This window comes from Scytonema hofmannii PCC 7110 (genome assembly GCF_000346485.2).
Taxonomy (GTDB): Bacteria; Cyanobacteriota; Cyanobacteriia; order Cyanobacteriales; family Nostocaceae; genus Scytonema; species Scytonema hofmannii.
In genome coordinates, this window is record NZ_KQ976354.1 from 1,300,789 (window position 1) to 1,358,459 (window position 57,671).

Below are 57,671 nucleotides of genomic sequence, written 5' to 3' on the forward strand. Positions count from 1 at the left end.
GGTTGGTGGTTGGTGGTTAGTGGTTAGTGGTTGGTGGTTAGTGGTTGGTGGTTAGTGGTTAGTGGTTGGTGGTTAGTGGTTGGTGTGTAGGACAGGCGTCTCGCCTGTTATCGTTAGTAGTGAGTAAATTTAGTGACAACTCTCAAGCGAGAATACCGTCCCTACGATCGCTAGTGCTTGTTCCACCAACCACTAACAACTAACCACTAACTATTAACTAATATTGTGCTAAGCTCCCGTTTCGTATCTTCACGACAAAATCAATGCAAATAGCCATATCTTGTGCCATGATTATGCAAAATCAGCTTGGATTTGTGTTCAAAGTATTTTTACTCTCCGCCGCGCTCTCCGTTCTGATTAAGTACGCTCCTGCAAGTCTCCTGATTTCGGCGACAGCAACTAACGCTTTGATTATAGTTTTTTTGCCATCAGTCATCATGGCGGGTCTTTTACTATGGCGATTCCAAAAACAAAATTAGTTTGTAAACCCCAAAGCTACAGAACTTGCTAAAATCAGCTAGCTTATTTGCAAATTGAAAGCTGTCAGCAAAAAGCTGATAATTGGAAAACTAACTGCTTCAAGGGTACAGCAGCTCGTAACGAGCCAGGAGTCATGCCGTGAATTTAGGTCAGTGGATTGGCTTAATTGTCATTGTTCTTGCTTTGTATATTTTGTGGCAAATTCGGGAAGCGCTATTACTGATATTTGCCGCCGTTGTATTAGCAACTACCTTAAATCGTCTGGCTCGACGATTCCAACAGTCAGGAGTTAAGCGCGGAATTGCTGTAATGCTTTCGGTTAGTGTCTTTATTGCTCTAGTCATCGGCTTTTTCTGGCTGATTGTGCCACCATTTGCAGACCAGTTTCAAGAATTAACCAGACAAGTTCCCAGAGGGTTGGGGCTTTTTAACACCTGGTTGGATGAATTGAGAGGGCGTCTTCCCCAACAACTAACTCAGTATATACCCGACATTAATACCTTAATTAAAGAAGCACAGCCCATAATCAATCGTGTCGTAGGCAGTTCCTTCGCTTTTGTCTCCGGTTCTTTGGAAGTGCTATTGAAGATTTTGCTGGTGTTAGTTCTAACAGGAATGTTTTTATCTGACCCTTTGGCTTACCGCAAAGTTTTTGTAAGGTTGTTTCCTTCTTTTTACCGACGGCGCGTTGATGGAATTTTAGATCAATGTGAAGTCTCTCTGGAGGGATGGGTTACAGGTGCTTTTATTGCTATGGGTGTAGTAGGGCTGATGAGTATCATTGGCTTATCAATATTGCGGGTGCGTTCGGCGCTTGCTTTGAGTGTTTTAGCAGGATTTTTAAATTTAATTCCCAATCTCGGTCCTACCATGAGTGTTATACCCGCTATAGCGATCGCTCTGCTAGATGCTCCGTGGAAAGTCCTTGCTGTGTTTATCCTCTATTTTATCATTCAGCAAGTAGAAAGTAACTTTATCACGCCTGTGGTCATGGCGCATCAAGTGTCGCTGCTACCAGCAATTACTTTAATCTCCCAGTTATTTTTCGTCACATTTTTTGGCTTCCTGGGCTTGTTTTTGGCACTACCCCTAACTGTTGTTGCTAAAATTTGGGTACAGGAAGTCCTGATTAAGGATGTTTTAGATGGATGGGGCAAAGATTCCAGTAAAGAGACTGAGTTTGTGATGGTTTCTGACAAACCACAAGATGAAGAACCTGAAGACCAGTAATTTGTCAAGAAATGATAAAAAAGTATTCATAAAACTTTCATTAGTCATTCATACAGATTGGGAATACTAAGAAATGTAACCCTTACTGTATACGAGTACTGACCTTCAAATCTATGAGTACGCTACAGCCAGTCAAAAAAAGTACGGTACTGACTATGGGTTTGTTGACTTTACGGATATTTATTCTGCTGCGTGTTTGGTGGAACAAGTACACAAAGCGTCCGCCAAAGTTGAGCAAACAATGGTTGAAAACCGTCTCTCTACACACCAGCCTTTATCTTTTCATGTGGGCAGTTCCTGTAACTGGTTTTTTCCTCTCTAACTCGTATAAAAGTAATAACGTCAAATTCTTTGGGCTTGTTTTACCAAACTTTATTCCGCAAAATTCTGCACTTGTAAGTGTAGCACGAAGCTCGCATTTCTGGGTTGCCTACACATTTTTAGCATTTATCCTCTTGCATACTGTAAGTCAGTGGAAACTCTTGAGGGCAAACTACCGCAGGTTTTTAAACTTTTTGAAAACTAAGCGAGTGATTGGGAATTAGGGATTGGGCTTATCCGAAGTATAAATTAAATATAAATTTTTTTTCACAAAAGTTTCACTACAAATTCATATAGCTTAACCATAATTAAACAATCACGAGCAACCTTTGTAAATCAGGGTAAATAAAAATGAGCATTGGTTGTTCTTAAGCGATCCCTAGTCCCCATCCAGACAGATTGCAAACAAGTCCCATAGCAACCTAAGCTTTAAAAATGTTTTTTTCTGACTAATGACCGGAAATTTCCAGGTTATTGATTTTATGGTAACAAAAGTATCATTACCGAAACCTACGCTTTCAACCCTTGATGCGATCGCCTTGATTGTAGGGATGGTAGTGGGTGCAGGTATCTTTCAAACGCCAGCCTTAGTGGCGGGAAATACGGCAAATCCAGGGGTAGCACTGTTAGTATGGTTACTGGGTGGAGGAATGTCCCTCATAGGTGCTCTTTGCTACGCCGAATTGACAACAGCCTATCCCCATGCTGGTGGAACCTATCATTACCTGCTGCGTGCTTTTGGTAAAATCCCCGCGTTTCTCTTTGCTTGGGCAAGAATGACTGTCATCCAAACAGGTTCCATTGTTCTCATGGCGTTTGTGTTTGGAGATTATGCTTCACAATTGCTGCGTTTGGGAGAATACTCTTCAGCAATTTACGCCGCAGGGGTCGTCCTTTGTCTAACAGGTTTAAACGTTCTTGGCGTGCAGCAAGGCAAACAGACACAAAACTGGCTCACAATTGCGAAAGTTTTGGGGTTGCTACTCGTTGTCATTGTCGGTATTGCTTTCGCTAAGCCTGTAGTCGTAAGTAATCCAACAGCCACACCCCCCCAAACCCAATTAGGGTTAGCAATGATCTTTGTACTCCTAACCTATGGTGGGTGGAATGAAGCTGCCTACATATCAGCTGAAGTACGCCAAGGCAAGCGCAACATGGTACGGGTGCTACTGGGCAGTATTGCTATCATCACAGTCATATACTTGTTGATTAACTTTGCATATCTACAAGGCTTAGGATTGACAGGCTTGGCAGGGTCAGAAGCACCTGCGGCTGATTTGATGCGTCGCGCTGTTGGAGAAAATGGCGCAAGGTTTGTCAGTATTCTTGTTGCCGTCTCAGCCTTAGGTGCTGCCAATGCAACTATTTTTACTGGAGCAAGAACTAACTATGCCTTAGGACAGGACTTTTCCATATTTGGCTTTATGGGACGGTGGCAAGAGCGCAGAAGTACCCCAATTAATGCTTTATTAGTTCAAGGGGCAATTTCTCTAGGGCTAGTCATACTTGGTGCTGTAACGCGCAAAGGATTTGCAACAATGGTGGACTACACAGCCCCTGTATTCTGGTTCTTTTTTCTGCTGTCCGGAGTCGCACTGCTTGTCCTGCGTTCTAGAGAACCAGATGTACCTCGTCCTTTCCGCGTACCGGCTTATCCCTTAATACCGTTGCTATTTTGCGCCATTTGTGGTTACCTACTTTACTCAAGCGTAACTTACGCAGGTATAGGAGGCAGCATTGGTGTCGTAGTTCTATTAACGGGTATTCCCTTGCTGTTTTTTAACCGCGAACGTTCTACTTCCACAAACTTGTAAGCGAATGGAGAAAGATATTATGCGATCGCAATCGTTCTTCAAAATATTCTTAACAGCTGTTAGTTTCAGTAGCCTAGTGCTAGCTAGTTGTAGCCCGCAATCCGTTAGTTCTCAGGAAAAAAGCGAGACATCTTCTTCTGCTATCGAAGTTCAGCAGTCCTCTCCTACAACTGAAATAGCACAAAAGCAACCTGATGTGGTCTATGTACCAACACCACCAGAAGTCGTAGATAAAATGCTGGAAGTCGCTAAGGTAACTAAAAATGACGTTCTGTATGACCTTGGTAGTGGGGATGGGCGAATTCCCATCACCGCCGCCAAAAAATTTGGAATCAGAGCCGTTGGTATAGATATTGACCCAGAACGTATCAAGGAGGCTAACGAGAATGCCAAAAAGGCAGGGGTAACTGACAAGGTAACGTTCCGCCAGCAAGACCTTTTTACCACTGACTTTAGTGAAGCAACAGTAGTAACTCTCTACTTGTTACCCGAACTCAATGTTAAGTTAAGACCCCAGTTGTTTAAGCAACTCAAACCCGGTACGCGGATCGTATCTCATGCTTTTGACATGGGTGATTGGAAACCTGAGAAAACCTTGCAAGTAGACGGTAGAACCGTTTACTACTGGACAATTCCAGCTAAAAGCTCAGCGAATCAGTGACCAGTGACCAGTGACCAGTGACCAGTAGCAACTAACCACAACTGTAAGGGCGCGGCGGCCTTGCGCCCCTACTAATAACTAATCAGTGACCAGTAGCAACTAACTACTAACTAATAACAACTAACAATTTATGAAAACTGTTGAACCTGAAGTTACTGCTACAGATAATCAATTAGAAACTCCCGCACAACCCGACCCAAAGTCTTCTCGTCCTAAAAGAATTTGGCTCTGGATATTGCTAGTACTTTCATTAACAGCGTCCGGTGTTGCGCTTTGGCGAGTGTTTTCTCCTACAACTGTTGTATCCAAACCAGCAGCAGCTAAAACACCACCACCCCGTCCAGTGGAAGTTGTACAACTTTCTCCAGGTACTGGAACAAGACGCATTCAGCTCTTGGGTCAGGTAGAGTCTACCCAACAAGCAACTATTCGAGCACAGACAAGCGGTGTGATTCGACAAGTTTTAGTGCAACCCGGCGATCGCGTCACTCCTAGAATGACCGTGGCTATATTAGATGATACCGATCAGCGCCTAGCTATTTCACAGGCACAAGCACAGTTAGCACAACAGCGCAGCAACCTTGCAAGACTGGAGGTAGGAACTCGTCCTGAGATCGTGGCTCAGCGTCAAGCAGCGTTAAGTTCTGCTGTAGCACGAGAGCAAGAAGCACAAGATAACCTTCAACGTTCCACCGATCTTGTGCAACAAGGAGCTCTTGCCAAAAGGTTGTTAGTGGAAGCTCAAGCAGCATTGGATAATGCAAAGGGCGAACGGCTAGCAGCACAAGCAACTTTAGCTGAAGCAAAAGCAGGTCCCACCCGTGAAGAAATTGACGCGCAACGAGCTAACGTAGCAGCCGCAACTGCAGCAGTCAATCAGGCTCGACTCGCCTTGCAAAGAACCCGCATTCAATCACTGTTAGGTGGTGTCGTGCAACAAAGATTGGTGAGTTCTGGCGACTTAGTACAAAATGGCGGTCAAATTGTCAACTTAGTCGCAGGCGATCGACTTGATATCTTCTTAGAATTGCCAGAAGAACTCAGTGGTAGAGTTACGCCAGGAAACACGGTAGAATTAACGACTCGGGCTTTACCTCAATGGCGGGGTCGCGCTCAGATAACAGGTGTTGTTCCCTCTGCTGATACAGCATCAAGACGCCAACGGGTGAGAGTACGGTTGAACAATCCGCCTTCTGGCTTGTTACCAGGGATGGCAGTGACAGGAAATTTGGAGTTACCAGCAAATACACTGAGTTTTATTGTATCTCGTGATGCCATTACTCGGCGACAAAATCAGTGGCTTGTGTTTACAGTTGCTAATGGTAAAGCCAAGCAGTATGAAGTGGAACTAGTGACTGACATGGGAGAAAAAGTTGCCATTTCTCACCCACAACTGAAAGCCGGACAACCCATTGTTTTAAAAGGTGGGGATGGTCTAACTAATGGTGCAGCTGTTAAGGTTATGGAACGATAAGATATGAACCTCATAGAAACTGCTGTTCGCTGGCGTCACGGTACTTTCGTACTCTTTTGTCTGCTAGCCCTCTTTGGCGTGCTTTCACTCTTAAATCTACCGTTAGAATTACAACCAGGAGGCGATCGCCCGGAAATTACCATCACCACCTCATACCCTGGTGCAGCTCCGTCAGAAGTGGAAGACCTCATTACCCGACCCATTGAGGAACGGATGGAGGAAGTTCTAGGGGTACAGGAAATCACGAGTAGTTCTCGTGCGGGAAATAGCAGCATCACTTTGGAGTTTACATGGAATAGTGATGTTAACGAGCGTCTTGTGGATGTCATCAACAAATTGCAGCAAGTACAAGACCTTCCAGAAGAAGCCAATGAATCAGATGTGGAACTCGTAGGCGGTAACAATTCACCAATGATGTGGGTTGCTCTGGCTCCGAAACCCGGATTCAAGAGCGATCCCGACCACTATCGCGACCTTGTTGAAGAGACTATTGTGCCTCGGTTGCGGCGAGTAGAAGGAGTCGGACAGTTCAATATTCCTGGAGGAAGAGAGAGGGAAGTCGAGGTCAGAGTTGACCCCAAAGCCCTTGCCGATCGCAATCTCACAATTGGTGATGTTGTGCGAGTTTTGCGAGAGAATAACAGAGACATCCGAGGTGGACCCTTAGTTCTAGGTAGGCGGGAATATCGAGTTCGTACCGTGAGTCGTTCCCAGCGAATTGAGCAAATTGAGGGATTCATCCTGCGACGAGACAATTCAGGTACAGTGTACTTGCGAGATGTTGCACAAGTACAGATGGGTCGCAAGCCTTTAGATAGCGCCCTTATATTCAACAGCAATTCTACAGTTGCGATGGGCATTATCCGGCGAGTAGGGGCAAATGTACCACAACTTTCTCAGGGAATCCGGACAACATTAGCAGAATTGGAACAGCAATTTGACCGTGCTGGTGAAGGGATTCGTTTTGTCTATAACTACGATGAGAACGAATATATCAATCAGTCTGTTGCTTTGGTACAGGGTAACTTGGTGAGTGGTGCTTTGCTAGCAACAATAGTTTTGCTGCTGTTTCTCGGTTCTATGCGAACAGTTGCAGTGATTGCCCTAACCATTCCTACCACGCTGGTGACAGTATTTATTGTGATGGCAATGTTGGGGCGATCGCTCAACATTATTAGTTTAGCTGGGTTAGCTTTTGCTGTGGGTATGGTAGTCGATAATGCCATTGTTGTGATTGAGAACGTCTTTACTCATATGCAACGAGGCAAAAATCCCATGAAAGCTTCTATTGAAGGAACTCAGGAAGTTTGGAGTGCAATGCTAGGTTCTACCCTCACAAACGTAGTGGTGTTCTTTCCCCTAGTGTTAGTTCAGGGCGAAGCTGGACAATTGTTTGCTGATATGGCGATCGCACTTTCCTGTTCTTCTCTGTTCTCCCTGTTTGCAGCCCTAACCCTTGTACCTATGCTCTCTGGATTGTTCCTCAAACAGTCAGAGGCTATGCAAATGCTTCAGGACGACAATTCGCTATTAACTGCTAAGCGATCGCAATCAACGCTCAACGGTCAAAGAGCAAAAACCAACTTTTTTGCCAAAATTGAATATGCTGTATTCTACACATCAGCAATCTTTCGCCGCCTACAAGGCAAACTAGAATCTTTCCTTGCATCAACTGTTCGTTGGTCATTAGGGCGGAAAAGATTGGGAAGAAGATTGTTTATTTTATCTATTCCAATTGCTTTATTGGTAACCAGTATTTTCTTACTACCACCTGCTGACTATTTGCCTGAAGGAAACCGTAACTTAGTGTTTTGGATAGCAGAACCGCTACCTGGGACAAGTGTTGAAGAAGCTATCCGCATCTCAGAACCAGCAAGAAATTTTCTCAGAGCACAACCAGAAGTTCAGAACGTCTTATTTATCGAGCGTCCCGGAAGACGAGGAATTGCTGCAACTTTAAAGCCAGAATTTGCGACAAGCAGTGGACTGGCTGAAATGGTGGAGCGCATGAGGTCTCAAAGTAATAACTTTGTAGGTTATCGCTTCCTGATTCCTACTCGGTTCTCCATCTTTCAAGATCCGGGAAAGGAGTTTGAGGTTCAAATTGTCGGTACTGATTTGGAACAATTGAGCGAGTTGGAGAAACAAGTTACGACAAAACTGCGGGATTATACAGGGGTTCGGAATGTCCGTACCAACTTTGTTGCTGGCTCCGCAGAGCTTCAGGTCATGCCCAATCGAGAAAGATTATCTGAGGTGGGTTTATCTGAAGCTGAAGTTGGAACAATGGTAGAAGCTGCACTGGGCGGTCGTATTGCTTCAGATTTTATTGACGGGAAAGAAGAGTTAGATGTATCGGTAGAGTTAAAGAATACTTTTGTGCAGACACCAGAGCAACTGCGCCAATTGCCCATTTACACAACTCGCGGTCAACAGGTACAGCTAAGTGATGTTGCACAAGTCGATGAGACCACAGGGTTTGACGTGATTAACCATGTGGACTTGGAGCGTTCCATTACCTTGACGGTATCCCTTGCACCAGATGCACCTCTTGGCGCTTTAGTACAGAGAACAAATAATGAAATATTAGAACCGTTACGAGCTAGTTTACCTGCAGGGTATCGTATAGAACTCGCTGGTTCTGCAGATAGATTGGCAGAAACAGTCTCTCAGTTAGCGTCAGCTTTTGTACTTTCATTGTTGATTACGTACCTGTTGTTGGTAGCACTCTATCGTTCTTTTCTTTACCCAGTTGTCATTATGGCAACTATACCCATGGGGATGAGTGGTGCATTGTTGAGTTTGGTGATTGCCAATCGCATTCCCGGTTTGATTGTACCTTTGGATATGATTACGGCACTGGGCTTTATTATTCTTACGGGTGTCGTAGTGAACAACGCGATTTTGTTGGTAGACCGGGCATTGCAGTTGCAGCAAGACGAGGGACAAGAGTATGATGCATCTTTGTACAATGCGACACGCGATCGCTTGCGAGCCATCTTCATGTCAGCAGGAACCAGCGTGCTTGGTATGTTACCCCTAGCAGTCGTACCAGGTCAAGGTGCGGAACTGTATCAAGGGTTGGGCGTTGTTCTCACAGGTGGTTTAGCGTTCTCCACTATTTTGACACCAACAGTAGTTCCCGCCCTTATGGGATTGTTGCGTGACATTTCTGGGCGCAAGCCACCGTCACCAAGTTCAAGTCAGCAGTTGAGTGAATCCGTAGTTGTGAGTAACAACAGTAAAGTTGGTGTTTAGCTAATTTTGCGTGACTCCCTTCGCGCCATTACACGTAGGGTGGGTACAGAAGCGCCCTGTGAAGGTGGCAATTCCTCATCGTCTTTACTGGAGTGTACTCTTCGGTTTAAAAGTCATTTATTTAACCGCAGAGGCGCAGAGTACGCAGAGGTAAGAGGTGAGAGGGTTATTGATTTCCTGAGGTTTTTATCCACCTTGACAGGGCTTGTATCAAATCAACATTCCTTACCAAGTACAAGCTTCCCATTTGGGAGTTTGTATACTCCAGATGGTTCGATAATTGGATCGCCAATTTGCCAAGGTCGTTGTTGTGTCGGTAATTTTGTTAACTCTATTGCGCTAGGTACTGGTTGCACATCTCCAGTGGAATAGGAAGAAAGTGAAACATCACCAGGACGTGTTGGTAAACCACCAGAACCTGTGATGAAGAAGGAACCGTTTTGTTGATTTCTGCGGGCTATGCAACTATTGGCGATAAGGGCATTGGTGTCGATGGCGTTTTGAGGAAGTTTGCTGAGGTTGTTTTGAATCGAACTATTATCGGGAGAGTTAAGATTAACAATGCCAGCAACACCGAATCTCGAACTAGCAGTAATATCGCTTTCATCTGTTTCTTGGGAACGAAATTTCGTACCAAATATTCCTTGAGTGTTAATTTGAACTCTGCCACCATTGCCTTCAAAGGCATTGGCTGTGATATCACTGTTTTCTTTGGGAATGGCAATGATAAATTTTGAGTTGATATTTACGTTACCACCATTGCCTTGTTCTCCAGCGGTTGCAGATACAAGGCTTTCACGACGTAGTAGCAGTAGGTTTGCATTATCAATGAAGATGTTACCACCATCTTGGGATGTTGTTTCGGCGATGATTTTGGCGTTGTCTCTCAGTTCGACTCTATTGGCATCAATATTAATATCGCCAGCAACACTACTGCCTTGACTGTTGACAGAGATTTGGGCGCGATCGCTCACATCTAATTGCCTAGCATTTATTTGAATATTGCCACCGCGAGCAGAAGCTGTTGAGGTTGTGTTGGCAAATAGTCCGCTAGTGCTTCTCTGATTTCTGCCAGAGAGGTTGATTTTATCAGCGTTAAGGGTAATATTACCAGCCCGTCCTTGGCTCGTAGCTGTTGTAAAAATTCGTCCACCTTGGGTAGCTTCAAATTTATTTGCGTTAATCGTCACATCCCCGCCACGCAAAGCCGAAGTAGTTTGAGCATTTACTAACCCGCCGTTACTAATATGGAAATAATTTGTGTTAACAGTTATTGTTCCCCCTCGTCCGCTTGCATCTTCTTGTGTCGCAGTAGACAATTCACTCAAAAATCCGACTCTATTAACTCCATCTACAACAACAGCATCACGAGCATCAATAGCTATATTTCCAGCGCTACCTTGACCCGATGTGGAAACACTAAATCGCGCTCCATCCTCAATAAATAGCGAACCAGTATTAACACGAATATTGCCACCGTTACCTCTACTATCAGAGGCAACAACGCTGAAAACAGCAGTAGGAAGTGTCAAATTCTCAAATTGTCTAAACCCAGAAGCACGAATATTATCACGAGCATTGATAATAATATCGCCAGCATCACCTGTTCCAAAAGTACTACCGGCGATGTTTACAGCATCAGAAGCACGAATTTGAACATTACCTGCATTACCTTCTCCTCTGGTAACAGCAAGCAATTGCGCTCCATTTGTTAGAGAAAATATACTTGTGGCAATGCGAATATCTCCCCCTTCTCCGATGCCATTTTTCTCCACACTCGTAAAGATGGCACCTTCACCTGAAACGCCGAAATGACATATCTCACGTTGAAGATTGTCAGTTCGGCTGTATTCAGCGTAGATATCAGTGGGGAGCCTTACAGGTTGGCATATAGCTGTGCCAAAGAACTCAAACTTTCACAGTTGCAAAACGTTCTGATGCCTGTCGTGCGGCTTTGCGGAATTCTTCAAAAACTACCTCGTGCTTTTGAACTACCTTTTGGGTAAGTTCATGCCCTGCTAACTCTGGACTACCCGTACCGTATGGTGGGTGAGGTGCATACTCAATCGTCAATTCCACTTCTTTGCCAGCATCTTCACCCCGTAGCTTTCCTAAAACAATTAACGCCGCATCAAACGAACCAGAAACTGGGCTTGCTGTGATTCGATTTCTATCTACGACAACTTCACCTCCCGTCACTGGAATCGCCCCAAAATTACGGAGTTCTTCAACGAGTGAGAAGGTCGCTGTAGCGCGATATCCTTTTAGCAAACCTACAGCAGCCAACATGAGGCTACCACCGCAGATCCCAATCAAGTACTTTGCTTTATTGCCTCGGTCTGCTAGAAATTTTAAAGCTTCATCTGACAATATGCCTGTAGAAGCTCCAATACAAAGGACATCAAGATCTGGTGGGCATTCCGCAAATGTCGTTGTGGCGTGCATTGGGAAATTTGGATACCCCACGATGAGATCGGTATTCTCCCAGATGAAGTGGATCTCACAGTCAGGAACAACGCTAAACACGGTATAAACTCCAATAATGTCTGGAATATAGCAGTTGGGACTGACAAAGATACCAATTTGTAGTTTGTTTGCATTTTGAGTATTCATTTCTGTAACCTCAAATAAGGTTTGAATTACAGCTAGTTTCAGGTAAATAGACCACAGTCGTAGGGGCGCGGCGGTCTTGCGTCCTTACAAATGGTGTGATTCATGTAGGCGAAAACTGCTGTAAGTTCTGAAACAACTTCTGTGTTTTGACAAAGTTAAGATAGTACATTATCCTAAGCAACGAATAGACCTCGAACGAGTACATTTTGCCGTAGTAGCAATAGCAAGAACGAGCAGTAGGAATTATGGCAACTTCTTTACAGTCTTTATTTCATGCGATCGCTCAGGCTCGGGACGAGCAAGAACTTCGACAACCCATCATGGCCAAAGTGGGAGAATACTTCGCTGCTACGCGCTGGAGGTTGACTTTTTTAGATGAGCTTCCTGCTGTCGATGTTAACACTCCAAGCATCATCCAACGAGCGTTATCGTTAGATTATAATCCTGTCTTGCGCTATTTGGTTAAGCGCCATGCTGCTGTGCATGATGAAGTGATTTTGCCTCCTGGTGTTTGGCAAACGATTTGTCCTCGTGCAGATCATGGGCATGTGATGGTGGGTCCGGTTGTGAGCAACGGTCAGCTTGTAGGCGGGATTGCCTTTACACGACACCGAAGCGATCCAGCTTTTCATGCAGATGACTTAGCAGATTTAAGTGCTGTATGTATACATCTTTCTACGCGGCTGGCAGTATTGCGCTCAAACCCAGTTGCCTTTGGATTAAATTACGATCGCCTGACTCCGCGAGAAGCTCAAATTGCCGAACTGGTCGCCCAGGGACTTACTAGTGCGGAGATTGGCGCATCTTTATGGATTACAGAAAACTCTGTAAAGCAGGCTCTCAAGCGGATGTTTCGCAAACTAGCAGTCTCGTCACGTGCTGAAATGATAGCTCAACTTTCTGCGAGTACCATTTTTCATAAATAGCTAATTGCTGCTCGGATAAGGAAATTGTAGGAAACCCAACAAATGTCTGTCAATGTTGGGTTTCGTTCCTCAACCCAACCTACCCTCCTACCCTCCTACATGAATGGCTGGACGCTTTTCGCTATTCTTCTCAGCCTTGCGAAGTACTTCACGGGTGACAACAGGAATATCGCCCTCACCAAATAAAATAAAACGCAGTAGGTATTTGATTGGGTTACCTTCTGACCATCCAAAATAAGCGTGCGGTATCGTACCCGTGCGATCGCGAAGATAAATGAGTATAGCAGCAATAGCGTTAGGTACAGCAGCACTTTCAGCACGCAGAATCCGGTAGCCACCAACTTCTATTCCTTTGACTCTAATAATGTTGGCAAATTCCGAAGCATCGGATACCAAAACTTCTAAAAAGAGAACGGGATCGGTTGGTGGAATATGGTTGTCTTCGCGCACCTCTGTCTCTTTTAAAAAATACTCTTGCACATCGCCTGCATTCAAGCGATTTGCAATGAGTCGTATTGTACCCAAGCTCTCTTCCGTAATAAAGCGATCGGCAATTTCGTCTATTTCAACGCGCTCCACACGTAACTCAGTTGAACGCCACACGCGTGATATCAAGGAGGTGAAGATGATAGTAACGATAAAGAACGTAGCTATTCTGATTCCCTCAGGTCTCTCAATAATATTCACAACAGTAGTGTATATAAACACCAGTGTAATAGTTGCAAAAGCAAAGACTTTTCGCTTTGCTCTCTGGTGGTGTGCTGATAAGGTCACGGCAAATGCTGCTGTACTTATCAATACAAGCACACCTGTAGCATAAGCTCCGCTTTGAGCTTCTACATTTGCTTTAAAGATAATTGTGACAACAAAGGCAATAACTGTATAGACTAATACCAAGGGTCGTGATGCTAATGCCCAACTTGGTGCCATACCATATCTCGGTAGGTAACGGGGTACGATATTGAGGAGACCCGCCATTGCAGATGCACCTGCAAACCATAGAATAGTGATAGTACTGATATCATAAATTGTACCAAAGCCATTGCCGAGATATGTATGTGCTAAATAGGCAAGAGCACGTCCACTTGCTTTGCCCCCTGCTTTAAATTCTTCTGGTTGAATCAGTAGAGTGGTTACTAAACTGCTAGCAAGTAAAAAGAAGCTCATGATTAATGCTGCAGCAGTGAGCAACTTAAACGTATTGCGAATGCGACCCTTGGGCTGTTCTGGAGCATCCTTGCTACTGCCTCGCACAAGGGGCATAACGGCAACCCCAGTCTCAAAGCCAGATAATCCCAATGCTAACTCTGGAAACAGCAGAATGGCTACCCCTAGCATAAGTATGGGGTTCTGATGGGTTGCAAAAAGTGTAGTTTGCCAGTCAGTAATAACCGAAGGGCGATTCAGGACTTGATACAGACCAACGCCAATGACAACAAAGTTTAACAATAGATAAACTACAACTAGAAAAACTGCAATGCCGATCGCTTCTCCGAAACCCCTAAGAAACACTGCACCTAGCATTGCTATAAGTAATAAAGTAATAGCGATCGCCTGATGGTGAAGCCAACTTGGCATGAGGGGATTTTCGACGATATGAGCCGTGGCATCAGCAGCTGAGAGGGTAATAGTGATAATGAAGTCTGTTGCCACAAAGCCAAGCAAGCAAAGCACGAGGAATTTACCTTGCCACCAAGGAAGCAAATGTGCGAGCATTGCGATCGACCCTTCACCATTAGGGCTTTGAGCAGCAACGCGTCGGTAGATCGGCAACGCTCCAAAGAGTGTCAGCAGAACTAGAATAAGGGTAGCAATAGGAGAGAGCGCACCTGCGGCCAATGCTGCAATACCAGGTTGATAGCCAAGTGTTGAGAAATAATCTACCCCTGTCAAGCACATCACTTGCCACCAAGGATGGTTGCGGTGTGCTTTTTCTTTACGGTAAGGACCGTCTTTTTCTTGCCGATCTTCTTGGAGCAGCCAGTGGATGATCTGTCTGCCGAGCCGTTTTGTTAGAACGATTGGTTTAACCATCAAACGCTTGCTGCTTCTATTGAGAGTTGGAGATGCAATACACTTTCGAATTTATTCTACTATAGGAATCCTACTAAATTATTTCTGAAAAAGTTTAATTTAAGTAGGGCTAAAGCTCACCATATTTGATTCCGCCTGTAGTTATGCCTTCTTTGAGATGTGCAGTGCTATACAGGACTTACGCACTCCCAGGCAAGAAACCGGGTTTCTGGGCAGAGACTCATGGCTGAAACGACACTTTTTGGTAAAGAAACCCGGTTTCTGCGTAAGTCCTATGCCGAGGTAATTACTCACAGAAATTGATTTTTTTACCGATGAGAATTTTCTCATTAATTATTCATCTTCTTTTCATACACATATTGAATCTTTATAGAAGAAAAGCTTTATTCTTTCTGGGTTTTTTGAGTTCTTCTGGGTTTTTCACCCCGTTTCTCAACTATACGGTTCGTGAAAAAAACAAAGTAAAACAGTGCTCAGTGTATTCTGGGTACTGTTGATTTTTTTACAATAGGCTTTGGAACACCCATTACCTTACCAGGAAATATTTTACCCTAGATGAAGCCCTCTCTTCACCGCATAACTCATTCGAGCAACCAGCCAAACAAGCCTTCTACAGTAAGATTGAAGTCTTTAGCAAATTCTGGCACTGGCAAACGTGTTCCTGGTTCATCGTAAAAAGTGATGCTTTGATTTGGCGTGTAAACAAATACGGATTATTCCTCTGGATTGATCGGCCATCCGATCTGAGTTCCATGCTTGAGGCAATGCAGAATATTTTTGGTCACTTCAGTTTGACTTTGATCGGGAGATAGGATTTCGATAGTCCAATCTGGGGCAATTGAAAAGTCAGATTGGCAATCCCACCATTTTCCTTGCGTGGGATTCTTTCCCATAAAAACACAGAAATGTTAGGGACAATTGAGCGTCCACCAAATGTACAGCGAAGTTCAGAAAAAGCCCGCGCAATCTGTTTGGGTTTGACGACTAAGCTGATTGCAGGTGCTAACTCAGTTTGAACTAGGTATCCATTAGCTAAAAGAGTAGGTAAACGCTCTATTGCCACATTCAGCGCACCAATATGAAGACTAGATATATCACTTCTTGCCGCTTTTGATAAAACATTGAGTGCTTTATCTAGACAGTGTTTTACCTCCAATTCTGTTTGTGGATTCCAATCTTGAGGGGGAATTCTAAGAGCAACTACAGTTGAACCTAATACACGCGAACCCTCCGTATCAAAAGCTCTACTTAAGCATTTTAGTGCAAGCTCTATTTGCACTTCATTTTCTGTAAACAATCTTCGCTCTAATAAATCCATCCTTTCAGCAAAAGTCACAGCTGTACCAGATAGGAAAATCTGGAACAAGTGTTGCCAAATTTGTGTAGCGTTGTTAGCGAGATTGAATTCTGTTTCAGAAAGCGCTAGTTTCCATAAAATAGATTCGCTATATTGGAAAAACTCAGGAAATGACGACATTCGCTCTGCCAACCATACTAAGGAACGTCTTGTTCCCCGATATTCTCCAGAGATTTTCAGCAGTTCATCCAGGGAAGCTCTGTCAATTAAGCTTGCAAGATGTGGCAAATAATCATCAGGGTTAATCTCGACGAGAACTACGAATCTATCTACTATAGAAGTATCACTTAAATGGTTCTTGCGTACTTAGCGTGCTAATTTACGATCGCAGTCGATAACTTTCCTTTAAAATCAAGGCTTACAAGCACTTATAGTCGCGCATTTTAACGCAAATACGTTTATTGCAGTCAATAATGGCTGTAATAAAAGCCCCGTAAAGATTCCATCTGATTTTTCAAATAATTTAGCACGCTAATTACGCAAGAACCGGATAGGCAAGCCTCTAATTCATAAAATCAATAGGTAGAATAAGGATTAAAACTGGTCTGATGGTCTTGGAGACAAACCTCAAATGGTACAAGCAGCATCCAATATACTGACATTGAAGGAGTTTCTACACCTACCAGAAACGAAACCTGCCAGTGAGTACATTGATGGTAAAATTCATCAAAAACCCATGCCTCAAGGGAAACATAGTTTAATTCAAGGAGAGCTTGTACCTGCCATTAATCTTGTAGTTAAGCCTAAACGTTTGGCTCGTGCATTTCCTGAGTTACGTTGCACTTTTGGCGATCGCTCAATCGTACCAGATATTGCAGTTTTTGTATGGAGCAGGATTCCGCACGATCGGAAAGGGGAAGTTGCCAATGCATTTTCCATCGCGCCAGATTGGACAATTGAAATCTTGTCTCCCGACCAAAGCCAGACAAGAGTAACGAAAAATATTCTTCATTGTTTGAAGTATGGGACTCAAATGGGTTGGTCGATCGATCCGGAAGAGCAAACGGTGTTTGTTTATCGTCCCAAGCAAGAAACAGAGGTTTTTGATGAACCAGATGCTCTGCTTCCCGTGCCATCCTTTGCGAGTGAACTAAAACTGACAGTTAAGGAATTGTTTGCTTGGTTATTAGAATGAGCAGCTACCCTAATATTACTATAATTCGTCGCTTTATCGCTTCAGGACTAGCAACCTCTACTCTGCGCGGGTTGGAACCTGGTTGAGCAAGTGGCTAGGATGAATGAAGAATCACCGACCATGCGCGGGCGGTGAGTGTCAAATGCATAAATTCTTCAGGTCAAGCAGGATGATGCCGTATGTTTTGCTAAAGAATACTTGAAATTTTTCTAGGTAAAATACCCCCTTAGTCCCCCCTTAGAAAGGGAAAGGGGGGAAATTGAATTTTCGGCTCCCTCCCCAATCCATCGGTCTGGGTTAGGGTGGGAACGAGAGTGACACTGCGGTCACTGGTCACTGGTCACTGGTCACTGTTTAATAAGCGTCCTGTAATTCGTAGAAGTCGGGAGAGATATAATCCTTACGCAAGGGCCAACCAACCCAATCTTCTGGCATCAAAAGCCGCTTGAGGTTGGGGTGACCTTCGTAAACAATGCCGTACATATCAAAAGATTCCCGTTCTTGCCAGTCTGCTGTTTTCCAAATCCAGTAAACTGAGGGAACTCTGGGATTTTCTCTTGGCAAAAACACCTTGAGTCTTACTTCCTCTGGGCGATCGGCATTATCACTGACTTTAATCAAATGATACATACTGACTAACTGTTGCCCTGCTCCCAAGTCAATGCCACACTGACATTGAAGATAGTTAAATCCGTAAGCATACAGAGCAGTACTAAGTGGCAGTAAAAAATCTGGCTCTACCTTAATGACCTCTACACCATTGTGGTCTAGTTCTAGAGACTCATGAGCGAACTCATTTTCTGCCAACCACTGAGACACTTTCCCTGCTTTTACTAGCGACTTTTCACCTGCAGGTACTGGTTTTGATTCTTCTTCAGCCACGGTTTGTTTCCTCCTTCTTCGCTTTTTCTGTCAGGAGAGCAGGTGGTACTGGGAGACCGATCGCTTCTGTTAATTCCTTCGGTGGGTTAACACGGGTATCAGAAAGCACGTACTGACCCGTGAGAATTTGCTTGGTTGGGTTGAGTTTGTGAGTTGTGCTGTAATAGCGGTGTTTTTGCTTGGTGCGATTCCGCTCTTGCATGGAATCATCCGCTATTTTCTTCCGCAATTTGATAATCGCGTCAATAATTGCCTCTGGGCGTGGGGGACAACCGGGTAAGTAAACATCTACCGGAATTAGCTTATCAACTCCACGTACTGCAGAGGGAGAGTCCACACTGAACATACCACCAGTAATCGTGCAAGCACCCATTGCTATTACGTACTTGGGTTCTGGCATTTGTTCGTAAAGACGCACCAACTGAGGTGCCATCTTCATGGTGATTGTGCCTGCTGTGATAATAAGGTCAGCTTGGCGGGGACTCGAACGGGGAATCAAACCAAAGCGGTCAAAGTCGAATCGGGAACCAATGAGAGCTGCAAATTCAATGAAGCAGCAAGCAGTGCCAAACAGCAAAGGCCACAAACTCGAAAGCCGTACCCAATCGTAAAGGTCGTCAACAGTAGTCAGAATAACATTTTCTGACAAATCTTGGGTAACTGTAGGACGCTCAATCGGGTTGAGGATGCGTTCTTTCTGCTGCTGCTCTATGTTTGTATCTAAGACCATTCCAAAGCTCCTTTACGCCATGCGTAAACTAGGGCAACTACAAGAATTGCTATAAAAATGAGGGCTTCAATAAATGCCAACAGCCCAAGGCGACTGAAAGCTACTGCCCAAGGATATAAAAATACAGTTTCTACGTCAAAAACGACGAAGACAAGAGCAAACATGTAGTAGCGGATGTTGAACTGAATCCAGGCTCCACCGATGGGTTCCATACCAGATTCATAGGTGGTGCGCCGTTCTGGGTTGCGACCGCTCGGTCGCAGGAGCTTGGACGCTGATAGAGCCAAGGCAGGCACTAGGCTACAGATAATTAGGAAGCCTAGGAGGTACTCGTAACCGCTGAGGACAAACACAATAATTTTCTACCGCTTTAGGTGCAATTAACTCTGTTAACCTTATTTCACATTATATCTATATATATTTCCGACCCACCAACAAACTATCGGTAGCGGTAGTAGTCCCATAAACAGAACTCGCGCCGGATTTGATTAAGGATAAAGCATGAAAGTTTGATTTCTGGTATAATCCGCCAGACTTTATCCGTAAAGCTTTCACTTCATACTTGATCCTTTACCCTTTATCCTTCAGCTGCAATTGTGTCATAATTTTTAACATATGTTTAATATTTCCTTTTCACTAATGCCAGAGCCATGAGCGAACAAGCTGTTGCCAACACTGCTTTAGACAGATATGAATGCCGCGCCTGCGGCTACGTTTACGAACCTGAGAAAGGTGACGACAAGCACGATATTACCCCCGGAACTTCCTTTGCTGAACTGCCTAAGAACTGGAATTGTCCGGTTTGTAGTGCCAAGAAAGTTGCTTTTGCCAACATCGGTCCTGCTGGTACAGCATCGGGCTTCCAAGAGAATCTTAAATATGGCTTGGGTGTCAATACTTTGACTCCAGGACAGAAAAACTTGCTGATTTTCGGTGCTTTGGCTATTGCTTTCTTGTTTTTTATGAGTCTTTATGGCTTAAAGTAAAAATGCTCTTCTTCGCAGGGGTCTGCATTTTTACAGAATTAGGTAAACAAATTTAGATTAGAATACTGACGAATACAAATGTTTTCAATTGCAAAATCTTGGCAGCGTTTATTAGCTTTATTTGCAGTTCTCCTCGTGTGCGTGGGGTGTAATAAGGTTCCTTCAACTGCTTACAACCCTTGGGAAGTGATTTCTGTGCCAACAGAGGCAAAACTCCTCGATATTGCCTTTAGCGATCCCCAACACGGTTTTTTGGTGGGTAGCAATGCAACTCTGCTGGAAACTCAAGACGGTGGTTCCACTTGGCAACCCCTAGAATTACAATTGGAAGACCAACGGTATCGTTTTAACACTGTTAGTTTTTTAGACAAGGAGGGGTGGATAGCAGGAGAACCTTCTTTGTTACTCCATACTACTGATGCAGGTCATTCTTGGTCGCGTATTCCTCTCAATGAAAAGCTACCGGGTAGCCCCATTAAAATTGTTGCCCTGGGACAGTACTCTGCTGAAATGGCAACAGATGTAGGCGCTATATACAAAACTACCGATGGGGGGCTGAATTGGAAAGCTCAGGTAGAACAAGCCGTTGGGGTGGTTCGTAACATGAAACGCTCTCCAGACGGGAAATACGTTGCTGTTTCTGCTAAGGGGAATTTCTACTCCACTTGGGAACCAGGGCAAACTGCTTGGGTTCCTCACAACCGGAACAGTTCTCGGCGAGTCGAAAACATGGGATTCACGAGCGATGGGCAAATGTGGATGCTAGCACGGGGGGGTCAAATTCAGTTTAGCGACCCAGCAGACCCAGAAAAGTGGCTGGATGCTCAATTCCCAGAACTTTCCACAAGTTGGGGTTTACTCGATTTAGCTTATCGCGACAGCAATGAAATTTGGATGGGTGGCGGTAGCGGGAATTTGATGCGTAGCCCTGACGGCGGCAAAACTTGGGAAAAAGACCGTGATGTTGAAGCTGTCCCTGCGAATCTCTACAAAATTGTTTTTTTCAACCCGAAACAAGGTTTTGCGATTGGCGATCGCGGTGTATTACTAAAATATAATTCCAGTGTTGCAAGTACTGCCAAGTCTGAAGCAGCCTAAGTATTTATCCTGTTTTCTGAGAAAGAGGTTACGGCGTGTAACTCTTTCTTAACTTTGTAGGATAATGATCTCAATAGCAATATGAGTGAAGGTAGGGATATAAATGTCAGGCACTACTGGAGAACGTCCATTTTCGGACATCATCACTAGCATTCGTTACTGGGTCATCCACAGCATCACCATTCCCGCACTTTTTGTTGCCGGTTGGTTATTTGTCAGCACCGGCTTGGCATACGACGTGTTTGGGACACCTCGCCCTAACGAATATTACACACAAGTACGGCAAGAGTTGCCAATTGTGAATAACCGTTTTGATGCAAAAAAACAAGTACAGCAATTTAGTAACACAAAGTAGTTTCAAATCATGACAAGCGGAAATAACATCAATCAACCAGTTACCTATCCCATTTTTACAGTTAGATGGCTTGCCGTTCACACCCTAGCAGTACCAACCGTCTTCTTTTTGGGTGCCATTGCTGCCATGCAGTTTATTCAACGCTAGGAGAAAATCATGGACAGAAATACCAATCCCAACAATCAGCCTGTTGAGTTAAACAAGACTTCATTGTATCTAGGACTACTACTCGTCTTTGTTTTAGGGATTCTGTTTTCCAGTTACTTCTTTAACTAACTGGAACGACGGTTATCCGTTTTTGTTTGATGTCTAAAATTGCGTTATGTATTCGTTAAGGGAGGAAAAAGCAGTGTCTGGAAGTGGCAGAATTCCCCTCTGGGTTGTAGCTACAATCGCAGGGTTAGGCGTAATTACCGTTGTAGGTATTTTCTTCTACGGCGCTTACGCTGGTCTCGGTTCTTCTATATAACTCATAGTTAGTGGTTAGTGGTTAGTCGTTAGTGGTTTATTTTTACAAATAACTCTACTAACGACTAACCACTAACCATTTGCTAATTAAGCGGCGATATCGTCACGTTCAATGTATAGCAACATAAACACCGATACCACAGCGGGAATCACGAAACCTATTAGAGGTACAAAAATCGAAGACAAGTATGAAGCTGAGTACATACAGATTCCTCTGAAATTGAGTAATAATTCATTTAGGAGCTTACTCCAAATTCTGCCCTGATTTTTTTTAATCTAAAGATTTTTAACAAATTTGGTTGGTGGTTAGTCGTTAGTTGTGAGTTGTAAAGATTTGTAACAAAAATGGTGAGTGTTTGGTAGGGGCGCAATCCAAGAGCGCCCGTACAGTAATTAGTTGTTCAAATTCCTAAAAGCTCGTCTGGACGGACATTTGGTAAGTCTGGAGGAACAACAGTTCGTTGTATAGAAACTTTGTCACTCTCCTGTTTGGTAGCCATGTCTACGGCGATCGCTTCTAACCGAATTTCTAGACACCCATAAGGAACGTTGATATGAATGAGTTCTTCCATACCGGACGATATCAGAGGTAAGAAATTTATCAACCAACGCGGACCGTCTATTAACTGTCGAGTTTGGCAATCTTCTACCCAAAGTTTCACAGCTAATTCAGGGCGTCGTTCGGCTAGCCGCACCCGTAACATGACAGATTTGCCAGAAATCAGTTCGCCTTTTGATAAGTATATTTGGGGAACTGGTAGCGGTTCTGCGATCGCCGATACTCTAGGCAATAGAATAGGTAAATCTGATGCTGTTTGTTCCTCTTGCGTTAAAAGATGGGGTGTTGAAGTATCAGCTAATGGCTCATCAAAATTATCATCTACTACTATTTCTTGTGCTAATGAGGTTAATCGTGCTTTCCTGTATTGAGGAGTGGTAACGAGTCGGTTATCCGTTAATTTTACAGCTATTTCACCGACGACATCTGCTACAATATCTGTCGCAACTTCTTGGTTCTCCGCGTCCCGATCTCCCTCTGTCTGCACTTTCTCTGGTGGTTTCTGGGCGTCCTCTTGTCCCCTCGTCTCCTTTTCTACAGAGATAGGGACAGTATCAATATCATAGTAGTCTTGGTCTCTTAAATTAATTGGCTCAGGTATAGTATACCCTTGAGTTTGCATCCACTGTTTAATCAGGGGAGACGTGCGAGGGTCACCTGTGACTATTAATTCAGAACTAGATGCAGGAAAAATGTCAATCAGCGATCGCTTTTGAGGTTCTGTATCTTCTTCTACCGATGGCGATGAATCTTGCTCTGGAGATTCAAATTGGGCTTGTGTTTCTTCAGCAATGGGTTGAGAGATATCTTGTTCGAGAAGTTCGTTTTGGATTTGCGTGTCTCCTACCTCCAATTGAGCAGCATCTTCATTGGGAGTTTCAACTATCACCTGTTGATTGTTAATAGGCGGTTGAAAATTGAATAACTCTAGAGGTTTACTCTCAACTTTTTGCCCGTCATCGATAAAAGCTTTTATTCGTCTTAAATATGGAAAAGTAGTGCTGCGAGTTCTTACATAACCAATATCATCTGCACTAGACAACGCAGGAAGGACCGCACCAGGGGCAATCATCTTATTTTGTCCTGAAGAAATTCTTGGCAATTGAGGTGCCGATTGACGACTGGAATCCTCGTTAATTTTAGGTGGTAGAGTTTTGTTAGGAATGGGATTTACAGCAACAGACTCAGATATTTTCCCGGTTTTAACTAGATTAAAAAATTCCAAACCTATAGGTATATTCGACTTTTTAACTTCAGACGTAGCAAGCAATTCAAGCTCTTGATTATCTTCTACTATGTCTGTTTCCTTATGGGAGGCAGCGCTAATTGCTAATAAATCAGCCACATCTGCTGTAATTGTAAAGGATTCTCTGGCTAGCAGGAGAGTATTGCTATCAAGTGAGATTGTGCCATACAAACTCATTTCTGCTAAAATGAGTTTAGATGCACATTCAGCCGGAATCTCAACCGAGCATCTAATATTAAAGGGTAATAACTTTTCTGGCAAAGACTGACGCACTCTTCTGATTAATTCAGAACCTTGTGGTGAATATAATTCTATTCTAATTTCACCACTATAAATTCTTTCATAATGAGTTGGTTCTTTTAACTTCACATCCCCATTAACTGTAAGAGTTTGCCCCCAAGATACAGTGTATATTTCTTTATCTAGTGTTAGTGAAAGGGGACATTCGAGTACGGATGCTAAAGAATCTTCAGGAGTTTCTTCGTCCTCTAGCACTGCTTCCGAATCTGGTAAAGCTAATTCAATCAAATTGTTTAAAATTTGCTCTGTCGTCTCTCCTTTCAGCCATACTGGATTAACAGGTATAATATCTTCATCCTGTTCGTTCTCACTATCAGCAGCAAGTATCTCCTTACTTTCTTGTCCCGCTTGCCCACTTGTCACTTTAGGGAGGACTTGCAACCGAACATCCTGTTGCCAAGATGTGCCGAGAACATCTGACATGAGATCGCTCGAACAACGCAACTCCCAAATTCCAGGCTTGAGGTAGGTAAAAGGAATCACTGCCATTAAGCCATCAGAATTTATGCGACGCAATCGCCTTTGGATGCGCCGTTTGGGTGGCATCTCTAAAGTCGAGGTATGAGCGATCCGTACCTCCACATCCATGTTGGCACGGTTCGAGCGAGCAACAACTCTGTACCGTCCCTCAGTAATTTCCTCGTTGGGTGATTCCAATGGACGCCAAGAGCGATCGCCTTGTTGCTGAATGAGAAATTGCCAGTTTTCCATTGTCAATGATGCTGGAACTATAAAGCCGCCTTAGTATGACTTGCAACCTTGTTGCTGACAGTTTAGCTTAATGCACTGCCGAAAGTGTTGTTTTTTTATTCAAGTATTAGGTCAATTTTTTAGTTTTTGTTGAAGAAGCGAGGGAGTTTGCACCTGCAACTCATCATCAACGGGCGGGGACGCCCGTTCCACAAGAAGGGGATGCCTGTTCCACAAGAAAATGCTCTAGTTCATTCACTTGAAGCCTGCTGTATTTGATGCCTTCGCACTACACTTTGAGCAAATCGAGTTTAGAAAATTGATTTTTCTCTAACAAAAGTGACAAAAAATGGTAGACATACCAAAAAACAATTACATTTTTACAGCACTTTCAAACTGGATCCATATATTATGACGATACAATTTTGGGGCAGTAACTAGCAACTTACGTTACTTTGGGTTTCCTTCATTCAACTAATGATTTGTTTGAAGAATAATCAAGTGGTGACGAGCGCGAGAAGCACCAACGTAAAGTAAATTTCTATCATACTTGTACGCAGTAACAATCAGTGCAAATTGTTACAATTTGTCGGAGTCCTCAGGTTCCACATCAAGAACTACTAATTTGCACGCACAGCAGCAAATGTTGATGATTTGAGCTTATAATATGTCATAGAGATGTCATCGCTTTGGTGCTCAAATTATAACCTATGTCTGAACAGCAGCTTCTAGATACACAGGAAATTGCTATCCCCGACATTAGCCAACTGGAAATCGAGGATGACAAACCAGTGGACAACTTTCAAAGTGAAAAGCAACAACGGTTGCTGGTAGAACCACTCTACACTAACCCTGTGGTGACAACTCCTTTCATTGCTGCGGCAAATGTGGGACTATTCTACTCACCAAAGCAAGACCCACTAGTACCAGATGCTTTTCTCAGTTTGAAGGTGCAAATGCCCGCAGATTGGAGTCTAAGGCAGAATCGCAGTTACTTTGTGTGGGAGTTGGGTAAAGCACCAGAAGTGGCAATAGAAATCGTCTCCAACCGCAGAGGTAAAGAATTAGGTGCCAAGAAAGAAGATTATGCCCGTGTTGGGATTGCGTATTATGTAGTGTTTGACCCCTTGCAACAGATTCAAGAAGCAGAACAAATGAACGGCGCATTATTGCGGGTATATGCGCTGACAGCAGGAAGATACGTAGAAATAACCTCACCTTTCTGGCTAGAAACAGTCGGGCTAGGTCTAACATTATGGACGGGTACGTTTGAAGAACAACCAGGGCTATGGCTGCGGTGGTGCGATCTCAAAGGAGATGTCATTCCAACAGGAAAAGAGTTAAGCGAGCGGGAACGACTTCGAGCCGAGAACGAACGACTTCGAGCAACTCGATTGGCAGAACGGTTAAGAGAGATGGGCATCGATCCGGACACAATTTAATTGCAACAGCCAAATGTGTAGAGCAATAAATCATCGTCAGATTGAGCAAGTGTTGATGGAGGTTATTAAGAACATTACCAAATTTGCTGGAGAAGAATCCGCTTAACGTTTTCAACATCTGATCGAACAAATTGGTAATAACGAACCGCAACAAAGCCATCGAGAAGTGTTTTTTATTGGGTTGAAACCATCCGCACGGGGAAAGAGCATCGGTCAAAATTTACTCAAACCCGTCCTCGATTACGCAGATAAAAACCAGCATCCCTGTTATCTTGTTTCCTCCTCTTCTCGCAATATTTCCTTCTACGAACGCCATGGTTTTGAAAAATATTGCCCCATTAAGATTAGCGACACCTACTCTATGACGGGTATGTGGCGAGATTTTATTAGTAACTAACAAACTCATACTAATCAACTAAGTCGAAAGGTGTGAATTTTCTGACAATATTTGCAGGCAACTATAGGACTCCTATTTGATTTTTGAAATATACGTAGGTAGGGCTATGCCACACACATAAAGCTTTTGTGCGGCATAGCCCTACCTACAGTACTTAGATTTTTTCACGAATCAGATAGGATTGCTATAGTAGTGTAGGTGTCTTGAGTTAACTGCAGTTTATCGGTTGCATAAGTCCGGATAAAGTATGAAGGTGCATTACACAGTGTTAACGCACCCTCCATAGCATTTAATTAAAACGTTATTCTCTTAAACATTTGCTTGGAGAACAATCAAGTGGTGACGAGCACGAGAAGCACCTACATACATTAATTTCTGATGATCTGAATTATTAGGTTCGGTTTCTACTAAAATAACTACTTGACTCTCAAGTCCTTTGAAGTAATGAATGGTGTTACAAAAAATTTCATTTCGATTGGTGTCAGGATCTGCTTTGATACGAAATTGTCCTACCATTTGATTTTGAAGCGAGCCTTTGCGTCTAGTTGTTAGTATCACAATGTCTTTGGTAGCGAAACCTTTATCAATAACTAGATGGTGAAGAAAACGACCAAGTAAATTTTTTAATTGAGTATCGCCTGTATAACGATAGATTTCTACATCTTGTCCTAATGGACATAATGATGACATTGAGTTCGGATTTGGATGAAATTTTAGAACATATTCGTGTACTTTTTGAGTATTACGACAGTTTTTGTTTAAGGGAAAGGGAGCTTCTTCTAAAGGAGGTCTCCAACCAGCATCATAAATGTTTTGATTGCTATCATAAAAGAAATAGAAAATGCCATCATCTGGCTCATTAAGTAATAGTTTAAGTGCGTACCACCAATTTTCATGAAAATCTTGTCCTTCATCGACTATCACTGCATCGACATGCCATCTGATTTTATCAGCAGCTTGTATAAGACGCTCTGGATAAATTTCTCTAAAAAGTTGCTCTTGAGAAAATTGTTCTCTATTTGGAGTAAGAGCAGCTTGACGAGATAATTTTTCACATAATGCATGAAAGTTGTAAACGTGTAGATTTGGTTTCCAACCAAGAGTCTTATCCATGAATTGAGCCAAACTTTTGTTGTAACAGGTTAGTAAGACGCTAAATCCCTGTTCTTGAAGGCGGCGAGCTTTTTCCAATGCTAATAAAGTTTTACCTGAACCAGCGCAACCACTGATAGCTACACGTCGATAACTTGCTATGAAATCCAGCATACCAATTTGTTGTTCGGTTAGCTCTATAAAAGCACTATCATCGTGATGTGATGGAAGTTTGCGAGGATTAGGTGCAATTACTTTGATAAGGTCTTTGATACTTTTTACATCGAAACTATTTCTAGACCGATTAGTTGGTGGATTTTCACCGCGCCAATAGTTCAAAGCTTCCTGAACCCAACCTGATAAATTGTTCGAGTCGGTGCGATCGAGTATAATATTGCGAGGAGCATCTAAAGGTAAACTACCATTTACTTCAACATCAGGAAACGCGACTGCGTGTCCTATAGGAATCCAAAGACTCTTCCAATAAGACAGTTCTTTAAGACGATTAATTAAGTTGTGTTTGCTAGTACACGCTTGTTGAAAAGGATCTTTTATACGCATTTGGTTGCTATACCAGTTGCCTTCTCTACCGTTGTAGTAAATTTCGCCTCCTTTGACTTCTAGTACTAGAATACCTAAATCGGGAGAAGTTATTACAAAGTCAATCTCACCATCTTTCGCTCCGTTACGAATATTACGGGCTTGCCAGCGAACTTGATGAAAAACAGTGAAATTGTCTGATAATTGTTTCTGAAATGCTTGATATAAAAGCTTTTCTGCCTTGCTGTTAACATCAGAACGCAGGTTTTCAGGGAACATCTTTGCCACAAAGTACCTCAAGCTCTATTTTGCGAGACAACATAGCCCTTACTCATCAAATCTAAATGGGCTATTTATAGAGTTCCCGAATACTTGTACGGAGTAACAATTAGTTTAAAATATGACAATTTATCAAAAAATCACTGAGTTGAATTTTTCGGAGATGTTGATTCGGGGAAGATGCTGAAAATATTGTTGTCGTCCTGTGTGGAGGTGACAAAAGCACCCAAGATCGGGATATCGACGACGCAAAAGCCTACTGGAAGGAGTACCAGAGCCGTGAGAGAATTTAGAACACTTGATGAATTTGAAGAAGAGTACTTCCGCAAGCACCCGGAAGAACTTGACAATTATTTGACCGAGATTTTCCAGGAATACGCAAAAGACAACGATTCTGGTGCGTTGCTGGCATCCTTGCGCGTCGTTGCCCGTGTGCGGGGAATCAGCGATCTCGCTGATAAAACAGGCATGACGACAAGCTGGGGGTTGCATAAAGCCCTATCCATTAATGGCAATCCACGCCTTGATAGCATCAATTCCATTATGAAAGACATGGGGTACTATCTCACGCCCCAAAGAATCATGCCCCCAACGACAGAGTGATTACTAGACTTTGAAACCGTTTGCCTAGTATAAGGCATTTGCTTTATGCTAACCTATGTACTTTTCAGTATAGATGTGCGATCGCTTAACACAGGATTAAAAGGCTTTTGTAACGCTAATGCTTTTTCGGGAGTACCAAAATCACCAACATCTTAGGTAGAATCAACTGGTCACCCTTAAAAAGCTGACGGACAATTTTCATAACTTCATCAGTAATTTGTTGGTTGAATTTAAAAGTGTCTCCAAACTGATGATCGGGAGTTATAATTTGCACTTGGTGATTTGCAATCTGGTTGAACCATCGTAAAAATGTGAACTGATGCTGTTCATCACCAATTGACATAAAAACCTTTAAGGAGTTTGTGTCAGCATTGGGTTGAATGTTTAAGACTTGAGTTTTCATACTTTTTTAAAGTATATGCCTTGAAGGTCTCTACATTTAATAAGTAAACTATACTTATATAATACTCATACAACTAAGCAACTTCTATGAATCAAGCTGGAGAAACCAAAAATGAAACTAAAAGTTATTATTCATGAAGCGGAAGAAGGCGGATATTGGGCTGAAGTTCCAGCTATTCCTGGTTGTGCAACTCAAGGAGACACATTTGAAGAATTGCTAGAAAATTTATACGAAGCTATAGAAGGTTGTTTATCAGTTGATCTTGATGCAGTACAGATAACCGATAAATCGAAAGTGATGGAAATTGCCATATGAATTCAATGTCTGGCAAGGAGTTGGCAAAACTCTTAAAACGCAACAACGGTTGGATATTATTACGGGTTCAAGGCAGTCATTATGTATAGGGGAAGCTAGGTAATGCTTCTCGAATTTCTGTACCAATTCATGGTAATAAAGATTTAAAGGTAGGCTTACTTAGACATTTACTAAAAACTGCTGGTTTATTAGAAAATCTATCACAAGAAAAATCTGCAGATGAAACACTTGATGAACAAATAGATCGTAAGGAGTCAGAGTAATAATCTCCGGTTTATTAATTTCCCCCCTCCCCGTATCTACAGTGTACAGACAAGCAGTTTTTACCCCCCTTAATCCCCCCTTAGAAAGGGGGGAAACAGGAAATTTAGTTCCCTCCCCTTGACAAGGGGAGGGTTAGGGTGGGGTAATCGACTTGTGTGTACACTGTAGCTTCCCCATATGCGGAAAAGGGGAAAATTTACTAAGCGCTAAAGTACTTAGCTACAGGGTGATAGGTAATAATCGCCGTTGTAGACTGTTCCGGATAAAGCTGTTCGCTTTCATCCATGTGTAGGTTAATGCGATCGCATCCCAACAACTCCAGTTGCTTGTACTGATCCTGAATATTCGGACAAGCCGGATACCCAAAACTATACCGCGAACCTTGGTAGCGTTGTGCCAAAATATCCCGAATGTTATCCGGTTCCTCAGCACCAAAACCCAACTCGCGACGAATGCGAGCATGAGACCATTCAGCAAGCGCCTCCGCCACCTGCACGGCTAAACCGTGAAAATACAGATAATCCGTGTATTGATTATTTGCAAACAACTTTTGAGCAAACTCAGTAGCAATATGCCCAACAGTCACCGCCTGCATTGGGAACACGTCCATGACTCCCAACTCCTTCGGTGCAAAGAAATCTGCAATACACAACCTCCTCGCAGACTTCTGCCTTGGAAACTCAAACTTAGCTACTGTCTTAGTGGGATGGGTATCTTGCCCGTCATTCGATTTATAATCTTGCCCGTCATTTGGTTCATAAACATACAAAATATTCCCCTCAGACTGACAAGGAAAATACCCGTAAACCACCTGCGGATGCAATAAATTCTCCCGAACAACTCGCTGCTTCCACTCCTCCAAAATTGGATAAACCTTCCCATCCAAGAAAGCTTGGTACTCCTCCTTAGATTGTTCCTTCGGCTTGCGGAACTGCCATTGTCCAGCAATCAAAGCTTGTAAATCCAAATGCCAGAACACTTCCTCCCAAGGAATATCCTCTAGTTGAAGAATCTTCGTTCCCCAGAAAGGCGGAGTCGGACGATTGATATCCACCGCCACAGCTTCAGAGCGTCTGGTATCAACTTCTTTTGGTTCGTGCCAGTTTTTTTCTTTAACTGCTTTCTCTCCTGAATGTTTGTGACCATTTCCTGACAATTCAGCAGCTTCAGCAAATTCACCCAAAAACCCTTGAATATCATCCCAATGCCCAACAGATTTTGCTGGCATTAATTTATCCATGAAATTCAAGTCAGAAAATGCGTCTTTGCCATAAACCACTCGACCTTTGTAAGTATTCTGGCAATCTTCATAGACAAACTTAGGAGTCAGCGCCGCACCGCCCAAAATGACAGGGACGGTAATTCCTTTTTCATTGAAAATCTCCAAGTTTTCTTTCATAAACGCAGTGGACTTCACCAACAAACCACTCATAGCGATACAATCAGCTTTGTGCTTTTCGTATGCTTGAATGATGTTCTCCACCGGCTGCTTAATTCCTAGGTTAATCACCTTGTAACCGTTATTGGACAAGATGATATCCACCAAATTTTTACCAATGTCGTGAACATCCCCCTTCACTGTCGCAATGATAAACGTACCCTTAGCATTATTACCAGATTCTGACTTTTCCATGAGAGGTTCAAGATAAGCCACTGCGGCTTTCATGGTTTCAGCAGACTGCAACACAAAGGGTAACTGCATTTGTCCGGAAGCAAACAATTCGCCTACCACTTTCATGCCATCTAGCAAGATGGTGTTGATAATATCCAAAGGAGGGTATTTTTCTAAAGCCTTTGTCAGGTTTTTCTCTAAACCAATACGTTCTCCATCAATAATATGGCGCTTGAGACGTTCTTCAACGGGTAAACTTTCATCAACACCTTTGTCGCGTTTTGTTGTTACCCCTGCAAAAAGCGTTGTGAGTTCCGCTAAGGGGTCATAAGTGCAAATATCTCCCTCAAAAGAACGCTCATCATAAATCAACTTGTGGCAAATTTCTTGATGGCGTTCCTCAATTTTTGCCAATGGTAAAATTTTACTAGCACTGACGATCGCAGCATCCATTCCAGCTGCCATCGCCTCGTGTAGAAACATTGAGTTCAACACAATTCGCGCTGCTGGATTCAAACCAAAGGAGATGTTGGAAACACCCAAAATCACATGACTTCCGGGCAATTCTTGACGGATGCGGCGAATGGCTTCGATAGTTGCCTTGCCGTTTTCACGGTCTTCTTCGATACCAGTAGAAATCGGGAGAGCAAGAGTATCAAAAAAGATTTCATGTGCTCCGATCCCATATTCTACAGCTTGACGGTAGGCACGTTGGGCGATCGCAAACTTTCTATCAGATGTTCGCGCCATTCCCTCCTCGTCAATTGTACCAATAATCACACCTGCACCGTATTTCTTCGCCAGTTCCAACACCTTCAGAAAACGGGATTCTCCATCTTCATAGTTAGTAGAGTTCAACAGGCATTTACCACCTGCCACTTTTAGCCCTGCTTCCATCTTTTCCCATTCAGTGGAGTCAAGCATCAATGGCAGTGTTACATTATTAACCAATCGTGACACCAACTCGTGCATATCACGCACGCCATCGCGTCCCACGTAATCAACGTTGACATCAAGAATGTGTGCGCCTTCTTTGACTTGCGCCTTAGCCATTGAAACCAACCCGTCCCAATCTTCCGCATTCAGTAATTCGCGACACTTTTTGGAACCACTGGCGTTGAGTCGCTCGCCAACAATCAAGAAGGAATTATCTTGAGTGTAGTTTTGAGTGCTGTAAATTGACGCTGCTGCTGGTTCTAACTCAGGATGTCTGACCTTTGGCTTTAAGTCTTTGGCAATTTCTGCTAATTGTTGAATGTGTTCCGGACGTGTCCCACAGCAACCCCCTATCACTTGGACACCCAAATCTTCAACAAAATTCATCAATGCCATGCGTAATTCTACAGGTGTTAGACGGTAGTGTGCTTGACCGCCGACGTTCTCTGGCAAACCCGCATTCGGAATACAGGAAACAATAAACGGTGAATGCTCGGAAAGGTACTTGATATGTGGTTTCATCAAGTCTGGACCTGTTGCACAGTTCAGACCGAGAATGTCAATTGGGTAGGGTTCTAAAATTGTCAGTACGGCGTTGATTTCCGTCCCTACCAGCATGGTACCCATCGATTCCATTGTTACGGATACCATCAATGGACGGCGATCGCCTTTCTTAGCAAAGACTTCTTCAATACCATTCAGCGCCGCTTTAATTTGCAGTACGTCTTGGCAAGTCTCAACAATAAACAGATCCACCCCACCATCAAACAGCCCTTCCGCTTGTTCGGCAAAAGTAGCTTTCATCGTGTCAAAATCGATATGCCCCAAAGTTGGCAGTTTGGTGGTTGGTCCGATGGAGCCTGCGACAAAGCGGGGTTTTTCAGGGGTAGAAAATTCTGCCGCCACACTCTTTGCCAGTTCCGCAGCTGCTTTGCTCAGTTCATACGCCTTGTCTGCCAAGTCGTATTCTGCCAAAACAATAGAAGTACCGCCAAAGGTATCCGTCTCAATCACATCCGCACCAGCTGCAAGAAAGTCGCGGTGAACTTTTGCTACTGCTTCTGGTTTTGTGAAAACGAGGTACTCGTTACAACCTTCATATTCAACACCACCGAAGTCCTCTGCAGTGAGGTTTTGGGTTTGCAAGTTAGTTCCCATTGCACCGTCAAAGACGATAACTGGGCGATTGGGGCTATGCAAACGTTCCAAGAAGGGATAAGTCATATTTTTTCCGAGAAATTTAGAAGTCAAAACAATGTTTGACTTAAATCTATCAAAAATAATATGGAAGGGTAAGAATCCCCGTGATTTATCCGGGGGATGAAACCCGACTCATAGGGCTTTAGCCCGATGTTTCTCTTGCCCACTGTTCAATTAATTCGCTAACACTAACACCCATTACTTCAGCTTTTGTTTTTAATATTTGCCAAGCTGTAGGGGTTAACAAAACGGTACGCTTTGTTTTGATTTCATCATGTAAATATGGGATATTTTTTTGACCTTTTTGACCTTTTCTTGTTGACATATTTAGCTATGCGGTGTAAGCTAAATTCAGCCTAGCAAAACAACAGGAGGTGAGTCAACTGTACCGAACAATCCCAATTAGGGTAAAGTTTACAGACATTGAACAAGCGTTTTGGGTAAACCAGTGCCAGCACGCCAACAGCTTGATTAACTGTGCGATTTACCACATTCGTCAAAGTCATTATGTAAGGTTAGAAGAATCTGGGAACGCCTTCACAACTTACTGGCGTGGCGATGAATTGCGCCACGGCTGGAAAACCTACAGGTGTAATACGACTTATCCAGAACTAGATAAAATTCTTAAAGACAATCCACATTACAAAGCTCTGGCAGCACAGTCGGCACAGCAAACACTAAAGTCTGTAGGAGAGTCAATTACTAGTTACAACGGACTTGTTAAAGCGTATTACAACGGCGAGGTTGATAAGCCATCTTTACCCAAGTATCGCAAAAAAGGAGGCTTAGCAGCAGTTACGTTTCCACGTCAAGCACTCAATTACAGAAATGGTAGTTTTTATCCATCAATCAGTAAAGAAACTAAACCACATTTATTAACTGAAATCAAATTACAACTACCAGATTTCATTGATTTGGACTGGGTAAAAGAAGTTACGGTGCGCCCTTACTACGGAGAGTTATGGATTGATTGGGTTATTGACGATGGGAAACAACTAGTTGAAATTAATCCCAATCTTGATTACACCCAAGCATGGTCGTTTGACCACGGTGGAACGAATTGGCTAACGGGTGTTTCTACCCTTGGTAGAAGTCTAATTATTGATGGTCGCAAGCTGAAATCAATGAATCAAGGCTACTGTCGTCTAGTCGCCAAATACAAACAGGGTAAGTTTGATTTTTATTGGGACTCCAATCTTGACAGAGTGCAGCGCAAACGTAATAACCAGATGCGTGATGCCATCAACAAAGCAGCAAGATTCATTGTGAATCGCTGTCTGAATGACCGTGTTGGCAACCTTGTTATTGGTTGGAATCAAGGACAGAAAAATGGTTCCGACATGGGTAAACGTGGGAACCAGAACTTTGTGGCAATTCCCACCGGACGATTGATTGAACGACTCAAACAGCTTTGCCCAGAGTACGGGATTGTATTTACTGTTACGGAAGAGGCGTACACTTCCCGCGCATCGTTTTTGGATGGCGATTTATTACCGAAATTTGGTGAAAAACCCGAAGGATATAAAACGTCTGGAACTCGCGTTACACGAGGAACTTACAAGACCAAAAACGGGATACTCGTCAACGCGGATTGCAATGGAGCTTGCAACATCCTTGCTAAAGTAGCCAGACAGCTAGGCGTTAGCCTAGCCAAGCTGGGTAGAGGGTCTTTGACAGCCCCACATCGGTATGATTTATTCTGCAATCTCAAGAAAACATTTCGCAATTCGTTGCGTAGTGTGTCTTTAGACCACGGAGCAAGATCCATGTAGAATCCCCCGTGTTTCAACCGGGGGAGATGTCAATATTTTCTATTTTCCTAAATTTTAGGATTTCGGAAATGCGGTCTAAAAAGTTTTCAGTATAATAACAATATTCATTAATTCACTTTCGAGTTCAGCATAGAAAAGACTCTTCGTCCGCCACATTAATTTGGATGAGTAAGTTTGCTCAGATCCCCGACTTCTCAAATTAAGTTGAGTATCTTGTAGCCCTTCACTGCTGTATTGGAAAAAATTTACAAATATTTAAAAATCTATACAATACAAAATTTTATCTGAGAAAGATACAAGTAAAATAATAATGAGGCATTGGCGACATTGCGCCAGCCATGCTGCATTAGTTAATCGGTGCTTTCTGCTGAAGGAGTTGAGTTCTGAAAATTTCAGAGTTTTGCAGAAGCTGGATTTCAAGGATAAAGCTTTGTTGTTTAAAAATACAGAATTCTGATTTCTTCGTTCGTTTTAGGTCAGATTGAAGGGTGCATAAATTGTGTAGGTAATACCTACTACTATATATAGCAATCCTATTTGATTTTTGAACTACACGTAGGTACTTAAAGTTTTTCATAAATCATTTAGGATTCCTATAGTATGCGATCGCTTGTAAAAGAATCACAGAGTTTCCAGTAACACTTAATTTTTAAGGAGAAAAACGTAATATGTCGAATACTATCAATAATTCTCGTGACTTGCTGCCTTCTAATATAGAAGAGATTAGGTTAGGTGACACGGAAAAAAAATTACAACATAGTCCTTTTTTAATAGCATGGTCAAAAATAAATGCTTTTTTTAAAAGAGAGCGAGTGGAGAGTGAAGTAGAATCACAACAAGAGTCTCAAGCCACAATCGACTATGCAGATTCTACCAAAGAACAATATTCTTACACTCGGTTCACAGATCGAGTTGACCCGTCTGTTTACTATACAATTTTCTTTTCTCAAAAACGCTTGGACAGTGACCAGTAACCAGTAACCAGTGACCAGTGACCAGTGACCAGTTAATTCCTATACTTAAAAGTAGGGAATTTGAATAATGAATCAATTTATTTGGTCAATAAATAATGATGCAAGTATCGTATACGTAGACCCCTCACCTCCTTCCCTGGCTCCGCCTGGGAATGGCTGACTTGGGAGGCGGAGCCTTTCATATTCAGGTTAAATGATATGAATCTGAAATTTTTCAACCATATTTTAAGAAATTCCTCTAAGGTGAGACACACTATATATCTGTAATTGCGTCCACAACCACTTTTGCAGATGTCATTAAATAGTGTGTAAAAGCAGCATATCCATTCGGACAGCGAGTTTTGATAATAGCTAAATCAATCTCAGAAGCTAAGTTCCATCTAATTTGAAGCGGACGTTGATTGCTACTTTTTTCAGAGAGATAAGTTGATTCTGCGACCGCTGTCTCTAAACAATCTTTTGTATCGTCTAAACTTTCTAAATTTTCAAGTTGTTCAAGCTCTACACCTAAAATCTTTGAAACAGTTTGAGTGTCAGCTAGCAACCACGTCTCGAAATTTATAATCGCTAAACCTCCTGCACTGCGATCGCTAATTGGTTGCTCGTTGACATCTAAGTGATTTTCAGGAATTTTATTCAAAGCACGCTCTAAACGGCTCTGTCTTTCAGACAGATTGTTATCCGCATCAGCCACAATGACAATCATATTTTTAATAATTCCACCATTTTATGTAGCAACCAAGGATGAACTCCATTCTCAATTTCTTCAAAACAAATGATACTTGGAGTATTTTCTTGATATAACGCAGTTAAAAAAGCTAGAATTCTAAGTGTTCCATCTGATATATCAAAAGTAGGAATATGATGTTCTGAGGGTTGAGAAGTAAGCACGCTTAAATATTTTATCTTTTTTTGGCAACTTGTAGAAAGGTATCTTGTTATTTTAAATTTTTATACTTACTTAAGTATACCAAACATATAAATAAGGTGATTAGAAACCGACCTCTAGTCCTCAGTTCTTTGTTCCTGTTCAATTAGCAACTTATAAAATCTTTGTCATAATTTAATTTTCTTGTAAAATAAGTTAACATCGGATATTACTTCGCCGATAATGATAACTTATCTCGAAACAGGGAAAGCAGTAGTCCTCGAAAATTCGCGAATTGTGCGAGGACCGTATTTACAACTGGGAAGTGAGTCTAGCATTGCAATCCGCTGGGCTACTGATACTCCAGTTCAAGGCAGGGTATGGTACGGTGAGTCCCCTGAAAGGCTGTGTTTTGTGCAGGACGAAACAACGATCGCCTGTAACCATATAGTCAAGTTAAGGGATCTCGAACCAGATACAAAGTACTACTATGCAGTCGGTTCGTCAGGGGGAATACTAGCTGGAAAAACAGAAGACTTCTTTTTTGTCACTGCGCCATCATCAAACCTAGCACCTGAAGATGTTCGACCTCTACGTATCTGTGTTTTAGGAGATGCAGGACGAGGAAATGACATAGCAGCCAGTGTACGAGATGGATACCTGAAATTTACAGGAAGTCGCCATACTGACTTCTGGCTGATGCTTGGTGACAACGCTTATGAGACTGGAACCTATGAAGAGTACCAACGGGGAATATTTGATATGTATCCCCAACTTCTTCAAAGTAGTGTTCTTTGGACAGCTATTGGCAATCATGATGCAGGATCTGCTGATTCACCGTCGCAGTCAGGTCCCTACTATGAGCTTTTCACTATGCCAACTTGTGGGGAAGTAGGTGGTTTGCCATCTGGAACAGCTGCCTATTATTCTTTTGATTATGGCAACATCCACTTTATCTGCCTCGATTCCTATGGATGCGATCGCACCCCTGAAGGCGAAATGTTAAGTTGGCTGGTACGGGATCTTGCAGCAACAGATAAGGATTGGAAAATTGCATTTTGGCATCATCCTCCTTATACAAAGGGGTCACACGATTCAGATACCGAAATTGAACTCATTGAAATGAGAGAGCGTACACTTCCCATCATAGAAGAGGCAGGAGTAGACATTGTGCTGGGCGGTCACAGCCACTCCTACGAACGTTCTTACCTAATTGACGGACACTATGGCACCTCAGATACCTTTACCGAACAGATGAAAAAAGATGGAGGAAGTGGACGAGAAAGTGGATCGGGTGCATATCAAAAACCCCTTCAAGCTTCTCATGCTGGAACAGTGTATATTGTTGCAGGTACATCCGGCTTTGCCGATGGAGTATCACCCCATCCAGCAATGTATACTTCACTCAGTATTCCCGGATCGCTGGTGATAGATGCACGCGGGAAAAGACTTCATATCCAATTTGTTGATCACGAGGGCAACGTTAAGGATGAGTTTACAATGGTGAAAACCTGCTCTTTAAATCCAACTTAGTTGTGATTTTCTTTATCAAATTCGCGGATGGGTAGCTGTTAGAAAAGAACTTACCCAAGAAATGGCTGGATTCCCGTTAGCGTAAGGTTTGGAGGCGAGCGTATAACCTGACCCATCCGCGCTCCTCACCCAGACTGGATTTCAGCCATTTTTACTCTACTCAATTTCAATTTTCCGTGCTATGATTAATCCATCCGCGATTCTGAACCATGAAAACCACATAGAGATAAGTTTTCCAGCTTCTGCTGTTGCAACTTATACTAATCCCTATCAGGGATTGAAACAACAGTAGCAGCAACTGCTGATAATTCTCCTTATGTTGCAACTTATACTAATCCCTATCAGGGATTGAAACGTGATGGCCGCCACCGCCGTACAGCTTAGCGATCGCAGTTGCAACTTATACTAATCCCTATCAGGGATTGAAACGAGCAATTTAACCTAGCAGAAGTCAAAATGCCGCGAGTTGCAACTTATACTAATCCCTATCAGGGATTGAAACTTCTGGCGATGGAGCTGTGCAAATTGGGGGGAACAAGTTGCAACTTATACTAATCCCTATCAGGGATTGAAACAAAACGGAGAAACGTAATCGGCAGATGCGGGATGCGTTGCAACTTATACTAATCCCTATCAGGGATTGAAACTAAATGGCGATCGCCTTTGGAATATATCTATAAGCTAGGTTGCAACTTATACTAATCCCTATCAGGGATTGAAACTAAATGGCGATCGCCTTTGGAATATATCTATAAGCTAGGAGTTGCAACTTATACTAATCCCTATCAGGGATTGAAACGAGTGAGATTGGGATAGCGCGGGACAGCCGTGTTTAAGTTGCAACTTATACTAATCCCTATCAGGGATTGAAACGAGTATTAATTGAAACCACGATTGTAGCAATTCCTCCAGGTTGCAACTTATACTAATCCCTATCAGGGATTGAAACAGAATATGCCGAGTTTGCTGCTAAATGCGTAGCAGCGGTTGCAACTTATACTAATCCCTATCAGGGATTGAAACCAATCAACGATTTAGAAACTAGCCGCAAATTGATTGAAGTTGCAACTTATACTAATCCCTATCAGGGATTGAAACGAAGCTAGAATTGCTTCTTCAAGTTTCTCTTTTTTGGTTGCAACTTATACTAATCCCTATCAGGGATTGAAACCCCAACCTTTCCAAAGCGACAAGTGAAATTCTCTCCTGTTGCAACTTATACTAATCCCTATCAGGGATTGAAACAACACTCAAGGCAATGCTTTAAGAGAGGCCGCAGGTTGCAACTTATACTAATCCCTATCAGGGATTGAAACTCAAAACTCTTAGTTTTTCATCTGCTTCGTTAATAAGTTGCAACTTATACTAATCCCTATCAGGGATTGAAACAGATTTTTGAGGCGGTGAACTTTCACTCCAGCTTCAATGTTGCAACTTATACTAATCCCTATCAGGGATTGAAACCAAATGGTTGATTATTGAATCCAGTTATACAATTAGGTTGCAACTTATACTAATCCCTATCAGGGATTGAAACTTGCTATTTCTGGATGACGCTGGAAGAAAAATGCAAGTTGCAACTTATACTAATCCCTATCAGGGATTGAAACTCAATAGGGATTAAAGTTGAGATATCTAGTTGTGGGCGATCGCCTCAAAGAATTGAACGAAGAACATTGAAACTCAATAGGGATTAAAGTTGAGATATCTAGGGGATACTGACACCCTATCCCTGAAGTTAGTAAAATTGAAACTCAATAGGGATTAAAGTTGAGATATCTAGACCACTAGATTCCAAAGCATACTTCTGTGTTGAGGGTGCGTTTATCGGCGGTTTTTGAACTCTTGGATGTAGGCTTAACAAGCCCCCTCTCCCCATGGGAGAGGGGGTTGGGGGTGAGGGCTTTTTCCATCTGCCCTCTGCCTTTTCTTAGTGCCATTCCGTTCCTCAACCCAACTTACGATGAGCGAGATGAATGACATATGTTGGATTGCCATACTAAAAGTCAATGCTTAGGGACTTCCAAATAAAAAAATCTCCCAAAATTTCTTGTGGTGCGGGCGTCCCCGCCCGCCACTAATACAAAACGGGCGGGGACGCCCGTTCCACAAGAGGGATAATTTATTTTTTGGAAATCCCTTAAACGCCCTTTCTGTAAATTCAGGCACAAAAGAAGATCTGATCGGCGAAAAAAGCGTATAATAGGGGACTTGTTTGTAAAACCTCTTTAATAGGAGATATATCCTTGTGAAAGAAAGTATCATCAAAATTTCACAACCAGTTCCAAAAGTTCCACCCTTGTCTAGTGATTCTGAACTGCTATCAAGTGTGACTCAAACTGAAGAAATTAGTATACCAGAAGAACCACAAGAACTAGATCTAGAATCTATAGATATGCTTGCAGAACCAACTTACGCTAGGTTTGATACCACGAACTCTAGTGGTTGGAAAGCCTCAGACATTCTGCGCGAAATTAGATTGGATAATTTTGATATGGACTGTGCTGATTAACTAGCAATGAGTTGCTGAATATCTTTTTAGAAATAAGTTAAAAAGCATCAGCTAAGTTTACTCAAATTACCCAATTCAAAATCATTGTTGTAGATTCTTCAGATCGAGAGAGCGCCACTTATCCAGCAAAAGGGTTGTCTACTTGGTTATGCCTGCATTACCTCCAATACTTAAAAAACAGAGTTTATACTCTCAACTTTAAGAAAAATCAGACTTTTTCTGACTTTTTCAGCCTGTAAAGTCCTGAAAAATGGCTTATATTGAATTTTGTGAAAAGATTATAAGCCTTCCAATTTCGTGTTTACTGCACTCAGAAAAACTTTGAGTGCATTTTATTTGATATCCCCTGTACGGGCATTGTTTGAAAGCGTCAAATGGCTGTTAAATGTACAAAAGCCATTATGTGAATATAAATTCATATGTTTGGATAGTAGATTAAACGCCAAAAATGCCCATTTCTCATCAACACCACGGTCACAGTCACGAACCACCTAGTTATAATCGTGCCTTTGCGATCGCGACTGTACTAAATCTAGGGTTTGTCTGCCTTGAAGCCCTGTTTGGCTTCCTCAATAATTCCCTGGCTTTGATTGCAGATGCGGGTCACAATCTCAGCGATGTCTTGGGGCTACTCTTAGCTTGGGGAGCCTCCTGGCTATCTCGGCGTCGCTTTATACACCGTTATACTTACGGTCTGCGCCGTTCTTCTATACTAGCAGCACTCGCAAATGCTTGCTTTTTACTGCTAGCAATGGGTGCTATTGCTCTCGAAGCGTTCAAGCGGCTCTACAGCCCAGTACCCATCGCTGGTTATGTAGTTATCGGAGTAGCGTTGGTAGGAATTGCTATCAACACGGGTACAGCATTGATGTTCATATCTGGTAGAAAAAGTGATTTGAATATCAAAGCAGCATTTTTGCATATGGCTTCGGATGCTTTAGTCTCTCTTGGTGTAGTGCTTGGCGGTATTGCCATTATGACAACTGGTTGGTTGTGGTTTGACCCAGTTATCACTCTCATTATTGCGATCGTTATTACTATTAGCACTTGGAACTTGCTACGAGATTCTGTAGATTTAGCCCTTGATGCCGTACCAAAAGGAATTGACTTGCTGGCAGTTCGGACTTATTTAATAGAACTCCCTGGTGTTGTGGAAGTTCACGACCTACATATTTGGGCAATCAGTACCACTGAAGTCGCATTAACTGCTCATCTTGTCATGCCAACAGGAAGTCTTGGTGATGCTTTTCTGACTCGAATCAGAATGGAACTTCATGACAACTTTGGCATCGAACACACGACTATTCAAATAGAAAAAGGTGGTTTTCTACTTTCCTGCAGTCAAGAGTCCTGTTGTGGTTGATATCCTCCTACTTGATTGATAGCTTCATCCCTAATTTGTGTGTTCTACCTATTAATTACTTTTTGTTAAGTTTATTAAAATAAAAGAGCTATTTTTTGGCAGTTGTGTGAGAATCTGTAAAGTTTAATATAAAACGTAAATAATTATAAACAATAACTTGAAAATCTTTGATAAATGGCTCTATGTTGATGTGAGGCTTTGTTTAACTCTTGTTTAAGATTTCTTTACAGGAATGTTAAGTGAAATTTCGGGTTTTACGTAACATTACTGGTATAACATAAAAGTGAATAAAAACTCGGACTATCATAAATATCAAGAGCATCAGAGTTACCGTTTGGAGATCGAGACCAAAGGCTAGAAATTAGGAAAAACTGGGTGTAACTGCCATACGAAGGCAACGAATATCTTAAGGAAATCACGTAATGCAACCAGGACTTCCAAGCTTTGCCAATCTTGCCAAAGGATTGGCTGTTCTAAGCCAGCAACGAGCCACAGGGGAACTTATTTTCTCTTCAGCCAATGAGAAATGGCATTTATACTTATTTCTAGGGCGGTTGCTATACGCCACCAGAGAAACTCATCGCGCTCGTCGTTGGTATAGAGTCGTGACGCAAGATTGCCCTAGTTGGAACTTTGAAGACCATAATATAACTTTACAAAAGGACGAACTTTGGGAATATCACCTGCTTAAGTTGGGTCTGAAACAAGATCGGTTGACCTTAACCCAAGCGAAAAGCATTGTTGGCAAAACTATTGATGAGGTTTTATTTGACCTGGTCACTCATTCCAAATTAAACACTCATTGGGTACCTAAAAAATTACATCCAATTGCTTTAATAGATATCAAGCCATGCTTGTATACAGCTGTTGAACAACGGAATAGATGGCGTAACATGGATTTAGAGGAATTGAAACCCGATACGGCACCAATTGTTAAACAGCCAAACTTTGAAAATTTTAGAGTTTGTAAAGATTTCTTTGGAATCATTGAGCTTGTGAATGGAGAAAACACTATTTGGGATCTGGCCTTACAACTTCAAAAACCTGTCATAACAGTAGCGAATGATGTCCAGCAATTGGTAAATAAAGGCATTCTTGAACTCTCATCTATTGGCGATCGCTCCGTTCCTATAAAACTCATAAATTCCCTACAGGAAAAGAAAAAATATGCCCAATTCTTCAATTCTATAGATGATATAAAGCCAACACCATTACCGTCATCACAAGCGATCGCTCAAACAAATACTTCAAGTCACTTCAATCAACGAGAAAGGGAATTATCGGCGGACAGTAACTATAACTCCAATAATTCTTTAGTCAAAGCAACTGTTTCATTACCGATTGTCTCAGTACCTGTGAGTGCTATTCCCCACCAGGATTTACAAAGGAATATAGCGATCGCAACAGAAATAATCTCACTTTCAGTCCCTCACCCGACAAGTCACTCCCGTGAAAGTTCCTACGCTCCTCAACCAGAGTTGATTCCTCCAACCACAGGTACAGTTCAACCCGAACTCAAAAGTCCTTTAATAGCATATATTGATGATAGCCGCAGCGACAGCTTAAAAATGGCTTATATCCTGACCAAATCAGGGTATCGGTGTATTAATATTCAGGAATCAGTGAGTGCATTAACAACCTTATTAGAGAATAAGCCCAGCCTGATTTTTCTAGATTTGGTTATGCCAATTGCAAACGGTTATGAAATTTGCGCTCAAATTCGCCGTGTCTCAGCTTTAAACAATACACCCGTCATCATTCTTACAAGCAATGATGGAATTGTAGACCGTGTCAGAGCGAAAATGGTTGGTTCATCAGGCTTTTTAGCAAAACCTATCACAACAGAGAAGGTGCTAAAAATTATACAAAAGTATCTACCAAAATCAGTGAACAGTGACCGGTGACCAGTGACCAGTGACCAGTGACCTAGGAAAATACTTTTATGACCACAGTCCTTTTAGTTGAAGATAGCTTGACTGAAACACAAGTAATAACCTCTTATCTCAAACAAGCAGGGATAGCGGTCATCTGTGCTAGAAGTAGTGAAGAAGCACAAATTAAATTGCAATCACAAACCCCAGATTTAGTCATTTTAGATGTCATTCTACCAGGTCAAAGTGGGTTTGAACTTTGCCGAGAACTCAAAACAAATTCCAATACTCAGCACATTCCTGTGGTTATGTGTTCAACTAAAGGAACAGAAGCAGATAAACTCTGGGGTTCGATGCTAGGGGCTAATGCTTATATATCCAAACCAGTAGACCAACAGCAACTTATTCAAATTATCCAAAAATTAACCAACAAATTTATAATTCGTAATTATTAATTGCTTAATTAATAATTACGAATTCTTGAAGTATGAAATATGCAAATCAACTCATCACTAACAGCAATCAATTTAGATCCCTTAGGATTAGAGCCATTACCTCCAGAAAGAAATCTTTCTAAATTACTGCGCTTTCCTCTTGGCTCTCAAAACAGTGCCTTACTGCCTTTAGAACAAGTTGCAGAAGTTATAAAAGTCAACATGGTAGATATTTTACCAATTCCTGAAATGCCAAACTGTATTTTAGGTATTTGTAATTGGCGAGGAGAAATGCTTTGGCTTATAGATCTCAACGATCTTATTAGCTATGCTGCACCAATAATAGCGACTCCTATGGCAATAGTGGTTCAAGTGAATCAACAGGCTGTCGGTTTAGTAGTGCAGCGAGTTGATGATGTTGAGTTACATGACTTGGAACAACTGCAAAAGGCGGTAACTGGGTTGTTTCCTCGTTCGCTGTTGCCTTTTGTTTTGGGTGTTTTACCAGGTGACAATCTTGTTTTAGATGTCATTGCTATTATTCAGAGCCACTTATGGCAAATACATCATTAGGTGTAGGGCTAAAGCCCACCAGTATCAATCGTGGTGGGCTTTAGCCCTACCTACAGGACTTTTCAAGTTTGAACATTTTACAGGTATTTTCATGCAGGATTTTAAACAAATCGAACAAAGTTTGAGTTCACAATCTTCTTTTGAAGAAACACCAACTTATAGTAATGGTAATGGGGAAAAGAGTCAGGTAAAAGGAGATTTTGATTTACAAAAAGCGTTGGGTTTAGTAACTGCTATAAAGATAGATTTACAACAAGAGGGGCATTCCGTTAAACCAGAAGCTCGTGACAAAATTCTGCAATTGGAAAAATGTGTTCAGGAATTACAGACACAGTTTGAAATTGATTTAGCGATCGCAACCGAGCAACACAGCAAGCAGGAGCGACAACAGTTGTGGGGAATTCTGAATCAGATGCACCAGACAACAAGTGTCGATATCTTGTCAAGAACCACAGCCACTGAGATTCGCAAACTCTTACAAGTAGATCGTGGATTAATTTATCGTTTTCAGTCTGACAAGCAAGGCATGGTATTGGCTGAATCGATGACATCCGGTTACACACCAACTCTAGGGGAATATTTACCAGCACTTGTGTTTGGGATAGAATCTCGAGCAAATTGCGAACAACCAGTTATCGCGCTTAACAATATTTATGAAAACGCTTTTAGTGCCTACCAGATCCAGCTTCTCAAACAATTCCAGATCGAGGCTAGTTTGAGTCTACCGATTGTACTAGAAGGGCAAGTTTGGGGACTACTTGTGGTTCAGCAATGTTCTCATGCCCGAAAGTGGAAAGAAACAGAGTTAAACTTGCTATATCATATTGTTGCTGAATTCAAGCTGAAATTACAAACACTAGAGCTTCAAACCCAAAGGCATGAAGAAGCCAAGCAAGAAAAAGTTTTGGCTCAAATCCTGCAAAAAATCCCTCCGTCTTCTGATGCGAGCACGACTCTTGGTAACATTACCCAGCAACTGCGGCAGTTTTTCAAAGCTGATAGAGTAGCCGTTTACCGATTTTACCCCGATTGGAGTGGTGAATTTATTGCTGAGTCAGTTGGTGCAGGCTGGATATCTTTGATTCAAGAGCAAGAGAAAGACAGTACTTTTCATTCAGAGAATAAAGTAGATTCCGATCTCTGTACTGTAAAGTTGTTAGGCAATCCGGTAGCCCGTTCCACCGATTCTTATATGAAAGATACACAAGGTGGAAGCTTTGTTATAGGAAAGGGGGTGAAGCGGGTTGATGACATCTCAACCGCAGGCTTTTCCGATTGCTACTTAAAAACACAGGAAAAATACCAGGCTAAGGCTTATATCATAGCTCCTATTTTTGAAGGGGAACAACTTTGGGGGTTAATGGCCGTTTTTCAAAACTCTAGTCCCCGACACTGGCAAGATTCTGAAGTGACACTGCTGTCGCTCGCGAGCAGTCGTCTGAGTACTATCCTCAAGCAAGCTGAATCAGCCGCACAACTCCAGCAAAAATCAGAGCAGATTGTAGCAGAAAGAGAGCGATCGCTAACGCGTGTGATAGAGAGAATACGTCAACCTATAGACATCAATGTCATTTTAAAAATGACAACTCAAGAAATCCGAGCTCTATTAAAAGCGGAACGAGCCGTAGTTTACCGTTTTGAGGAAGACTGGAGTGGAGAGTTTGTTGCTGAGTCAGTTGCGAATGGTTGGATTTCTATGTTGCAGGAACAGTCAGAAAATCCACTCCTGCGAGAAAATGTCAGTGAGTGCAGTGCAAAAATCCTTGGAGGCGGTAATTCTAAAGTTACAGACACCTACTTACAACAAACCCAAGCAGGGCAATTTACAACACCAGCAAACTTTAGAGTTGTTAACGATATTCGCCAAGCTGGATTTTCACCTTGTTACCTTGATGTTTTAGAACAACAGTATCAAGCTAGAGCTTATATTATTGCTCCCATTATCAAAGGCAATCATCTCTGGGGTTTGTTAGCAGCCTACCAAAACTCCAGTCCCCGCCAATGGGAAGAATCAGAAATTAAAGTTCTCACTCAAGTTAGCAATCAACTGGGAGTAGCCATACAGCAAGCAGAATACCTGAAACAACTCAAAGAACAGTCTGCTCAGATCGCCAAAACAGCAGAGATAGAAAGATCTGTTGCCAAAGTCATTGACAAAATTCGTCAATCATCAGATATAGAGACGATTTTTAAGACAGCTGCTCAAGAAATTCGCAAACTTCTAAATCTAGAACGAGTTACCATTTATAAATTCCGTCCAAATTATTTTGGTGATTTCGTTGTGGAGTCTGAATCTGGAGGATGGCCAAAATTAGTAGGTAGTGGTTGGGAAGACGCCTATTTAAACGAACATCAAGGCGGGAGGTTCCGCAACAATGAACCCTTTATTGTAGATGATATTTACAATCGCGGTTTTGTCGATTGCCATATTGAAGCTTTAGAGAAATTTGGAGTTAAATCTTGCTTAGTTGTTTCTATATTCCAAGGGCAGAAACTTTGGGGATTGCTCTCTGCTTTTCAACACAGCGGACCCCGACACTGGGAAGACATAGAAGTCAAAATATTGACACAAATTGGCTTGCAACTGGGAGTCGCGCTGCAACAGGCGGAGTATATTGAGGAACTACGCGTACAATCACAAAGGTTAGCCAAATCTGTAGAACAAGGAAGTGCTTATAGCAAACTTGTTTACAGACTGGGACTGGCTCTGATTCAAGAGAATTTTTTACTAGACAACCTTTTGCAAATGGCTGTTCAGGAATTGCGGAGACAATTAAAGACGAGTAGAGTTGCTATCTACCGCTTTAATTCTGATTGGGGTGGTGAATTTGTGGTAGAGGATGTGCATAGTGATTGGATAAAAGTTGTCGGAACTGAGTTGGCCCGGACAGAAGATACATATCTTCACGAAACAAAAGGCGGTCGCTATCGCCGCAAAGAAACCCTCAGTGTCAACAATATCTATACTGTAGGGCATGAAGAATGCCACGTTCAACTCCTGGAACAGTGGGGAACAAAGGCTTACATGATTGCACCCATTTTTAAAGGCGATCAACTTTGGGGGCTATTAGGGGCTTATCAGAATGACGAACCGCGCCAATGGGAACAAATAGATGTTAACTTGCTAGCTCAGGTAGGAGTCCAAATCGGTCTTGCGTTACAACAAGCAGATTACTTAGAGAAATTGCGCTCTTCAGCACAGCAACTTTCAGAAGCAGGCGCACGAGAAAAAGCAGCAAAAGAACAATTGCAGATGGAAGTGATTCAGTTATTATCTGCGGTACAACCAGCAATGAGAGGGGATCTAACCGTTCGAGCAACGGTTACAGAAGGTGAAGTTGGTACAATTGCCGATGTTTACAACAACATCTTACAAAGTCTGCGAAAGATTATCATGCAAGTGCAGACCTCTTCGAGAAAAGTTGCCCAAACATCCCAAGCAAGCGTTGCTTCTATCGTTGGTTTAGCCAACCAAGCACATCAACAATTTCAGTCGCTTAACAATGCTTTAGAGCAAATGCAGACAATGGCAAATTCCACCAAAGCTGTAGCAACAAACGCGCAACAGGTAGAAGCCGCCGCTCAACAAACCAATCAAATTGTGCAGCACGGGGATGCAGCTATGAACCGTACTGTAGATGGGATTCTTGAGATTCGGGAAACAGTTGCAGAAACTAGCAAACGCCTCAAGCGCTTCTCGGAAGCTTCTCAAAAAGTTTCTAAAGTTGTCAATTTGATCGGTCACTTTACCACTCAAACTCAACTGCTTGCTCTCAATGCAGCCATTGAAGCCACCAAAGCAGGGCAATACGGACGCGGTTTTGCCGTTGTTGCAGATGAAGTAAGAACTTTAGCACGTCAATCAGCTGATGCAGCAACGGAGATTGAGCAACTGGTTGAAGACATCCAAAAAGGTACGGCAGAAGTTTCCATGGCGATGGAACACGCCATTCAGCAAGTTGCTTCCGGAACAATGCAAGTTCATGAAGCCCGCCAAAATCTCAATGCAATTGTTGCTGCAACTAACCAAATTAGTCAGCTTGTGGAGGGTATTACTCAAGCAACACAAGTACAAACACAACAGTTTGAGTCAGTGACACAAACCATGACACAAGTGGCCGCTATTGCTAATACAACCCAGGAGAATTCTATCGAGATTTCTACCTCTTTTAAAGAACTTCTCAGCATGGCACAAAATCTTCAGACAAGTGCTGACCAGTTTAAGGTTGATTAATAAAGGGTTAGTGGTTGGTGGTTAGTCGTTAGTGGTTAGTGGTTAGTGGTTAGTGGTTAGTAGCTCAAACTTTCTGATTCCTAATCTCCAATCCCCAATCCCTAATCTCTAACCCCCAATCCAAAATCTAAAATCCAAAATCTAAAATCCAAAATTGTCCAATGACATTTCACGAGCAAAGTTATCAATATTTTCTCCAAGAAGCTCAAGAACTGCTGCAAGAAATAGAACAAGAATTGTTCGGTCTTCGAGAGAGCTATGATATTAACAAAGTCTATAATTTGATGCGAGCAACTCATACTTTAAAAGGTGCAGCAGCTAGCATCAGTTTAGAAACGATCGCAACTGTAGCTCACTCTTTAGAAGATATTTTTAGAGCTATCTGTAAACCTAATTTATTGATTGAGCCAGAAGTTGAAGCTTTACTTTTTGAGAGTTATGAATGTCTTTATCTCTCCTTAAATGCTGAATTCACGGGCAGATCTCTTAATGAGGCTGAGATTCTTGACCAAATAGCTGCGATTTTTGCACAATTGCAAGAACAGATGGGAGACTCTTTTAGATTAGAAGCCGATCTTCCTAACTCAGAAGAACTAGGTTTCGATTTAACAAAATCTATATTTGAAATAGGTGTAACCCAACGGTTAGATGAACTAGCAGCAGTTATAGCTAGTGTTAACTCCGAAGAAATTTCTTCTCTATTAAGAACTCAGGCTGAAGTTTTCTTCGGTTTGGGTGAATCATTAAATTTACCAGGATTTCAAGCTATTTCCAAAGCAGTACTCACTGCTTTAGAAAACTATCCAAGTCAAGCGGTGACCATTGCTCGTATTGCTCTAGTCAACTTTCAAGAAGCTAGAACATCAGTATTAAATGGCGATCGCACCCAAGGCGGTCAACCCTCGCGGGCTTTACAGCAACTTGGCGCACTACGCACTTATGCAACAGAAACAATCCTCGACTCATGCAATAAACCAGCCCCAAATTTCCTAAAATCAGAACAAGCCACTCCAGTTTCCCATTCTCCCCCTCCCTTTTCTAGCACTGTCAGAGTCAATGTTGAGCATTTAGAACAACTTAATTATTTCATTGGAGAACTACTTACCAACCAAAATCGTCAGTCTTTACAAAACGAACAACTATGGAACGCGATTCGAGTTCTTTTTTCTCGGTTAGAAAAACATCAACAGCAACTTAATGAATTACAAGATTGCTTAATTGGGGACTGGGGACTGGAGAGATGGAAAGATGGGGAGATGGGGAGATGGGGAGATGGGGAGATGGGGAGGACTCTACCACCTCACCCCCTTACCCCCCAATCCAAAATCCAAAATCCAAAATCCAAAATTCAATCACTTCTTGAAGACACCGTACAATTGATAGAAGCCTCCGAAGAAGTAGAAATGTATGCTCGCCAGTCTCAAGAGACCCTTGAAAAACAGCGTCGATTGCTAACCGATACTCGCGATTCTCTCATGGAAGCCCGGATGCTACCTTTAGGAAATCTTTTTGAGCGGTTTCCTCGTATCCTGCAAAAATTAGAAATTGTACATAAAAAACAGATTACACTAGAGTTTCAAGGGAGCGATACTCTGGTAGATAAAGCAGTTGTTGAGCGGCTATACGATCCCCTATTGCACTTAGTTCGCAATGCCTTTGACCACGGAATTGAAACTCCTTCTACCCGACAAAAATGGGGTAAGCCAGAAAAAGGTGTCATTGAAATTCGCGCTTACCATCAGGGTAGATATTTGATAGTTGAAGTTCAGGATGATGGCCAAGGATTGGATTTTGAAAAGATTCGCACTAAGGCAGTAAAAGAGCGATTAGTTTCACCTCAATATGCCAGTCAATTAACTCATGAGCAACTTATTGATTTATTATTTGAACCAGGGTTTTCTACAGCTTCTACTGTGAATGACCTCTCCGGACGGGGTATGGGTCTTGATGTGGTTCGCACTCATTTACGAGCAATTCAAGGTACAGTTTCAGTCTATTCTGAACCACATCAAGGGACAATGTTTAGACTTCAAATTCCTCTGAGCTTGACCATTGATAAATTATTAGTGTGTCAAGCAGGTGAGAAAATTTATGGTTTATTTGCTAATGCGATCGAGGAAATTGTCATTCCTACAGTTGAGCAAGTTAGATGCTGGGATAGTGGCAAAGCCCTTCGATGGTGTAAAGGGAATACGGAAACTCTCATCCCTATTTACCAACTCGCCACAGCCTTAAATTATTCCTCATCGGTTACTCAATTCCCAGTCTCTAGGCTGAAACGTTCTTTTATTGAAAAGGGGCATAAAATCATGCCTCTCATTCTCCTTCGCTGTCAGGATCGACTTTTAGGTTTAGAAGTCGATCAACTTTTTGGAGACCTTGAATTGGCGATCCGTCCTTTAGGAAGTGCGATCGCACCACCTCCTTATGTTTATGGAGGTAGCATTCTCGCTGATGGTCAGCTTACGCTTGTCCTAGATGGAACTGCATTAATCAATCATTTGTCCGAACAGCAAACTCATGAGAGTGCCAACAACTTTACAAGTTCAGTCCCTCTCATTCCAAACTTGAAGCATCAGCAATTACCAATTCAAACGCGTGCTGCTTTAGCAGCAGCACCAAATTTTGAGGAAAAACCATGTAAAACAATTCTACTTGTAGATGATTCCATCACTGTACGCCAAACTCTAGCGTTAACTTTACAAAAAGCCGGTTATCAAGTCATTCAAGCAAAAGATGGTTATGAAGCTATTGAACAAATTCGTTACCATGCCGATATCCAGTTAATTTTCTGCGATATCGAAATGCCTCGAATGAATGGATTTGAGTTTCTAAAAAACCGTCAACAAGACCCTAGTTTATCAGATATTCCAGTTGTTATGTTGACTTCTCGAAGTAGTGATAAACATCGGATGCTTGCTTTTAAATTAGGAGCAAATGCTTATATTACTAAGCCTTATTTAGAACATATGCTGTTAACAACAGTCACAGATGTATTAGAGAAGAAAAATTAACCTTAGGCAAGAATTGTGAATAACGAAACAAATACAGAAAAATTTATTGTTTTTAAAGTAGCAGATTGTTTTTTAGCACTGTCTGTTAATGATGTGCTAAAGGTAATCAATTGTTCGGATATCAACAGTAAAAGACTGACAAAAATGGGGTTAGTTCAAATAGGCGAGCGCACGATTAGACTTTTGGATTTACAGCAACAGTTGAGTTTAGATAACTTACCTCAGTTGTCGGATAACGAATCATTTCTAGTGATTACACGCGATGCAGAAGGAGAATTGTGTGGGGTACTAGTTCATGAACCACCCGATTTAGTCGAGTTACCACCCGAAACAATACGTCCGCTTCCAAAATCCGACATTTACAGCAAAGCAACCCCTGACTTAGTCAGTCATGTAGCTGTTTTATCTTACCAAGAAACGATCAAAACTATTTTTCTGCTAAATTTAAAGCGTACCATAACAATTCCCAATACTGAATTTTAACTGTTTGACAGTAAACTGTGTTACGCTCTAATGGTTGAGAAATATTTTCGGTCATGTGACTGACATGGGATAGACGCCTCTCCGAATCTAAATCTCTACACCCCTAATTTTGGAGGTCTTCTGTGTCAGTTTATATAGGTAATTTATCTAACGAGGTTGAAGACGAGCAACTTAAGCAGGTTCTTTCAAGGTATGGATCTGTTAAGAGAATTTTAGTGTCTACAAAGCACAGAACTGGCGAAAAAAGGGGATTTGCTGTTGTAGAAATGGCAACGGATGCTCAGGAATCGGCAGCGATTGAGGCGTTGAGAGGAACTGAATGGATGGGGCATAGCCTCAAAGTTAGTAAACCTAAAACTGTCTAAGATATATTTTTATGAGGTTTTAATGAATTGTATTCAAATTCGTACAGTTTTCATATAAATATCCTAGCTTTTGTTGCCTTTTAGTTTTTCCCCATTCAAAGAGAGTTTTTTATGCTTAACAGCCCTTTACGTGAAGAACCTCGTAACAAGCGAGCTCCTGTCATTCGTACAACTAATGAGTTTGTGATTCTCGAATGGCTAAAATCTAGTGGTCGCCTTATAGAGCGCACCCCTCAAGAATCTGAGTATTTGAATGAAGTAGAAGAAATTTCAGAGATAATAGACCTTGATGATATTCCCTACGATCCTGAGGATGACGAAGTTGCGGTTGATTTAGAGGACTAGCTTAAGGTTTTAGTCAAATCGCAAGTAGTTTATATACAACCTGTGGGAATACATTATGGGGGCTTCGCCTCCCAATTAATGTATCGAAGCAGTCCCAATGAAAAATGCATTCCCTAGCTTGGTCAAGGAATGCATTTTTCACATCTTGCAGCTCGTTACTATATCTTGCTATAACAGTGTTATGAACAAGAACACTGTTATAGATAGCGGTAATACAAACCTGCACCAACAAACCTTACAGTACTTGGGATTTGCGATCGCTTGTATATTATTCAGATGAGAACCGCTATCATGCTGATTTGGAGTTTAGGTAATACGACTTCGTAGGAACTTTCTCGATTCTGAGTTGTTAGTGGGACATAGATGACCAAAGCCCGTGGTGGATTCGGATCGTAGCGAGAGACAATCACCACAGGTCGCATCTTTGCTGCCAGTCCCAAGTCAACAAGCCAAACTTCAGCTGGTTTTGGGTTCATCTAATAAATCTAATACTTCTTGCTCAACAACTCGTGAACGCAGAATATCTAAAACATCCTGGTCAGCCATTTCAATAATTTCTTATACATATTGCCGCACTTGTTCGGCAACATCAGGCTTCCATTGTCGGAATTTTGTGTCTAGCTTTTCTATCAGAGTATTCATCTATACTTTTGTATGTTTTTTAGCATTCTAAACATAGTACTAGTTTAGCAGTATTTAACCTGCAAAAATTAGCAACTTCTTAAAAATAGAACGAATCAAATTTGATTCAAATTCTGGGTTTTGCGAGTTTCCTTTTTCTCTTGCTAAAATTTTGGGACTCCGACCTACATTGACGATCGCTCTTTTAAAAGTTTCATTCCCAGTTTGCTGCCAAAGATACTGAGTGAATAGATAAGTAAAAGCTCCCTCACTAAAATCATTAAAGTTGGCATCAATTGCGTATTCGTCACGTTTAGCAGAGGCGATGATATTCCTCAGAGTTAAGAGTTCTCTGTTCCCTGTTGCCTGAAAATCTTCCATAATAAAAAGAGCGTATATGACAATGGGACACTTATGAATCCAGATACCTCTTTTAGCAGCACAGAACCCCTGGTTTATTATCACCAGCAACACTTGCACCGAACAATATCGGGACGAATTGGAGAATATCGTTCGGGTATTGGCAAGCATCACCAATATTTCTCCAGAAGAGGTTAAACCATATATAGATACCTTGTTGCAGCAACTGCTCAACCGACAACAAGAACGCCCCTTCCATGAAACCGCAACAGCACAGGAGTGGGTAACAGCTTTTCGGGAATGGGCGGCTAGTCACCGTCATAACGCTCCTCCCCTGTCGGAATATGCGGTAAGCCGGCAAAACATATATGAGGATGAGAGACTGTAGTGGCGAAGATTTCAACCGTTATGCTGGAGAAATCACTCCCGTACATCCAACCGCCATCACATCAATTTGATGGTTGCAATATTCCCAACAACTCCTGCAAAGTCACCGAATCTGAAAAATGTCAGACTACAGCGCGATCGCAATTTACAGCCATTTTCAAGTAAATAGACCACATCTGTAAGAGCGCAATGCCTTGCGCCCCTACCAACGGTGTAGTTCATTTAGGTGAAAACTGCTGTAATTGAAGCTACAGTCCATTGCCTACAATCAACTCACGCGTACTATACAACGAAATCCGATGTGACAAGTTGAGGTATCAACTGTTTCTGGATGCCGTGCTGCTGGTCGATAACGCTGGCAGTAGTTGGGCGCACAAAGAAAAGAACCGCCTTTCAGGACTTTTCTGGGTATTTGAGCTTGCGGTACAGTGGGATCGTAACTCTCTTCTTGTGTTGCACCTCTAGGGTTGATAGGAATACAACAAGGTTTTGTTTTGTTTTCTGGGTGATGGCCTTGATACCAATCGGTTGTCCATTCCCAAACGTTGCCTACCATATCATATAAACCATAGTCATTGGGAGGATATAAACCAACTGGTTCTGCTCCAGGAGAATTTGGTTTTAGGTTTTGCCAGGGAAACTCTCCTTCCCAAGTATTTGCCATCCGCTTGCCCTGAGGGGAAAATTCATTGCCCCACGCATAGACAGCACTATCTAATCCACCGCGAGCAGCAAATTCCCACTCTGCCTCAGTTGGGAGTGATTTGCCAGCCCAAGTTGCATACGCCTCAGCGTCTTCATAGGCAATATGCACTACGGGATAGTTTTCTTTCCCTTTAATAGAACTGCTCGCTCCTCTTGGATGTCGCCAGTTAGCACCAGGCACATAAACCCACCAGCTACAATTTTGTAAATTGACTGGTTGTTTTGGCTGCTGAAATACAGCCGAGCCTGCTACAAGCAGTTCTGGTATAGCGCCAGGATAATCTTCTAGTTTTGGTTGACATTCCGCAACAGTTCTATAGCCAGTTGCTTTCACAAAATGTTGGAACTGTTTATTGGTGACTGCATAGCGATCCATCCAGAAACCACCAACACGAACAAGATGGGCTGGACTTTCTTCTGGGTAGTGGCGATCGCACCCCATCATAAAAGTCCCACCCGGTATCCAAACCATATCGCGATCGCGCCCTTTGTGAGTAGGCTTGGGAGTTATTTGCTTGCCTGATTTACGACTTGAATTTTGTTGGCATAATCTTTCTTGCATAGCTCGCTTTCCTCAAGCTGGATAAGGCAACACTTGTGCATCCCACTCTTGAAATTTACTCCGAAGTTGTTCTAACACTTTAGGGTAATCATCTTTGAGGTCTGACTGTTCGCCTTCGTCAGTGGCAAGATTAAACAGGTATTCTTTTTCTCCTTGCTTTAAGTACTTCCAATCTCCACTACGGACTGCTGCTTGAAGTGGTTGTGAAGAACCAGGGCGATTGGCTTTGTAGCGCCAGTATAGCGATCGCGGATAAACAGCTTTTTTACCTAAAATGACAGGTAGCAAATTTCGCCCATCAAGAGGATAGTTTGGATCGGGTTCAGTGCCAGTTGCTGCCAGAATTGTTGCAGTCAAATCCATCGTGATGGTAACTTGAGTATTCACTTGATTAGATGGGACAACTCCAGGCCAGCGAATAATAGCGGGAACTCGCAAACCGCCTTCGTACAAACTACCTTTTCTGCCTTGGAAGGGGCCAAAATTAGAGTACTGTTCTCCTCCATTATCACTCACGAAAATAACTATCGTATTGTCAGCCTGCCCAGACTCTGCTAAAGCTGTTAAGACTTTACCAATTCCATCATCAAGGCTTTTCATGATTGCAGCATAGGTTTCTGGTGACCCTCCAGCAGTGAAGTTATTGGAATTGTAAAAAGTTTTACTTAACTCTTCATCTTCCGGTCCTTCCCAAGGCCAGTGTGGTGCAGTGTAATGAAGGCTGAGATAAAAAGGACGAGTTCGAGGTCTTTTGATGAAGTTAACAGCACGTTCGGTATATAAATCTGTCGTATAGCCTGGTCGATCTACAAGCACTTCACCTTCATAAAAATCAAGCACTCCACTGCCAGTTTTATGGGTGAAGTAGTCGATGGCTCCACTATAGTTACCAAAGAACTCGTCAAAGCCACTTTTCAAAGGACCATAATTGGGTAAAAAACCAGTATGCCACTTACCGACTAATGCTGTCTCATAACCATTAGCCCTTAAAAGGG

Annotated in this window: 53 protein-coding genes, 3 pseudogenes and 1 CRISPR repeat array (1 of these 57 running past the window's edge); of the genes and pseudogenes, 35 read left to right on the forward strand and 21 right to left on the reverse strand. The window is 42.3% G+C overall.

The window, feature by feature from the left end; genetic code table 11:
• Positions 1–293: 293 nt before the first annotated feature.
• The 7 genes from WA1_RS59425 (at position 294) to WA1_RS05710 (ending at position 9,238) form a co-directional block, all read left to right on the forward strand.
• Entirely contained in the window at positions 294–479 is a 186-nt protein-coding gene (locus tag WA1_RS59425; RefSeq protein ID WP_026135183.1) for a hypothetical protein, read from the forward strand.
• A gap of 139 nt (positions 480–618) precedes the next feature.
• A complete protein-coding gene (locus WA1_RS05685) occupies positions 619–1,710 on the forward strand; it encodes an AI-2E family transporter (RefSeq protein WP_017748172.1) in 1,092 nt (363 codons plus the stop codon).
• A 155-nt stretch (positions 1,711–1,865) separates the two neighbouring features.
• Complete coding sequence (locus WA1_RS05690) at positions 1,866–2,255, forward strand: cytochrome b (protein ID WP_272819409.1); 390 nt, start codon at positions 1,866–1,868, stop codon at positions 2,253–2,255.
• A 258-nt stretch (positions 2,256–2,513) separates the two neighbouring features.
• Positions 2,514–3,845: an APC family permease gene (locus WA1_RS05695; RefSeq protein ID WP_148662626.1), complete on the forward strand. Its 1,332-nt coding sequence runs from the start codon at positions 2,514–2,516 to the stop codon at positions 3,843–3,845.
• A gap of 19 nt (positions 3,846–3,864) precedes the next feature.
• Positions 3,865–4,506: an SAM-dependent methyltransferase gene (locus WA1_RS05700; RefSeq protein WP_017748169.1), complete on the forward strand. Its 642-nt coding sequence runs from the start codon at positions 3,865–3,867 to the stop codon at positions 4,504–4,506.
• Positions 4,507–4,636: 130 nt separating this feature from the next.
• Positions 4,637–5,980 (forward strand): efflux RND transporter periplasmic adaptor subunit, encoded by a 1,344-nt coding sequence (locus tag WA1_RS05705; RefSeq protein WP_017748168.1) that lies wholly within the window; start codon positions 4,637–4,639, stop codon positions 5,978–5,980.
• 3 nt (positions 5,981–5,983) lie between these two features.
• The gene (locus WA1_RS05710; RefSeq protein ID WP_017748167.1) at positions 5,984–9,238 is read left to right on the forward strand and encodes an efflux RND transporter permease subunit; all 3,255 of its coding nucleotides are present in this window, start codon (positions 5,984–5,986) and stop codon (positions 9,236–9,238) included.
• A 215-nt stretch (positions 9,239–9,453) separates the two neighbouring features.
• On the opposite strand, the gene WA1_RS05715 is transcribed toward WA1_RS05710, so the two are convergent.
• Both WA1_RS05715 and WA1_RS05720 read right to left on the reverse strand, forming a co-directional pair.
• On the reverse strand, positions 9,454–11,013 hold the full coding sequence (locus tag WA1_RS05715) for an autotransporter outer membrane beta-barrel domain-containing protein (RefSeq protein WP_017748166.1): 1,560 nt from the start codon (positions 11,011–11,013) through the stop codon (positions 9,454–9,456).
• A gap of 133 nt (positions 11,014–11,146) precedes the next feature.
• A complete protein-coding gene (locus tag WA1_RS05720) occupies positions 11,147–11,851 on the reverse strand; it encodes a DJ-1/PfpI family protein (protein ID WP_017748165.1) in 705 nt (234 codons plus the stop codon).
• A gap of 245 nt (positions 11,852–12,096) precedes the next feature.
• On the opposite strand from WA1_RS05720, the gene WA1_RS05725 reads away from it, so the two are divergent.
• On the forward strand, positions 12,097–12,777 hold the full coding sequence (locus WA1_RS05725; RefSeq protein ID WP_017748164.1) for a LuxR C-terminal-related transcriptional regulator: 681 nt from the start codon (positions 12,097–12,099) through the stop codon (positions 12,775–12,777).
• Positions 12,778–12,864: 87 nt separating this feature from the next.
• On the opposite strand, the gene WA1_RS05730 is transcribed toward WA1_RS05725, so the two are convergent.
• Positions 12,865–14,811, reverse strand: a complete 1,947-nt coding sequence (locus WA1_RS05730) for an APC family permease (RefSeq protein ID WP_017748163.1) — start codon at positions 14,809–14,811, stop codon at positions 12,865–12,867.
• A gap of 581 nt (positions 14,812–15,392) precedes the next feature.
• A pseudogene (locus tag WA1_RS05735) lies at positions 15,393–15,829 on the reverse strand (Uma2 family endonuclease); the annotation flags it as partial.
• 910 nt (positions 15,830–16,739) lie between these two features.
• Here WA1_RS05735 and WA1_RS05740 point away from each other — a divergent pair.
• Positions 16,740–17,303, forward strand: coding sequence for a Uma2 family endonuclease (locus WA1_RS05740; protein WP_017748162.1), 564 nt, complete (start codon positions 16,740–16,742; stop codon positions 17,301–17,303).
• Between the two features lie 354 nt (positions 17,304–17,657).
• On the opposite strand, the gene WA1_RS05745 is transcribed toward WA1_RS05740, so the two are convergent.
• From WA1_RS05745 to ndhC, 3 genes are read right to left on the reverse strand one after another with little or no spacing between them, the layout of a single operon-like run.
• Positions 17,658–18,185, reverse strand: coding sequence for an NAD(P)H-quinone oxidoreductase subunit J (locus tag WA1_RS05745; protein ID WP_017748161.1), 528 nt, complete (start codon positions 18,183–18,185; stop codon positions 17,658–17,660).
• Positions 18,178–18,915 carry an NADH dehydrogenase subunit K gene (locus WA1_RS05750; protein WP_017748160.1) on the reverse strand — a complete coding sequence of 246 codons (738 nt, stop codon included), beginning with the start codon at positions 18,913–18,915 and terminating at the stop codon, positions 18,178–18,180. The genes WA1_RS05745 and WA1_RS05750 overlap by 8 nt, the downstream gene beginning before the upstream one ends.
• Positions 18,906–19,268: a photosynthetic/respiratory NAD(P)H-quinone oxidoreductase subunit C gene (gene ndhC / locus WA1_RS05755; RefSeq protein WP_026135180.1), complete on the reverse strand. Its 363-nt coding sequence runs from the start codon at positions 19,266–19,268 to the stop codon at positions 18,906–18,908. The genes WA1_RS05750 and ndhC overlap by 10 nt, the downstream gene beginning before the upstream one ends.
• A gap of 297 nt (positions 19,269–19,565) precedes the next feature.
• Here ndhC and WA1_RS05760 point away from each other — a divergent pair, with 297 nt between their 5' ends.
• The 6 genes from WA1_RS05760 (at position 19,566) to WA1_RS52290 (ending at position 21,823) form a co-directional block, all read left to right on the forward strand.
• Positions 19,566–19,901, forward strand: a complete 336-nt coding sequence (locus tag WA1_RS05760; protein WP_017748158.1) for a rubredoxin — start codon at positions 19,566–19,568, stop codon at positions 19,899–19,901.
• A gap of 78 nt (positions 19,902–19,979) precedes the next feature.
• Positions 19,980–20,999, forward strand: a complete 1,020-nt coding sequence (locus WA1_RS05765; protein ID WP_017748157.1) for a photosynthesis system II assembly factor Ycf48 — start codon at positions 19,980–19,982, stop codon at positions 20,997–20,999.
• 103 nt (positions 21,000–21,102) lie between these two features.
• The gene (gene psbE, locus WA1_RS05770) at positions 21,103–21,354 is read left to right on the forward strand and encodes a cytochrome b559 subunit alpha (protein WP_017748156.1); all 252 of its coding nucleotides are present in this window, start codon (positions 21,103–21,105) and stop codon (positions 21,352–21,354) included.
• Positions 21,355–21,363: 9 nt separating this feature from the next.
• On the forward strand, positions 21,364–21,501 hold the full coding sequence (psbF, locus tag WA1_RS05775) for a cytochrome b559 subunit beta (protein WP_015139785.1): 138 nt from the start codon (positions 21,364–21,366) through the stop codon (positions 21,499–21,501).
• A gap of 9 nt (positions 21,502–21,510) precedes the next feature.
• Positions 21,511–21,630, forward strand: coding sequence for a photosystem II reaction center protein PsbL (locus tag WA1_RS52285; RefSeq protein WP_081402840.1), 120 nt, complete (start codon positions 21,511–21,513; stop codon positions 21,628–21,630).
• Between the two features lie 73 nt (positions 21,631–21,703).
• Positions 21,704–21,823, forward strand: coding sequence for a photosystem II reaction center protein J (locus tag WA1_RS52290; RefSeq protein ID WP_015209608.1), 120 nt, complete (start codon positions 21,704–21,706; stop codon positions 21,821–21,823).
• 86 nt (positions 21,824–21,909) lie between these two features.
• Here WA1_RS52290 and psaI read toward each other — a convergent pair whose 3' ends face one another.
• From psaI to WA1_RS61565, 3 genes are all read right to left on the reverse strand, one after another.
• On the reverse strand, positions 21,910–22,026 hold the full coding sequence (gene psaI, locus WA1_RS52295; RefSeq protein ID WP_081402841.1) for a photosystem I reaction center subunit VIII: 117 nt from the start codon (positions 22,024–22,026) through the stop codon (positions 21,910–21,912).
• A 197-nt stretch (positions 22,027–22,223) separates the two neighbouring features.
• Positions 22,224–24,638: a hypothetical protein gene (locus WA1_RS05780; protein WP_017748155.1), complete on the reverse strand. Its 2,415-nt coding sequence runs from the start codon at positions 24,636–24,638 to the stop codon at positions 22,224–22,226.
• A gap of 453 nt (positions 24,639–25,091) precedes the next feature.
• Entirely contained in the window at positions 25,092–25,187 is a 96-nt protein-coding gene (locus WA1_RS61565; RefSeq protein WP_148662924.1) for an ATP-binding domain-containing protein, read from the reverse strand.
• A gap of 140 nt (positions 25,188–25,327) precedes the next feature.
• Here WA1_RS61565 and WA1_RS05785 point away from each other — a divergent pair, with 140 nt between their 5' ends.
• Positions 25,328–26,059, forward strand: a complete 732-nt coding sequence (locus WA1_RS05785) for a Uma2 family endonuclease (RefSeq protein WP_017748154.1) — start codon at positions 25,328–25,330, stop codon at positions 26,057–26,059.
• A 130-nt stretch (positions 26,060–26,189) separates the two neighbouring features.
• Entirely contained in the window at positions 26,190–26,456 is a 267-nt protein-coding gene (locus tag WA1_RS58530; protein WP_272819410.1) for a GNAT family N-acetyltransferase, read from the forward strand.
• A gap of 309 nt (positions 26,457–26,765) precedes the next feature.
• Here WA1_RS58530 and WA1_RS05795 read toward each other — a convergent pair whose 3' ends face one another.
• Positions 26,766–28,367, reverse strand: a complete 1,602-nt coding sequence (locus tag WA1_RS05795; protein ID WP_017748152.1) for a nuclease-related domain-containing DEAD/DEAH box helicase — start codon at positions 28,365–28,367, stop codon at positions 26,766–26,768.
• Positions 28,368–28,646: 279 nt separating this feature from the next.
• On the opposite strand from WA1_RS05795, the gene WA1_RS05800 reads away from it, so the two are divergent.
• Positions 28,647–28,970, forward strand: coding sequence for a helix-turn-helix domain-containing transcriptional regulator (locus WA1_RS05800; protein ID WP_026135179.1), 324 nt, complete (start codon positions 28,647–28,649; stop codon positions 28,968–28,970).
• A 115-nt stretch (positions 28,971–29,085) separates the two neighbouring features.
• Here the strand turns inward: WA1_RS05800 and WA1_RS05805 are convergent, their stop codons facing one another.
• Complete coding sequence (locus tag WA1_RS05805) at positions 29,086–29,373, reverse strand: hypothetical protein (RefSeq protein ID WP_017748150.1); 288 nt, start codon at positions 29,371–29,373, stop codon at positions 29,086–29,088.
• A gap of 111 nt (positions 29,374–29,484) precedes the next feature.
• On the opposite strand from WA1_RS05805, the gene WA1_RS05810 reads away from it, so the two are divergent.
• Both WA1_RS05810 and WA1_RS59430 read left to right on the forward strand, forming a co-directional pair.
• Complete coding sequence (locus tag WA1_RS05810; RefSeq protein ID WP_017748149.1) at positions 29,485–29,688, forward strand: type II toxin-antitoxin system HicB family antitoxin; 204 nt, start codon at positions 29,485–29,487, stop codon at positions 29,686–29,688.
• Positions 29,689–29,801: 113 nt separating this feature from the next.
• On the forward strand, positions 29,802–29,951 hold the full coding sequence (locus WA1_RS59430) for a type II toxin-antitoxin system HicA family toxin (RefSeq protein WP_272819411.1): 150 nt from the start codon (positions 29,802–29,804) through the stop codon (positions 29,949–29,951).
• 200 nt (positions 29,952–30,151) lie between these two features.
• Here WA1_RS59430 and metH read toward each other — a convergent pair whose 3' ends face one another.
• A complete protein-coding gene (gene metH / locus WA1_RS05815; RefSeq protein ID WP_017748148.1) occupies positions 30,152–33,724 on the reverse strand; it encodes a methionine synthase in 3,573 nt (1,190 codons plus the stop codon).
• 118 nt (positions 33,725–33,842) lie between these two features.
• Complete coding sequence (locus WA1_RS05820) at positions 33,843–34,025, reverse strand: hypothetical protein (protein WP_017748147.1); 183 nt, start codon at positions 34,023–34,025, stop codon at positions 33,843–33,845.
• A gap of 49 nt (positions 34,026–34,074) precedes the next feature.
• On the opposite strand from WA1_RS05820, the gene WA1_RS05825 reads away from it, so the two are divergent.
• Positions 34,075–35,472 carry an RNA-guided endonuclease InsQ/TnpB family protein gene (locus WA1_RS05825; RefSeq protein WP_017748146.1) on the forward strand — a complete coding sequence of 466 codons (1,398 nt, stop codon included), beginning with the start codon at positions 34,075–34,077 and terminating at the stop codon, positions 35,470–35,472.
• A gap of 668 nt (positions 35,473–36,140) precedes the next feature.
• Positions 36,141–36,446 carry a hypothetical protein gene (locus WA1_RS05830; RefSeq protein ID WP_017748144.1) on the forward strand — a complete coding sequence of 102 codons (306 nt, stop codon included), beginning with the start codon at positions 36,141–36,143 and terminating at the stop codon, positions 36,444–36,446.
• 253 nt (positions 36,447–36,699) lie between these two features.
• Here WA1_RS05830 and WA1_RS05835 read toward each other — a convergent pair whose 3' ends face one another.
• Both WA1_RS05835 and WA1_RS05840 read right to left on the reverse strand, forming a co-directional pair.
• The gene (locus WA1_RS05835) at positions 36,700–37,152 is read right to left on the reverse strand and encodes a hypothetical protein (RefSeq protein WP_017748143.1); all 453 of its coding nucleotides are present in this window, start codon (positions 37,150–37,152) and stop codon (positions 36,700–36,702) included.
• Complete coding sequence (locus WA1_RS05840) at positions 37,149–37,337, reverse strand: AAA family ATPase (protein ID WP_017748142.1); 189 nt, start codon at positions 37,335–37,337, stop codon at positions 37,149–37,151. Before WA1_RS05840 ends, WA1_RS05835 begins: the two co-directional genes overlap by 4 nt.
• A gap of 220 nt (positions 37,338–37,557) precedes the next feature.
• Here WA1_RS05840 and WA1_RS05845 point away from each other — a divergent pair, with 220 nt between their 5' ends.
• From WA1_RS05845 to WA1_RS05895, 11 genes are all read left to right on the forward strand, one after another.
• Entirely contained in the window at positions 37,558–38,847 is a 1,290-nt protein-coding gene (locus WA1_RS05845; protein WP_017748141.1) for a purple acid phosphatase family protein, read from the forward strand.
• A 247-nt stretch (positions 38,848–39,094) separates the two neighbouring features.
• Positions 39,095–40,457: direct repeats of the CRISPR family, unit length 37 nt; unit sequence GTTGCAACTTATACTAATCCCTATCAGGGATTGAAAC.
• Positions 40,458–41,095: 638 nt separating this feature from the next.
• Complete coding sequence (locus WA1_RS05850) at positions 41,096–41,359, forward strand: hypothetical protein (protein ID WP_017748140.1); 264 nt, start codon at positions 41,096–41,098, stop codon at positions 41,357–41,359.
• Positions 41,360–41,807: 448 nt separating this feature from the next.
• Positions 41,808–42,722: a cation diffusion facilitator family transporter gene (locus tag WA1_RS05855; protein WP_017748139.1), complete on the forward strand. Its 915-nt coding sequence runs from the start codon at positions 41,808–41,810 to the stop codon at positions 42,720–42,722.
• Positions 42,723–43,144: 422 nt separating this feature from the next.
• Positions 43,145–44,626, forward strand: coding sequence for a response regulator (locus WA1_RS05860; RefSeq protein ID WP_017748138.1), 1,482 nt, complete (start codon positions 43,145–43,147; stop codon positions 44,624–44,626).
• A gap of 38 nt (positions 44,627–44,664) precedes the next feature.
• The gene (locus tag WA1_RS05865; protein ID WP_017748137.1) at positions 44,665–45,048 is read left to right on the forward strand and encodes a response regulator transcription factor; all 384 of its coding nucleotides are present in this window, start codon (positions 44,665–44,667) and stop codon (positions 45,046–45,048) included.
• A gap of 39 nt (positions 45,049–45,087) precedes the next feature.
• Positions 45,088–45,600, forward strand: coding sequence for a chemotaxis protein CheW (locus tag WA1_RS05870; protein ID WP_017748136.1), 513 nt, complete (start codon positions 45,088–45,090; stop codon positions 45,598–45,600).
• Positions 45,554–49,834, forward strand: coding sequence for a GAF domain-containing protein (locus tag WA1_RS05875; protein WP_272819077.1), 4,281 nt, complete (start codon positions 45,554–45,556; stop codon positions 49,832–49,834). Before WA1_RS05870 ends, WA1_RS05875 begins: the two co-directional genes overlap by 47 nt.
• A 161-nt stretch (positions 49,835–49,995) precedes the next feature.
• Positions 49,996–52,848: a hybrid sensor histidine kinase/response regulator gene (locus WA1_RS05880; protein WP_017748134.1), complete on the forward strand. Its 2,853-nt coding sequence runs from the start codon at positions 49,996–49,998 to the stop codon at positions 52,846–52,848.
• A 15-nt stretch (positions 52,849–52,863) separates the two neighbouring features.
• Positions 52,864–53,331, forward strand: a complete 468-nt coding sequence (locus tag WA1_RS05885; protein WP_017748133.1) for a chemotaxis protein CheW — start codon at positions 52,864–52,866, stop codon at positions 53,329–53,331.
• Between the two features lie 122 nt (positions 53,332–53,453).
• Positions 53,454–53,696, forward strand: coding sequence for an RNA recognition motif domain-containing protein (locus WA1_RS05890; RefSeq protein ID WP_017748132.1), 243 nt, complete (start codon positions 53,454–53,456; stop codon positions 53,694–53,696).
• A 111-nt stretch (positions 53,697–53,807) separates the two neighbouring features.
• Positions 53,808–54,041 carry a DUF3134 domain-containing protein gene (locus WA1_RS05895; protein WP_017748131.1) on the forward strand — a complete coding sequence of 78 codons (234 nt, stop codon included), beginning with the start codon at positions 53,808–53,810 and terminating at the stop codon, positions 54,039–54,041.
• Between the two features lie 302 nt (positions 54,042–54,343).
• On the opposite strand, the pseudogene WA1_RS05900 reads toward WA1_RS05895, so the two are convergent.
• From WA1_RS05900 to WA1_RS05910, 3 genes and pseudogenes are all read right to left on the reverse strand, one after another.
• Positions 54,344–54,517, reverse strand: a pseudogene (locus WA1_RS05900) (type II toxin-antitoxin system PemK/MazF family toxin); the annotation flags it as partial.
• Positions 54,498–54,683: pseudogene (locus tag WA1_RS05905) on the reverse strand (hypothetical protein). The pseudogenes WA1_RS05900 and WA1_RS05905, both read right to left, overlap by 20 nt.
• A 54-nt stretch (positions 54,684–54,737) precedes the next feature.
• Positions 54,738–55,043 (reverse strand): hypothetical protein, encoded by a 306-nt coding sequence (locus WA1_RS05910; protein ID WP_017748128.1) that lies wholly within the window; start codon positions 55,041–55,043, stop codon positions 54,738–54,740.
• Positions 55,044–55,161: 118 nt separating this feature from the next.
• Between WA1_RS05910 and WA1_RS05915 the strand changes: the two genes are divergently transcribed.
• Entirely contained in the window at positions 55,162–55,410 is a 249-nt protein-coding gene (locus WA1_RS05915) for a hypothetical protein (protein WP_026135175.1), read from the forward strand.
• Positions 55,410–55,574 (forward strand): hypothetical protein, encoded by a 165-nt coding sequence (locus tag WA1_RS56645; protein WP_158516597.1) that lies wholly within the window; start codon positions 55,410–55,412, stop codon positions 55,572–55,574. Before WA1_RS05915 ends, WA1_RS56645 begins: the two co-directional genes overlap by 1 nt.
• A gap of 103 nt (positions 55,575–55,677) precedes the next feature.
• On the opposite strand, the gene WA1_RS05920 is transcribed toward WA1_RS56645, so the two are convergent.
• Both WA1_RS05920 and WA1_RS05925 read right to left on the reverse strand, forming a co-directional pair.
• The gene (locus WA1_RS05920) at positions 55,678–56,676 is read right to left on the reverse strand and encodes a formylglycine-generating enzyme family protein (RefSeq protein ID WP_017748126.1); all 999 of its coding nucleotides are present in this window, start codon (positions 56,674–56,676) and stop codon (positions 55,678–55,680) included.
• A 12-nt stretch (positions 56,677–56,688) separates the two neighbouring features.
• Positions 56,689–57,671, reverse strand: partial view of a sulfatase-like hydrolase/transferase gene (locus WA1_RS05925; RefSeq protein WP_017748125.1) — the 3' portion only. The gene runs 391 nt beyond the window's last position; 983 of the gene's 1,374 nt are visible here — the last part of the coding sequence; its start codon lies off the right edge, out of view; it ends in the stop codon at positions 56,689–56,691.

Coding starts and splice junctions, on each gene's coding strand:
- WA1_RS59425 (WP_026135183.1), top strand. CDS start 294: ATGCAAAATCAGCTTGGATTTGTGTTCAAAGTATTTTTACTCTCCGCC.
- WA1_RS05690 (WP_272819409.1), top strand. CDS start 1,866: ATGGGTTTGTTGACTTTACGGATATTTATTCTGCTGCGTGTTTGGTGG.
- WA1_RS05695 (WP_148662626.1), top strand. CDS start 2,514: ATGGTAACAAAAGTATCATTACCGAAACCTACGCTTTCAACCCTTGAT.
- WA1_RS05700 (WP_017748169.1), top strand. CDS start 3,865: ATGCGATCGCAATCGTTCTTCAAAATATTCTTAACAGCTGTTAGTTTC.
- WA1_RS05705 (WP_017748168.1), top strand. CDS start 4,637: ATGAAAACTGTTGAACCTGAAGTTACTGCTACAGATAATCAATTAGAA.
- WA1_RS05710 (WP_017748167.1), top strand. CDS start 5,984: ATGAACCTCATAGAAACTGCTGTTCGCTGGCGTCACGGTACTTTCGTA.
- WA1_RS05720 (WP_017748165.1), bottom strand. CDS start 11,851: ATGAATACTCAAAATGCAAACAAACTACAAATTGGTATCTTTGTCAGT.
- WA1_RS05725 (WP_017748164.1), top strand. CDS start 12,097: ATGGCAACTTCTTTACAGTCTTTATTTCATGCGATCGCTCAGGCTCGG.
- WA1_RS05730 (WP_017748163.1), bottom strand. CDS start 14,811: ATGGTTAAACCAATCGTTCTAACAAAACGGCTCGGCAGACAGATCATC.
- WA1_RS05740 (WP_017748162.1), top strand. CDS start 16,740: ATGGTACAAGCAGCATCCAATATACTGACATTGAAGGAGTTTCTACAC.
- WA1_RS05750 (WP_017748160.1), bottom strand. CDS start 18,915: ATGGTCTTAGATACAAACATAGAGCAGCAGCAGAAAGAACGCATCCTC.
- WA1_RS05760 (WP_017748158.1), top strand. CDS start 19,566: ATGAGCGAACAAGCTGTTGCCAACACTGCTTTAGACAGATATGAATGC.
- WA1_RS05765 (WP_017748157.1), top strand. CDS start 19,980: ATGTTTTCAATTGCAAAATCTTGGCAGCGTTTATTAGCTTTATTTGCA.
- psbE (WP_017748156.1), top strand. CDS start 21,103: ATGTCAGGCACTACTGGAGAACGTCCATTTTCGGACATCATCACTAGC.
- psbF (WP_015139785.1), top strand. CDS start 21,364: ATGACAAGCGGAAATAACATCAATCAACCAGTTACCTATCCCATTTTT.
- WA1_RS52285 (WP_081402840.1), top strand. CDS start 21,511: ATGGACAGAAATACCAATCCCAACAATCAGCCTGTTGAGTTAAACAAG.
- psaI (WP_081402841.1), bottom strand. CDS start 22,026: ATGTACTCAGCTTCATACTTGTCTTCGATTTTTGTACCTCTAATAGGT.
- WA1_RS05780 (WP_017748155.1), bottom strand. CDS start 24,638: ATGGAAAACTGGCAATTTCTCATTCAGCAACAAGGCGATCGCTCTTGG.
- WA1_RS05785 (WP_017748154.1), top strand. CDS start 25,328: ATGTCTGAACAGCAGCTTCTAGATACACAGGAAATTGCTATCCCCGAC.
- WA1_RS05795 (WP_017748152.1), bottom strand. CDS start 28,367: ATGTTCCCTGAAAACCTGCGTTCTGATGTTAACAGCAAGGCAGAAAAG.
- WA1_RS05805 (WP_017748150.1), bottom strand. CDS start 29,373: ATGAAAACTCAAGTCTTAAACATTCAACCCAATGCTGACACAAACTCC.
- WA1_RS05810 (WP_017748149.1), top strand. CDS start 29,485: ATGAAACTAAAAGTTATTATTCATGAAGCGGAAGAAGGCGGATATTGG.
- metH (WP_017748148.1), bottom strand. CDS start 33,724: ATGACTTATCCCTTCTTGGAACGTTTGCATAGCCCCAATCGCCCAGTT.
- WA1_RS05820 (WP_017748147.1), bottom strand. CDS start 34,025: ATGTCAACAAGAAAAGGTCAAAAAGGTCAAAAAAATATCCCATATTTA.
- WA1_RS05830 (WP_017748144.1), top strand. CDS start 36,141: ATGTCGAATACTATCAATAATTCTCGTGACTTGCTGCCTTCTAATATA.
- WA1_RS05835 (WP_017748143.1), bottom strand. CDS start 37,152: ATGATTGTCATTGTGGCTGATGCGGATAACAATCTGTCTGAAAGACAG.
- WA1_RS05845 (WP_017748141.1), top strand. CDS start 37,558: ATGATAACTTATCTCGAAACAGGGAAAGCAGTAGTCCTCGAAAATTCG.
- WA1_RS05855 (WP_017748139.1), top strand. CDS start 41,808: ATGCCCATTTCTCATCAACACCACGGTCACAGTCACGAACCACCTAGT.
- WA1_RS05860 (WP_017748138.1), top strand. CDS start 43,145: ATGCAACCAGGACTTCCAAGCTTTGCCAATCTTGCCAAAGGATTGGCT.
- WA1_RS05865 (WP_017748137.1), top strand. CDS start 44,665: ATGACCACAGTCCTTTTAGTTGAAGATAGCTTGACTGAAACACAAGTA.
- WA1_RS05870 (WP_017748136.1), top strand. CDS start 45,088: ATGCAAATCAACTCATCACTAACAGCAATCAATTTAGATCCCTTAGGA.
- WA1_RS05875 (WP_272819077.1), top strand. CDS start 45,554: ATGTCATTGCTATTATTCAGAGCCACTTATGGCAAATACATCATTAGG.
- WA1_RS05880 (WP_017748134.1), top strand. CDS start 49,996: ATGACATTTCACGAGCAAAGTTATCAATATTTTCTCCAAGAAGCTCAA.
- WA1_RS05895 (WP_017748131.1), top strand. CDS start 53,808: ATGCTTAACAGCCCTTTACGTGAAGAACCTCGTAACAAGCGAGCTCCT.
- WA1_RS05910 (WP_017748128.1), bottom strand. CDS start 55,043: ATGGAAGATTTTCAGGCAACAGGGAACAGAGAACTCTTAACTCTGAGG.
- WA1_RS05920 (WP_017748126.1), bottom strand. CDS start 56,676: ATGCAAGAAAGATTATGCCAACAAAATTCAAGTCGTAAATCAGGCAAG.